The 40810-nt window shown below is 41.6% G+C and carries 28 protein-coding genes and 4 pseudogenes; 16 read left to right on the top strand and 16 right to left on the bottom strand.

Annotation, left to right across the window (positions count from 1 at the left end; translation table 11 throughout):
* Positions 1 to 737 precede the first annotated feature (737 nt).
* Entirely contained in the window at positions 738 to 1562 is an 825-nt protein-coding gene (locus Q0110_RS16580) for an endonuclease VIII (protein WP_297908987.1), read from the bottom strand.
* 170 nt (positions 1563 to 1732) lie between these two features.
* Entirely contained in the window at positions 1733 to 2905 is a 1173-nt protein-coding gene (locus tag Q0110_RS16575) for an esterase (RefSeq protein ID WP_297908984.1), read from the bottom strand.
* 315 nt (positions 2906 to 3220) lie between these two features.
* Between Q0110_RS16575 and Q0110_RS16570 the strand changes: the two genes are divergently transcribed.
* Positions 3221 to 4690, top strand: coding sequence for an outer membrane protein transport protein (locus tag Q0110_RS16570; RefSeq protein WP_297908979.1), 1470 nt, complete (start codon positions 3221 to 3223; stop codon positions 4688 to 4690).
* A gap of 76 nt (positions 4691 to 4766) precedes the next feature.
* Here the strand turns inward: Q0110_RS16570 and glgP are convergent, their stop codons facing one another.
* The gene (gene glgP, locus Q0110_RS16565) at positions 4767 to 7337 is read right to left on the bottom strand and encodes an alpha-glucan family phosphorylase (RefSeq protein ID WP_297908976.1); all 2571 of its coding nucleotides are present in this window, start codon (positions 7335 to 7337) and stop codon (positions 4767 to 4769) included.
* A 73-nt stretch (positions 7338 to 7410) separates the two neighbouring features.
* Positions 7411 to 9069 carry a glycosyltransferase gene (locus tag Q0110_RS16560; RefSeq protein WP_297908973.1) on the bottom strand — a complete coding sequence of 553 codons (1659 nt, stop codon included), beginning with the start codon at positions 9067 to 9069 and terminating at the stop codon, positions 7411 to 7413.
* A gap of 128 nt (positions 9070 to 9197) precedes the next feature.
* Here Q0110_RS16560 and Q0110_RS16555 point away from each other — a divergent pair, with 128 nt between their 5' ends.
* The 11 genes and pseudogenes from Q0110_RS16555 to Q0110_RS16505 all read left to right on the top strand — a co-directional run bounded on the left by Q0110_RS16555 (position 9198) and on the right by Q0110_RS16505 (position 20858).
* The gene (locus Q0110_RS16555) at positions 9198 to 9488 is read left to right on the top strand and encodes a hypothetical protein (RefSeq protein ID WP_297908970.1); all 291 of its coding nucleotides are present in this window, start codon (positions 9198 to 9200) and stop codon (positions 9486 to 9488) included.
* A 2-nt stretch (positions 9489 to 9490) separates the two neighbouring features.
* Positions 9491 to 10039, top strand: a complete 549-nt coding sequence (locus Q0110_RS16550; protein WP_297908966.1) for a 1-acyl-sn-glycerol-3-phosphate acyltransferase — start codon at positions 9491 to 9493, stop codon at positions 10037 to 10039.
* Positions 10040 to 10244: 205 nt separating this feature from the next.
* Entirely contained in the window at positions 10245 to 11027 is a 783-nt protein-coding gene (locus Q0110_RS16545) for an amidohydrolase (RefSeq protein WP_297908963.1), read from the top strand.
* Positions 11028 to 11053: 26 nt separating this feature from the next.
* A complete protein-coding gene (locus Q0110_RS16540) occupies positions 11054 to 12304 on the top strand; it encodes an MFS transporter (RefSeq protein ID WP_297908960.1) in 1251 nt (416 codons plus the stop codon).
* A 423-nt stretch (positions 12305 to 12727) separates the two neighbouring features.
* Positions 12728 to 13475, top strand: a pseudogene (locus Q0110_RS16535) (hypothetical protein).
* Positions 13476 to 13572: 97 nt separating this feature from the next.
* Positions 13573 to 13782: a helix-turn-helix transcriptional regulator gene (locus tag Q0110_RS16530; RefSeq protein WP_297908957.1), complete on the top strand. Its 210-nt coding sequence runs from the start codon at positions 13573 to 13575 to the stop codon at positions 13780 to 13782.
* A gap of 244 nt (positions 13783 to 14026) precedes the next feature.
* Positions 14027 to 14383, top strand: a pseudogene (locus tag Q0110_RS16525) (DNA-binding protein); the annotation flags it as partial.
* Positions 14384 to 14465: 82 nt separating this feature from the next.
* Complete coding sequence (locus Q0110_RS16520; protein WP_297908993.1) at positions 14466 to 14606, top strand: hypothetical protein; 141 nt, start codon at positions 14466 to 14468, stop codon at positions 14604 to 14606.
* A gap of 78 nt (positions 14607 to 14684) precedes the next feature.
* Complete coding sequence (locus Q0110_RS16515; RefSeq protein WP_297908955.1) at positions 14685 to 16130, top strand: N-6 DNA methylase; 1446 nt, start codon at positions 14685 to 14687, stop codon at positions 16128 to 16130.
* Positions 16099 to 19755 (top strand): BpuSI family type II restriction endonuclease, encoded by a 3657-nt coding sequence (locus tag Q0110_RS16510; protein ID WP_297908953.1) that lies wholly within the window; start codon positions 16099 to 16101, stop codon positions 19753 to 19755. Before Q0110_RS16515 ends, Q0110_RS16510 begins: the two co-directional genes overlap by 32 nt.
* Before the next feature lie 163 nt (positions 19756 to 19918).
* A pseudogene (locus tag Q0110_RS16505) lies at positions 19919 to 20858 on the top strand (IS256 family transposase).
* A 32-nt stretch (positions 20859 to 20890) separates the two neighbouring features.
* On the opposite strand, the gene Q0110_RS16500 reads toward Q0110_RS16505, so the two are convergent.
* Positions 20891 to 22156, bottom strand: a complete 1266-nt coding sequence (locus Q0110_RS16500; protein WP_366139695.1) for a DUF3987 domain-containing protein — start codon at positions 22154 to 22156, stop codon at positions 20891 to 20893.
* A gap of 306 nt (positions 22157 to 22462) precedes the next feature.
* Positions 22463 to 22741: pseudogene (locus Q0110_RS16495) on the bottom strand (helix-turn-helix domain-containing protein); the annotation flags it as partial.
* 478 nt (positions 22742 to 23219) lie between these two features.
* Between Q0110_RS16495 and Q0110_RS16490 the strand changes: the two are divergent.
* Genes Q0110_RS16490 through Q0110_RS16475 form a run of 4 tightly spaced genes read left to right on the top strand, consistent with a single transcriptional unit; the run spans position 23220 to position 32200 of the window.
* Complete coding sequence (locus Q0110_RS16490; protein WP_297908949.1) at positions 23220 to 24764, top strand: ATP-binding protein; 1545 nt, start codon at positions 23220 to 23222, stop codon at positions 24762 to 24764.
* A 4-nt stretch (positions 24765 to 24768) separates the two neighbouring features.
* The gene (locus Q0110_RS16485; protein WP_297908947.1) at positions 24769 to 25470 is read left to right on the top strand and encodes a hypothetical protein; all 702 of its coding nucleotides are present in this window, start codon (positions 24769 to 24771) and stop codon (positions 25468 to 25470) included.
* Positions 25471 to 25490: 20 nt separating this feature from the next.
* Positions 25491 to 28814, top strand: coding sequence for a helicase-related protein (locus Q0110_RS16480; RefSeq protein WP_297908945.1), 3324 nt, complete (start codon positions 25491 to 25493; stop codon positions 28812 to 28814).
* A gap of 14 nt (positions 28815 to 28828) precedes the next feature.
* Positions 28829 to 32200, top strand: a complete 3372-nt coding sequence (locus tag Q0110_RS16475) for an Eco57I restriction-modification methylase domain-containing protein (protein WP_297908943.1) — start codon at positions 28829 to 28831, stop codon at positions 32198 to 32200.
* Here the strand turns inward: Q0110_RS16475 and Q0110_RS16470 are convergent.
* From Q0110_RS16470 to Q0110_RS16425, 10 genes are all read right to left on the bottom strand, one after another.
* Positions 32193 to 33116 (bottom strand): TaqI-like C-terminal specificity domain-containing protein, encoded by a 924-nt coding sequence (locus Q0110_RS16470; protein ID WP_297908941.1) that lies wholly within the window; start codon positions 33114 to 33116, stop codon positions 32193 to 32195. The two genes, Q0110_RS16475 and Q0110_RS16470, sit on opposite strands and share 8 nt — an antisense overlap.
* Positions 33113 to 33718, bottom strand: a complete 606-nt coding sequence (locus tag Q0110_RS16465) for a master DNA invertase Mpi family serine-type recombinase (RefSeq protein ID WP_297908939.1) — start codon at positions 33716 to 33718, stop codon at positions 33113 to 33115. Before Q0110_RS16465 ends, Q0110_RS16470 begins: the two co-directional genes overlap by 4 nt.
* A gap of 83 nt (positions 33719 to 33801) precedes the next feature.
* Positions 33802 to 34443, bottom strand: a complete 642-nt coding sequence (locus Q0110_RS16460) for a hypothetical protein (protein ID WP_297908936.1) — start codon at positions 34441 to 34443, stop codon at positions 33802 to 33804.
* On the bottom strand, positions 34443 to 35342 hold the full coding sequence (locus Q0110_RS16455) for a relaxase/mobilization nuclease domain-containing protein (protein ID WP_297908935.1): 900 nt from the start codon (positions 35340 to 35342) through the stop codon (positions 34443 to 34445). The genes Q0110_RS16460 and Q0110_RS16455 overlap by 1 nt, the downstream gene beginning before the upstream one ends.
* Positions 35326 to 35694: a MobC family plasmid mobilization relaxosome protein gene (locus Q0110_RS16450; RefSeq protein ID WP_297908933.1), complete on the bottom strand. Its 369-nt coding sequence runs from the start codon at positions 35692 to 35694 to the stop codon at positions 35326 to 35328. Before Q0110_RS16450 ends, Q0110_RS16455 begins: the two co-directional genes overlap by 17 nt.
* Positions 35695 to 35795: 101 nt before the next feature.
* The gene (locus Q0110_RS16445; protein ID WP_297908990.1) at positions 35796 to 37601 is read right to left on the bottom strand and encodes a DUF3987 domain-containing protein; all 1806 of its coding nucleotides are present in this window, start codon (positions 37599 to 37601) and stop codon (positions 35796 to 35798) included.
* On the bottom strand, positions 37552 to 38151 hold the full coding sequence (locus tag Q0110_RS16440) for a BT4734/BF3469 family protein (RefSeq protein WP_297908932.1): 600 nt from the start codon (positions 38149 to 38151) through the stop codon (positions 37552 to 37554). The genes Q0110_RS16445 and Q0110_RS16440 overlap by 50 nt, the downstream gene beginning before the upstream one ends.
* A complete protein-coding gene (locus tag Q0110_RS16435; protein ID WP_297908931.1) occupies positions 38148 to 38501 on the bottom strand; it encodes a helix-turn-helix domain-containing protein in 354 nt (117 codons plus the stop codon). Before Q0110_RS16435 ends, Q0110_RS16440 begins: the two co-directional genes overlap by 4 nt.
* 314 nt (positions 38502 to 38815) lie before the next feature.
* Entirely contained in the window at positions 38816 to 40078 is a 1263-nt protein-coding gene (locus Q0110_RS16430) for a site-specific integrase (protein ID WP_297908930.1), read from the bottom strand.
* Positions 40075 to 40620 carry a helix-turn-helix domain-containing protein gene (locus tag Q0110_RS16425; protein WP_297908929.1) on the bottom strand — a complete coding sequence of 182 codons (546 nt, stop codon included), beginning with the start codon at positions 40618 to 40620 and terminating at the stop codon, positions 40075 to 40077. The genes Q0110_RS16430 and Q0110_RS16425 overlap by 4 nt, the downstream gene beginning before the upstream one ends.
* Positions 40621 to 40810: the final 190 nt, after the last annotated feature.

The following is a 40810-nucleotide window of genomic DNA, read 5'->3' as shown; positions in this document are numbered from 1 at the left end:
TAGAATACATGCCTGTCACGCATGGGGTCGCGGGTTCGAGTCCCGTCCGGACCGCTCATTCAAAGGATAGGTCTTGAAACTTTAATGGTTTCAAGGCCTTTTTTGTTTTTGTACGGTGAAGCGTAAAGTCGTTCATATACGCAAGATTATTTGTTACCCTTCTTTCCGGATTGTTCTTGGATGGGGCAGGTCTACTCGATATAAATCAGGATAATACTTTAAGAAAAGGTGGCTTTAGGATAAAGCTGTTGTTTGCGGAATGGATATTATGCTGACTTTTTGATTAATATATGGCTGATGTTATGACACGTCTTTTTTGAGTTATCTTCAAATAGAGTGAGGGAAAGGGGGAGAATAGCCTCTTTCTTCCAGGAAAGGTACCGTTTTTGTATGCGTTAGGTCGCGAAAGGCTATACATAAGGTGGTGTTGGCCTACGCTATTAGTGGCGTTGGGCGTTGTAACAGGTCAAGAATGGGGTTGCAAGCGGTCGTGAATAGGTGTTGTAACCCTATTATAGTCCTATTATAACCTTATGAATAGCCCTTATACCCTTCTTGTTGTGAATTAAGATGAATAGATTTCGCTAGAATGAAAGGCCGTTTTGGGGTATTTCGTTGTTAAGCAGTTGGTTGCTGATTTTCTTTCGTGCATTTGTGAACGAGATGTACCTTGCCCCGGAGGAATCGATTCTCCGGGCCTTTACATTACAATATGTTATTTTGTCAATTAGATATATCTAGGCCGGTTGGCAATGCGGGCAATAATAGACGCTACCACCGAGGTAGGCCTCTTTAATGATCCGTCCGCCGCAAGCAGGACATGGGGTATGATACGTATTTTTGGAAAGGATCGTACGGTAATTACCTAAGATTCCGTATAGATCCTTTTCCGTATCGCGACCGCCTTGACGGGTCATTTCCTCCAGCGTAGATTTTAATGTATGGAAAAGACGATCTATCTCCTTTTCGGTTAACGTGGATATTTTCCGTTTCGGGGCGATTCTTGCGTTGAATAGGATATCTTGGACAACTCCGTTTCCTAAACCCGGGATGCGTTGCTCGGTGGCGAGTAACGCTTTTGCCGACAGATCTTTTTTGAGATTCTTGATTATACTGAGAAAGTAGACTTTATCGAATCTTTCGTCGAGCGGACAAGGTTTATGGAGGCTACCTTGGTAGTAGGGATTATCAAATTCTCCTTTAAACGCATAAATGGAACCGTACATCGAGACTGTAAACGCTAGGAATGAGTTATCTTCGAATACGATCATAAGCTGGTATTTCTTGGGAGCTTTTTCTGTGGAGGTGTGGTAGCATATATGGGTTCCGTCTCCGATTAATAAGTGAGTGTCTTCATCCATTAAGATATCGACAAAACAACCATGTCCACGGGCGGTTTGGATCGTCCGGCCTACCAGTATTCCGGAATATCCAGCGGGATCACCATTATAAAAGGCGAAGCGATGAAGGCTGTTCGGCTCGATGATATGAGCGATGGTTTTTCCTTTTAATGTTTCGCTAGCTTGTTGGCTGATCGTGAAAGATTCCGGGATTTCAATCATATTCGTATTGCTTTAGAGGTGATGGGGTAAATATAGATAAATTTTTGATCTTAAGCAGTCTTTATGTGAGATTTTATGGGATTGCGTTGAATTGCTTTAGGTTGTGGGAGACGGGGCACGCCCCGTCTCTACAGGATCGCGGGTTAATGTTTGCGGCTGGTGTTGGGTAGTCATTCTTTGAAAAGCATGGGAGCGAATTGAAGGAGGTAAGCCCGCCAATTGGCCCAGATATGTCCCCGGGTGGATTCTACGTACTGGTATTTCATGCCTAGGCTATCCATCCGCTGACGGAATTGCAGGTTTGCTTCGTACAGGAAATCGGTCTTTCCGATGCCGATCCAGAACAATTGATAACCGGATGTCTTGAGATTTCCTAATTTCTCGTCGAGATTCGTGTACATCGGGCTATCCGGGTCTACACCATTGGCGTTGAGTCCGGCAGAGAAAAGCCCGATATAATTAAAATAATCCGGATAGTTCAACGATACATATAATGTATGGAAACCACCCATTGACAGTCCGGCTATGGCCCGATGCCTCTTATCCGGGATCGTGCGGTAACGGTTATCGATGAAATGGATAATCTCGGTGAAACTTCTCTCGTACGAACCATCCTTGTAACCGGGGAAGCTGTTACTCATGGCCGGCTTATAGCTTAGGTTATCGGAAGTTTCGCCGGGAGCGGCCTGTTTGCTGGGATTGCCATTGGGCATGACGACAAGCATGGGTTGTATCTTGCCTTCGGCTATCAAGTTGTCCATGATACGGGCGGTACGGCCAAGTTCCAACCAAGCGTTCTCATCGCCACCACTGCCGTGTAGCAGGTACAAGACGGGGTACGACTGGATGTTCTTGTCGTAGAAAGGAGGCGTATAAACACTAAGCCTGCGTTCAGCCCTGAGGATATCCGAGTGATACCATGTGGTCGTTACGTTGCCATGCGGTACGTCGCGTACTTGGTAATAATCACCGTTTCCTCCATTGATATAGAACAGGCTGAACAAGGTTCCGACATCGCGGCAGGAGAACGGGTTGTTCGGGGCGATGTTGTAAATACCATCTATATTTAAGCGATACGTGTACATCTCGGATGGCAGGGGAGGAGTCGTGTAGCTCCATATTCCGTTTTTCCCTTTCGTCATCTCGCCATTGCCCTCGTTGGCTTCCCAGTCTCCTTTCACGGATACAGATTTCGCTTCCGGGGCTTCTACGTAGAAAGTGACGCTATTGTCTTGATTGATCACGAATGGTTCTACCTTACTGGTCTTGAACCCTACATTTTGTTGGGCGAAAACCATTGATAGCGGCAGTAAGAGGGCCGCGAGTAATGCTAGTTTTTTCATTTTTATCTATGCGGTTTAAAGGATTAAGTACTCTTGAGCCAAAGGTACTATTTATTCATCAGAATCATTTTAATTCCGGATGATAATGTAGGGGGAGGGGCTGCTCATCCTCTTATCCGGCTGAGACCGAGAACGGGCAGGCCTGCGCCGATGAGAGGATAATTGTTAATTTGTCTTATATATTTGCACAGTGTTTATATATTTGTGCCGCACATTTTCAATAAAACTGTGCAATATTAGAGAAAAGTATTTATCTTTGTCGCCGCTTACGCCGTGGATGGCGTATTGAATTAGGTATTAACAAATTAATTTTTTATGAAGAAAGTTATCGCTTTAGCATGTCTTTCCATGCTTCCTTTGTCTTATGCGGCAGCCGAGGGCTATCAGGTAAACGCCCAGAGTACGAAACAGGCCGGTATGGGACATGTCGGTGTCGCAATGAAACTAGGAGCGGAGAGTATGCATTTCAATCCGGCGGGATTGGTGTTTATGGATAAAAATGTTCATTTATCGGCTGGTGTATCCGGTGTCTTTTCAAAGGGTAAGTTCACGGATGGCGACTATGTGCAGCGTCCGGATAATACCCCGAGTACCCCTTTATTTGTATATGCAGGGTTTAAGATTTATGATAACCTTGCGGCAGGTGTCAGCTTGACAACCCCCTATGGCAGTAGCATGGATTGGGGCAAGGATTGGAAAGGTGCCCATTTGGTACAGGATATTTCCTTGAAGGCTTTCAATATCCAGCCTACCGTATCGTGGAAGATCATGGATCGTTTAAGCATTGGTGCCGGGTTGATGATGGAGTTCGGAAATATCTCCCTGAGCCGTGCGTTGATGGGACCGGGCGCTATGAACGACATGGCAAACAGTATGATGGCTCAGTTCAAGCCTATCCTGGAGGCGAATCCGGCTCTTGGCGCGGCAGTCGCCCCTACTATCAATGATATCATGAAAGATATGCAGAAATATAACGAGGCTTCTGCCGCTTCGGTTAACTTGAAGGGAGACGCAGGTATCCGCTTGGGCTTCAACGTGGGTGTTATGTATGATATCAACGAGAAATTTACGGTGGGTGTCTCTTATCGCTCCAAGGTGATGGCCCGTGTGAAAGAGGGAGATATCGTTTTGAGTTACGCCAATGAGAATGATTTGAAGAATGTGTTATTACCTAAGATTAACGGGCTGATAGAAAAAGCGGTTGCTATGGGTATCAATTTGCCTGAGAATATAAAGGAAGGTGTTCGTATCCCGCCGTTAGATCAAGGCTCATTCTCTGCCGAGCTTCCGTTGCCGGATAACTGGAACGTAGGTATTACGTATCGTCCTACCGATCGTTGGCTTGTATCCGGTGAGGTCCAATTCGTAGGCTGGGGAGCTTATAAGACGTTGGCGATCGAATTTTCTCCTTCTCCGTTGGATGAATACAATTTAGTCGCTAAAAAGGACTATCACAATTCTCGTATCTATCGTTTAGGTACTCAGTTCGCCGCGACGAACCGTTTGGATCTTCGTTTGGGAGCTTACTTCGACGAGGCGCCGGTAAAGGATGATTTCTTGAATCCGGAGACTCCGAGTATGGATAAGTTCGGTATTACGGCAGGTTTAAGTTTCCGTCCGTTAGACGCTTTGTCTGTTGATTTCGCTTTCTCGTACGTGACTGGTTTCGGCCGTGACGGTTCTTATACGGATAAAGACTTGATCACCGGGTCCGATCGTACATTCGGCGGCCATTATAACATCTATGCGTTGATGCCGTCGCTTGGCGTTTCTTACGCTTTTTAATCAATCCGCAATATTTATATCAATAAAAAAGCCGGGCTTTGAAAGTCCGGCTTTTTTATTGATATGGTATTCTGTATTATAACTGAATCCAACGTACATAAGCGAAATCCATACGGTGAGGCAATTCCTTGTTTACAGGATATACACGGAAGCCTACCTTGTGGTTTCCTGCCTCGGAAGGAGTCGTTGTCAACTGGAAGAATAACTTGGAGCCTTCTTCTTTCTTCAACTCGAATTGAGCGGTATTGATCAGCTCTAAGGTATGTTTTTCCGGATCTTCCTTCGTAACAACCATTTCGACGCCTAGCATACCTTGCAACTCATGACGATCGATTACCAAGTTGAAGTTGTATTCTTTTCCTACGACCGGACCGCTGATATTCAGATCCCGATCGCAAGTGAAAGACTCTACTTGGAAACAATCCCAATGTTGAGCGACTTCCTCTTTCCAAGCGGCTATTTGCTTAGCGATCTCGAAGTTGTTGGCAGAAATATGAGCGGAACGAGTAGCCAGTTTGTGGTAGAAACGATCCTCGTAATCGTCCAACATACGTTTCATCGTATAATCCGGAGCGATCTTAGCGATAGAGTTCTTGATATACTGTATCCAGTCTGGAGAGTATCCCTTACTGTTCTTAGCGTAGTAAGTCGGGATGATCTCGGTTTCCAGGATGTGGTAGATTGTAGCCGCATCCAACTGGTCTTGATATTGCTGGTTCTCGTACGTACGCTTGTCGGTCAACGCCCAACCCGCGCCTTCTACATAACCCTCATACCACCAGCCATCGAGAACGGAGAAGTTCAATACACCGTTCATCTCGGCTTTCTCTCCGGAAGTACCGGAAGCCTCCAACGGACGAGTCGGAGTATTCAACCATACATCGACACCGGAGATCAAACGGCGAGCCAAACGCATATCGTAATTCTCCAAGAAAATGATCTTTCCTAGGAACTCCGGACGGCGAGAGATCTCGACAATGTGCTTGATCAAACCTTGACCACCACCGTCGGCCGGGTGCGCCTTACCGGTGAACACGAACTGGATCGGGAATTTCTCGTTGTTAACGATCTTGGCCAAACGGTCTAAGTCCGTGAACAGCAAGTGAGCGCGCTTGTAAGTAGCGAAGCGACGGCCGAAACCGATCCACAACGCGTTCGGGTTGATCTTCTCAAGAATAGAGACTACCTTGGAAGGATCGCCTTGGTTCTTCAACCAGCTATCCTTGTATTGAGCGCGGATGTAATCGATCAATTTGTTCTTCAAGGTCATACGGAGGTTCCAGATCTCCTCGTCGGCCACGTTCTGGATTCCTTCCCAACATTTACGGTTCGATTGATCCTCGAAGAGCTTGACGCCAAATTTATCCGTATAGAATTTCTTCATCTCCGTAGCGGCCCAAGTCGGCATGTGCACACCGTTCGTTACGTAACCAACGTGCAACTCATCCGGGAAGTAACCTTTCCAAACCGGGGCGAACATACGCTGTGAAACCTTACCGTGCAACCAGCTTACGCCGTTGGCCTCTTGGCAAGTGTTCAAGGCGAATACGCTCATGGAGAATTTCTCGTTAGAACCCGGGTTCTCGCGTCCCATATCGATGAAATCCTGCCAGCTAATACCTAATTTGCCGGGGAACTCACCCATGTAACGTCCGAACAAACCTTCGTCGAAGTAATCGTGGCCTGCCGGAACCGGAGTGTGTACCGTATAAAGGGCAGAAGCACGTACAACCTCTAGCGCTTGGTTGAATGAAAGGCCGTCGTTCTGGATATAGTCTACCAAACGCTGGGCGTTGATCAAAGCGGCATGTCCTTCGTTGCAGTGATAAATTTGTTTCTTGATACCTAATTTGTTCAGCATCATGATACCGCCGATACCCAGCAAGTACTCTTGTTTCATGCGGTTCTCCCAGTCGCCGCCATATAATTGGTGCGTGATGGAACGGTCCCACTCGCTGTTCTGGGGGATATCCGTATCCATTAAATACAAAGGCACGCGGCCTACGCTGACTTTCCAGATATGAGCGTAAACGATTCTGCCCGGATAAGGAACCTCCAATACCATCGGCTCTCCGTTTGACTGCAATACCTGGGTCAACGGCAGGGCGTTGAAGTTTTGCGGTTCGTAGTTCGCGATCTGCTGACCGTCCATGGATAAGGTCTGCGTGAAATATCCGTAACGATACAAGAAACCTACGGCGCACAGATCGATGTTGCTGTCGCTGGCCTCTTTCAGGTAGTCGCCGGCTAATACTCCCAGACCTCCTGAGTAAATCTTTAATACATTGGTCAAACCATACTCCATGCTGAAGTAGGCTACAGACGGTTGTGTCTTGTTGGGTTTTACATTGATATAGGCTTTAAAATCAGCGTATACCTTTTGGATTTCAGCCATCAACTCCTTGTCGGCCAAGATCTCTTCCATACGTTTGTGTGAAAGACTTTGTAATAGCTGTACAGGGTTACCTTCTGTGGATTTCCAAAGTTGGTTGTCGATCTTGCCAAATAGTTTAGCGCCTTCATGATTCCATACCCACCAAAGATTTGTTGCGATCTCATTCAGTGGTTCCAGCTGTTGCGGAAGCTTGGAATGTGAGTAAACGTCCTTCCAAATAGGACTGTTTGCGTTATTCGCCTTAATTTTCATTATTGTGAAGTTTAAAGTGTTTGTCTAAAAACGTGTGCAAAGATAGCATTATCTTATTAATTATGAGCAATATTTAACTATTTCTTTCTTCGGCATGCTTCATGGCGATGTCGAAAGCACTCAGATAGTAGTCGATAAACTTGCTCCATTCTGCTTTTCGGGCGAGGTCGAAGCAACGTTGCTTGATCTCCTCGATATCCGCGGCATCTTTTCGGCTGAGAGTTAAGATAGAATTCATGATAGCCTCCGCTACCTCAAAGTAATTAAAGTCCGTGCGGTTGATAACCTCTACGCCTTCGCTAAGGTTATTCCCGGATACCGTTTTCTTAGCCCACATACCGAAACCGGCCAGGTTGGTCGTGATCGTCGGTATGCCGAAAGCGATACTTTCCAGCGGGGTATATCCCCAAGGCTCGTAATAAGACGGATATACGGTAACGTCCATGCCTATCAGCATATCATAATAGGTCTTGTTGAAGATACCTCCTTTGCCGTCCAGATAACAAGGCACGAATATAATCTTTAGTTTCTCGGATGCTGCGTTCGTGAAGCCGGCGTGATTGATGTAATTCAATACCTTGTCTTCTTGCATATTGTGCAACCAATGCGTGATGAATGGGAGCTGAAGCGGAGCGGTCGTCTTTATGTCTTGCTCGATCGCCTCTTTTAAATCCGCGCGAGGGGCACGTACCCAAGCCGGTACCATGATAAAGGCTACGACCTCGCGCTGCAAACGCCCGGATGTACGTACACGGTTCATCGCCTCGATGAAAACGTCGATACCCTTATTCCTGTACTCATAACGGCCGCTGGTGGATACCAGCAATGCGCTCGGGTCGATGGAACAACCCAATAATTTTTCTGCCACATTAATTAATGTACGGCGTGCCTCCTTCCGTTTTTTATCGTATTCTTTTCCTTCGGGTACAAAGTTTGGTTCAAAACCGTTCGGGGTAACGATGTCCGGCTCCTTGTCCAATAGCTGTTTACATTCGCGGGCCGTGATATCGCTTACGGTCGTGAAGCAATCCACGTAATGGGCGGCCTGCTTCTCTACGGAATGCTTGGCCTCCATGTTTAGTTCCTTTGCCATCTGGTCACCGTTGTAACCGTCCATATAGGCGTACAGAGCCTTGTTATTACCGGCGATAGAGCGTCCGATCGATGTGGCATGTGTCGTGAAGAGTGTCGCGATCGCGGGTATTTGCTTTTGGATGTAAAGCGCTCCCATCGCCAGCATCCATTCGTTGAATAGGGCGGCGACTTTCTTGTTTTCCAGCTTGTAGAAGTGGTAGAAGCTCTCGATCACCTTGCCCGTCGCGTAAGCGAAAATGCAAGACTCATCGTAATCGCCGTAAGCGTGGATGGAATCGACTCGGAAATTTTCCCACATAGAATAGAAAAAGGCGTCTCGTTCACTGAAGTAGGATTTGAAATCTACCAGTATAACAGGGGGGGTACCCGGTACGTTCCAGCGACCGACTTTAACTTTTAAATGCTCCGCGGATTCGGCATGTTTTTTCCAATCCTCGAATAAAGATGTGTCTTCCGTAAAATCAGGAGCAGTCGTGTCTGCCCACACATCCGGGCCGATAAAAATTACTTTGTCATTAAAAATTTGCTGAAGCGTATGAGCTTTTGTCGATAGTACGGTATAAATACCTCCCACTTTATTACAGACTTCCCAGCTGCTTTCAAAGAGAAACTCTGGCGTCTTTATCATTTCGTTCATATTTGATTTGTTTATAATCAATGATTTCACCGCTGCAAAGATAATTCTTTTTATGTTTTTTCTTGACCTTTCCTCGGTATTTAATAACATATGTTCTATATTTGTGGATAATTAAATATGAAATAATTATGGCTAAAAGAAGAATCTTAAAGAAAGAGATCAGTTGCGTGGCTGGCGAATTATTCACGGAAACGCTGGTTTGCAAATTGTATATACCCGGAGTCGATCAAGAGAAAGCGGATGCTTTGATGGCTCGTATCCTTGATATGCAAGATAGTTATATCGTCCGCGCCGGGCATCCGGACGGCAAGGACAACAAGGTGCTTGTCCGGAATTATTACCGTAAATTGAGAGCGGACTTGCGAGACGAGATTGACGCTATCGCCGACGAGATAGGAGAGTTGAGCAAGGATAAATAGGCATGAAGAAAGCGATTAGTAAGGCGATACTCCGTATGGCTGGCTGGAAGCTAGGTTCGGTGGAGGGCGTGGATTTGCCGAAGTGTATCGTATGTGTGGCCCCGCATACCAGTAACTGGGATTTTATAGTGGGGAAATTATTTTATACCTCGATTGGATGTAACGCGGGTTTCTTGATCAAGAAAGAATGGTTCTTTTTCCCTTTTAACTTGTTGTTTAACTGGCTGGGAGGTGTTCCTGTGGATCGCGGCAAGCGTACATCGGTGACCGATCAGATGGTGGAGCGTTTCAAGACCGGCGAGCGGTTCCAACTGGCCGTAACGCCGGAGGGTACCCGGAAACGGGTGAAGGAATGGAAGAAAGGTTTCTACTTCATCGCTTTGAAAGCGAACGTGCCGATCGTGGTGGCTTATTTTGATTATGGAAAGAAGGAGGTTGGCACGAAAGGTATTTTTTACCCGACCGGTGATGTGGATAGAGATATCCATGCGATACGGGAGATGTATCGGGGTATTACCGCCTGCCATCCGGAGAATTTCGTGCAAGTATAAGAATGATCGTGCTCGAGGGAAGGGATACCCTTTCTGTGAGATGAGGAGTTTCATGCGGAAGAAACTTTAGTTTCCTGTACGGGAAACTTTGGTTTCTTGCTTATGAAACTGAAGTTTCTTCCCTATGAAATAAGATGTTCATGCCGACGAGATTCCTGGTTTCGTTACCCAACGCTATTTATATTACCTTAATATCTTTAATTCTATGGCTGAAGACTTGCGTATCAGTATGATACAATCCCATATCATATGGGAAGACCATGATGAGAATCTGGGTTATTATGGCGAATTGTTACGCCGTGTTAGTGGAAGAACCGATTTAGCTGTTTTGCCGGAGACGTTTACTACCGGATTTTCCATGAACGTGGAGAAACTGGCCGATACGATGGATGGTCAGACCGTATCGGCTATAAAGGAGTGGGCCAAGAAATATAAACTGGCCGTGGCCGGGAGCTTTATAGCGAAAGATAACGGGAGGTTCTACAACCGGGCTTTTTTCATCACGCCGGAAGGGGAGGAGCATTATTACGACAAGCGCCATCTGTTCCGTATGGCTGAAGAAGACAATTATTTTTCCGCTGGCGATAAACGGTTGATCGTTTCTTATAAAGGCTGGAATATTTGCTTGCAGGTTTGTTATGATCTGCGTTTCCCGGTTTGGAGTCGCAACGTAAATAACGAGTATGATCTGTTGATTTATGTGGCCAATTGGCCCGAGGCCCGTAAGAAAGCGTGGAAGGCCTTACTGCATGCCCGTGCTATCGAGAACATGGCTTATGTCTGTGGCGTGAATCGTGTGGGAATGGATGGAAAAGGCTTTCTTTTTAGGGGAGACTCCATGATTTATAACGCTAAAGGGAAGAAATTGGCTGATGCCGGAAAGCGGGAGGAAATCACCCGTACATGCACCCTGAAGAAGAGCGAGCTGGATGAGTTTCGCGCTAAATTCCCGGCTTGGAAGGATGCGGACAAATTTAGCATGTATTGACTTCTGGTCATCTAATACTTCTTATTATGGAAAAACGTAATCCTTGGGCTTGGATCCCGTCTCTTTACTTCGCCGAAGGCTTGCCCTATGTGGTAGTCATGACGCTTTCTGTGATCATGTATAAACGTTTGGGGGTCTCGAATACGGATATCGCCTTGTTTACCAGTTGGCTTTATTTCCCTTGGGTGATCAAGCCTATCTGGAGCCCGTTCGTAGACTTGGTGAAAACAAAACGTTGGTGGATTTATAGCATGCAGTTATTGATTGGCGGGGGAATGGCAGGCGTGGCATTCGTTCTTCCCGGGGATTTCTTTCTGCGGTTTACCTTGGCTTTCTTTTGGTTGATGGCTTTTAGCTCCGCTACGCACGATATCGCCGCGGACGGATTCTATATGTTGGGCTTGACAGAAGAGCAACAGGCGTTCTTCATCGGCATCCGGAATACGTTTTACAGGGTGGCGATGCTTACCGGACAAGGATTGCTGGTTATGTTGGCAGGGCTTTTGGAAAAGAGTACCGGACGGATATCCTTTGCGTGGAGCTTGGTGTTTTTCGTATTGGCCGGGGGCTTTATCGCTTTGGCATTGTGGCATAAGTATATTTTACCTCGTCCGGCAAGTGACGCGCAACGTCCGAATATCACTCCTCATACCATCTTCGTGGAGTTTGGCAATACATTCGTGAGTTTTTTCAGTAAGAAAAGGATTGTCCCGGCCTTGCTTTTTATGCTGACATATCGTTTGGGGGAATCCCAGCTCGTAAAACTGGCTTCTCCTTTCCTGTTGGATGAACGGGAGGTTGGCGGGTTGGCGCTCAGTACCGGTGAGGTCGGGTTCGCTTATGGTACGGTAGGAGTGATCTCCTTGTTGTTGGGAGGTGTTTTAGGAGGCATGGCTATATCTCGGAATGGTTTGAGAGCCTGGTTATGGCCTATGGCGTTGGCAATCTCTTTACCCAATCTGGTTTATCTGTATATGGCTTATGCGATGCCGGAGAGTCTTTTTATCGTAAACGCTTGTGTCGCTATCGAGCAATTCGGCTACGGGTTTGGCTTTACCGCTTATACCATGTACCTGATGCTTTTCGCCGAGGGGGAATATAAGACATCTCATTATGCGATCAGCACGGGGTTCATGGCATTGGGCATGATGCTGCCGGGAATGATATCGGGATGGATACAGGAGCAAATCGGTTACCAATATTTCTTTATCTGGGTGATGATCTGTTGCTTGCCTTTATTTGTGGTATTGCCGTTTTTACGTTTCAAGAAGGAATGAGCTTGTGTGGGATACATGAGTGTTTCCTAACGGTTACAAGCTTATATGAATTGTTGGATATCAATGTCCTTTATGTGGGATAAGAAGTGGTTCTTTAACCGCTTCTTTTTATTTCACTTCCTAAAATATAATCTACATTGTATATAAATGTGTTATATAATACTTGGTACAAATATGATTATTCTATACTCAAAACACAATTTTATAAGACGTTTTTTATACCCAATAAACGTAGAATAAAAATTTAACTTTCATTTAACTATCTTCTTTTGTTTGCAGATGTTTTCATTTTGCCTTGGATATTTACACTTGTTTGGCTTTTATTTTCATAAGAAATTGATTTTCAAAAGAATATCCGTTTTTCTCTTTCGTTTTTATGCAAATGTGTTGTATCTTCGCATTGCGAAATAAATAACAATAGGTATGAAGCAAAAACAATATATACTTCCCTCTCTAATAATTGAGATTACTATGATGCTATTAGATTCGATAGTAGCGTTTCAAGTATGCAATATGCTTGGAATACGAATGAGTTTGATTCCATTAGTTATGGTCATCGGATATGTCATACTAAAACTACTATATCATCTTTGCATTATCTCAGCAAGGTATATTGTTAATACAATTCCTCCATCATTTCTAATATCAGTCAAAAAGTGTGTGAATAAAAAGACACAGCCTTTAGCATATTCACCTACCTCAAACTGTGAAGAAATCCAGAAAAAGCGAATGGAGCTATTCCATTATGAATACCAACGTGAGCAGCAACAATACCAATGGCAAAAAGAAAGAAAAGAAGATGAAAAGTTGAATGCTATCCTGAGATACACACGAGATACATTTAAACGTTTTGATTTAGAGGAGACAGAAATTTACCAAATATGCGAATCTGTCCGCTATTTTGCGACTAACCGTCAAGTGCTTTCTGCAACCGAAATTCATATCAAGAAGTGTACCTCCCTCACTCAAATCTCGTTGAAGAATTTTGCTTGGAATATCGCTTTCCAAATATAATATAGGTAGAGATATGACTACCTCATTTGTAATGGCGACATTCGCTGAGTGGTTTGTCAATTCCACATTTGATACTGTTAGAAAGAATCTGCGTACAACCACAGGACGGCATAAGATTGAAATTGACGAGAATATCTTATTAAAATATATTGTTTAAGCCTCTTTTCTACTTCCTGATAATAATTATTATAGGAAGTAGTGCTGGTATCAGATAAATTATATAATTTTGCTCCGTGATTAAAACATTTTATCCTGTGGCTAATTTGAATAGACTTAAAGTAGTACTCGCTGAACAGCAAAAAACCGGAAAATGGCTTGCAGAACAGATTGGAAAATCCAATTGTTCCGTAAGTAAATGGTGTAGTAATTCTGTTCAACCAGACCTTAAAACGCTTAATGATATAGCCAATGCCCTTAATATTGATGTGAAGGATTTGATTGTTAGCAGCGCCAACCATAAATGAGTTATTGCCATGGAAGTAAACAAGAAAGAACTCAAAGAACAAGAGTACGCACCCTGTTCATTACTCCTGCACTCCAACAAAAGGGGTGGGCAGTAAGCGTAAATATGCGTGAAGAGTACTATTTTACGGATGGTCGAGTGCTTGTTGTTGGCAACCAACATTCAGTAGCAGTTTCTTAGAATAAACAAATAATCATTAAAACGAGATTCGGTATGTGTGCGTACCAAATTGCAATAGAAAGAAAATGAAAGATTTGACAAATTCAAACATAGAAAGGCAAAATGTACTTAACAACCGTTTTGCGGTCAGTAAAGTACAGGAACATCTTGACATTGAAGGAATGCTCTTTGAGGGAGGGTATCGCTTTACAAAAAAAATGGTTGCCGATTTTTATCAAGTTGATACATCTACAATAGACCGTTATCTGCAATCAAATTCTGATGAATTGAAGCATAACGGATATATTTTATGTAAGGGTAAACAATTGAAAGAGTTTAGGTTTGAGTTTGCTCACCTTATTAATGAGGCGAGCAAAACGCCCCAGCTCGGATTATTTAATTTCCGCTCTTTCTTGAATATGGGTATGCTGCTTACAGAAAGTGCAATAATTCATTAGTGAATTTTAGGCTAAAAAGGTATAAACTCCCGTATATATGTTAAGACCAACAAAAAATAGCAGATGTATGAACATCGAGCCGGTCAAGACGCTCGAACTCTTCTACGAGAGTCATACCTGTGCGGACTTGCATGATAAGAATACAGGCCTTTATCTTTACGGCAACATATATGTAGCAGATGAGTTTATTATGGAGTTGAGGAAATAGTATGAACAAGAACAAAATAACGAGGAAGACGACTAGCGGAGTAAATTGATGCCAGAGAAAACAACAATAATACGAGCTATGAATCTCGGACAAGTATATACAAAACCATCGGTTGCACAATACATGGTCAACCTGTTCACCCTTCCTGCTGAGGCGAGGGTGCTCGATCCTTGTTTTGGACAAGGTGCATTTGTTGATGCACTAATGACAGATGGTAGATACAATGTTATAGGCGTAGAACTTGATCCGAAGAGCTATGCCGCAAATACAGATAAGGCTAATGACCGTTGCAAACTCTATTGTGGAAACTTCTTTGTACTTGATACCGCAGAGAAGTACGATGGCATTGTCATGAATCCGCCATACGTTCGTCAAGAAGAAATTGACGACATGCAGGAGACATACGGAGTAAGCAAGGAGCGTCTAAAGTCACTCATTGACGTTGAGATTGATGCCAAAGCAAATCTTTACATGTACTTCTTACTCTATGCCATCAAATTGCTAAAAAACGATGGTGAACTGATTGTTATCTTCCCTAATAGTTGGGAGAATACCAAGGCTGGCATTAAGTTCAAAAAGGCTTTAACTGCGAATTGTAAGATTGGGAAACACATTACTGTAACAGGTAATCCTTTCGTTGGCGACCCTATTGTAGATGTTGAAATTCTAAAACTGTACAAGACGTCAAGAAGTATAGACATGCTGTCAATAGAGTTGAATGTCGATGGTGATTCCGTTGAGGAACGTGCCATTGCAAACACGAACGATTTAGAATTCGGCAATGCCGTTTCTTTATCGTGGTATGCCCAAATTCGCAGAGGCAAGTCAACAGGTGGAAATAAGATATTCATCAATCCTGCAATGTTCAGCACACAATGTTTGACGGATATACTATCTTCACCCAAAGATGTGAACGGCTTTACAACAAAACAAGCAAAGACGGACAGATACCTGATGATTACAAGTTCAGATATTCAACTTGAACCAGCCGTAACGGAATATCTGGATGAGTGGAAAGAAATCATTAAGAAGGAAGGTGAGCCAAAGGCGTTGTATGACCAGATAGAGCAATCGCCAGAAGCATGGTATGTAACCAATGATATTGGTGCAGGAACAATTGTCTTTCCATACATTATTCGTGACTCTGTCCGTTTTATTCTTAATGAACGTAAGCTACTGGCAAGAGATAATTTCTATGTAATCACCTCTGCAATAGATAAGCGTTTGCTCATGGCGTTGCTGAACAACTACTTTATCTGGTATCAGTTGGAGAAATGTGGCAAGACCTACGGCAACAATGTATTGAAGATACAAAAATATGATGTGGATGACCTGCAAATTATCAGCCCTGAGATAATAAGTAGTGAGGACACAGCACGTTTGAAGGATTTGGCAAAGGACTTGATTGAGAAAGCCGACCTTCAAATTATCAGACAAATAACCGAAGTACTGGCAAAGTACTACGAAAACGATAACATCGAAAATCTGCTGAATGATGCAAGAAACAAAAGACTTAAAAGATAACTACCGAGTAGTAAGCCTCTTTTCGGGAGGCGGTGGACTTGACCTTGGATTCAAACAGGCAGGTTACGAATTGTTGTGGGCAATAGACAACAACAAGGATGCCGTCAATTCCTATCGGAGGAATGTGGACGAGCATATTATACTTGGTGATGTGACGCAAGTTGATTTATCAGCTATACCACATCCCGACGTTGTTGTTGGCGGTCCTCCATGTCAGTCCTTTTCATTAGCAGGCAACCGTCATTGTGATGATGCGCGTGGCCGTTTGGTTTGGCGTTATCTTGAAATCATAAAAGCGCTTTCGCCAAAGGCTTTCTTGTTTGAAAATGTAGTAGGTCTAATTTCGGCTAAAGATAGTGATGGAAATTCTATCCTCGAAGGACTTCTTCAAAAGTTTGGCGAGTTAGGTTACAACGTTAGTTGGAATTTGGTTAATACTGCCGACTACGGTGTGCCTCAGATACGAAAACGCGTTATTATCGTAGGACTTAAAAGCGGTAAGTTTGTCTTTCCTGAAACAACCCACAATCAAGGCGGAACAGAAGGCAAAAAGAAGTGGATAAGTGTTGAAGAGGCTATCGGTGATTTACCTGTTGCTGGGTCTTCAAATGCTATAAGCGAGCACGAGCATCCTACGATGAGTAAACTCGACCAGTACATCTGCGACCATGTAAAGCCTGGTGGCAACTACATGGATATTCCAAACGAAGTTCAATCAGTTCGCATCAAACGCCTAAAACGTGACGGTGGACACACCACATGCTATGGGCGCATGCTTCCCGAGAAACCTTCTTATACGATAAATACCTACTTCAATCGTCCAAATGTAGGTTGTAACATCCATTACAAATACAATCGTATAATTACTTTGCGAGAGGCTATGCGTCTGCAAACATTTCCTGATGATTATGAATTTGTATCTACATCAAAGCAAGGAAAACATCTAATCGTAGGAAATGCAGTACCGCCTAAACTGGCAAATGTACTTGCAAAGCAGTTATTAAAGTATCTTAAATTAAATTCACCCAACACCCCTAAAGAAAGGAAATCAACAATGTGGCTTAGAAATACAGACAAAGAAGTAGAATGCTTCCATCCAGTATGTGGAGAGGCACTCACTTCGGCACTCAAAGCATTAGGAATTGACGACAAGTACGAGGTACAGCACCATCGTTATGTTGGTTCTATTGAAATGGATTTGGTCGTTGCTAACAAAAGTGACAACAAGATTCTTTGTGTCGTTGAGGTGAAGCGAACAGTAGCTGCCGTTAATAGCACTCGTTATCAGTATCAAGCGATGAGTTATGTGCAGTCATTGCGTGATGCTGAACTTGAGAGCAAATACTACATTCTAACAAACCTTGAGGCATCCTGCCTTTTCAAGTTCGACACATCTCGCCCGAATGTTTTTGAACAAATCATAGACCCTGGTATTCAGGTCAACCACTTATTCGCAGATGTTTCTCGTGAAAATTTCATGGAGGATTTGACCGAACAGTATAAAGAATACCTTCAAACTATTCTTAATGATAACGGAAAGTACCTTCTTACATTCAAAAGCTTTGCCAATGAGGTGTCTGATAAACTCGGTAAAGACCTTGCGTGGAAGAAAGCATTGGTATGCCTTTTCTATGAGTACATTCGAGGCTCATTCACAAAGATTGGTAGAAACGGATTGAAAACAATTCCGCAGTTATCAAACAAGGTGGATTTGATTTGCAAAGAAGGTTCACGCATAAACTTCAAGGATATTTTTAATCTTACAAATCTTGGAGCACATGACAAGAATGTAGAGACAAGCAAGAATCTGCTCCAACAACTTTTTGAGTTAGGCAAGACTTATGTTGATGCGGACGAACTTGCAAGCGTTATGCATAAGGTTATCTCTAATGGTCATGAGCATGAAGGTGAAGTTCCAACTGATCCAGAACTTGCGAACCTTATGTTATGGCTGGTAAAGAGTGTTGGTGGAGAAATAGAATCAAATCAGAAGTTAATGGATCCAGCTGCCGGTAGTGGTAGTTTGCTTTGTGCGGCAACTAATGTATTCTCAGATATCACTCCATCTCAACTGGTTGCCAATGATGTAAACAAGAACCTTCTACAGCTCCTTTCTCTAAGAATTGGATTGAAGTTCGCATCTACTATTGATAGAATAAATACTGCAGAGATTACAACTTTGAACATTTCGGAAATGCCGACAAGTGCCTTTGACGGTGTAAAGTACATAGTTATGAACCCTCCGTACTTAGCTGCAACTGGTCGTAACTGTACAGAGCGAAAAGCGGAATTGTATCGCAGAATACGAGAGATAAAAGGAATTGAAGCCACAACTTCTAGCAAAGGACAAATGCCATTGGAAGGTGTATTTGTGGAACTTGTTTCTACCTTGGCGAAAGAAGGTACGATCATAGCAGCCATTCTGCCCAATACTCATTTTACAACAAAGGGTGATGCCTCTGTAGCAATACGCAAAATGCTCTTGGAGGATTTCGGATTGCAAATGATTTTCAACTATCCTCAGGAGAATTTGTTCAATGACGTTATTCAGAACACATCAATTGTGATTGGCATCAAGGGTACTCGTACAGACAACGTCCGTTATTTGTACTGTAACGAGACAGTAACCGAAGTTGATACAAGAAGCATCAGCTATGTGCTTGCTATGCCATTCAGCGAGGAAGGACTTGCCAACATCAATAATGACTTTGAAGGATGTTTGCTGAGCCGCCAATATTTGAATGATACTGTTGATGATGGTTGGCAGATTGGAAATATGAGCAAGCAGGAAGCAATTGGTTTTATTGACAATTACCTTGAAACAAGTGAATTCCTCACGAAACTTTCAAAAAGTGAGTACAACGACTACAAGAGAGGTAAGATAGGAAACTCTGGTTGCACAGACCTTCTTTACCTTAAAGCAAAAGACCCATTCCTTGCATCTGCGAAACGATTGCTTCAAGGTCATCTATCACCAGGATTGAACAATGCAAAGTTTAACAGAATTAATGTTGGTGATGGTGAATCTTATTTCTTTGATGTCCGGAATATGAGTGATGATGCTATCAAGAAAGTCATTAAACAATTCTTGAAGGAAAAGGAATCGAAAGCAAAGAAACAGAGGCAAGACAATAAAACTGCGGTGGATTACCTCGATACATTAAAGAAGGAATCTGAGCGCATCTCTGAAGCCTATTCTGTTATGCTTCCAAGAAGTATTCGTAGTGAAGGTCGCGTATTTGTAAGTACAAAGCCTACATTCGTTTCTACAAACTTCTTTGTGATACAGGCAGATAGCGAACGCGCAAAGATACTTTCGTCTTGGTTGTCTACAATCTTCTATCAGCTTGAATGCGAAGCTTACGGTAACAATCGTAAGGGTTTACGCAAGATGGAGAAAGAAGATTATGAGCCACTTCATGTACCTGCCACAGATGCTTTGTCAGAAGAACAGAAGATGCGAATCGAAGGAACTGCGTTTGACAGTTTCGTTAACTTACGCTCACCAAAACCACGCGAAATAGACAAGGTTTGGGCTAATATCATATTCGGAGAAGAGGCCGAGGAACGCCTTGAAGAGGCAACAACCCTTCTCGCAATACTTGTAGCTAATAGAGAAAAGTAATAATTGATGATTCCCTACATGTTAGACGTTATGAACGATTATAACATGGTGATAAATTTGGAAGTGGTTGGTTAGTCCATCGGCACTATAAAATATTTTGTGTAAATGTAAACTACGGGATTCAGTATGAGTTCCGTAGTTTTTTATTTAATAGCTTTGCAAAATGACGAAGATTATGAAAGAGAAGAATCATGTAGTGCCTGATGAGGTATTAAGTAAGGAGTTCCTTAGCCAGTTCAAGACAGAAGCTGACGTAAGTAAGTTTCTGAAGCAGTTACACGCACAGGTATTGGAGAAAATGCTTGAGGGTGAGATGGATGCGCATCTGGGTTATGGGAAGAATTCGGTTTCCGGTCATAACAGCGGTAATTCCCGTAACGGCAGCTACCCCAAGAAAATCCAAACCGAACACGGCGAGGCTGTCATACCTATTCCCCGTGACCGTAACGGTCAATTCGAGCCCATAGTTGTTCCCAAACATGAGAGTCGTGGGCTTTCTATAGAAAAACTTGTTATCTCCCTATATGCCAAAGGAATGAGCGTGTCCGACATTGAAGAGGAGATGCGTGAGATCTATGAGATAGAACTGTCCACATCAGCCATTTCCATCATTACGAACAAAGTCAACCAGGCTGCTCAGAATGGCAGAACCGCCCTTTGGATCCGGTCTATCTCATAGTTTGGATGGACGGTATCGTATTCAAGGTCCGTGACAACGGAAAAATCATCAACAAGACAGTTTATCTTTGTGTCGGCCTGAGACAGAACGGCTTGAAAGAAGTCCTTGGCATGTGGGTGGGAAAGTCGGAAAGTTCTTCATTCTGGATGGGTGTCCTGACAGATTTGAAGGCCTGCGGAGTACAGGACATACTGATTACCTGCACTGAAACCAGAACGGATTTACCGACACCATACAAAATCTGAATGGGAAAATCAGAAAGTACACTAAATCAAAACTTTCATTCCCCTCGGATGATGCAGTGAAGAAAATGGTATACCTGTCTTTGATGGAGATTGAGAAGAAGTGGACGATGCCGATTACTAACTGGGGATTGATTATGAATCAATTTATGCTTATTTTTGAAAACAGAATCCAGATATAAGAGAACTTATAACTGAATCCTGTATTTTCCATTTACACAAAATTATGGACACTGCCCTGTTTAGGAAGACAATTAAGTAATTCTTTCTTCTGAGGTTCAATACTCTCTCTCAACATATACTTCTGAATGTCAGAATAACAACTCTCAAAATATTCACTTAAAGCAATAGCTGATTTTGTTGAATCTATATCCACAAAATCTTTATGCACCTCTCCACAAGCCCAACGAAAGATTTGCAGGACTAATGCCAAACGAGCCGTTATCATGGGGGCTTTAATCACTCTGCTATCTACCAGTCCATCATCTTGAATTTGATTGATGGCTCGGATTGCATTATTACGCCAGTTTGTAAAATAGACTTTAGCTTCCGAGGAAAAATCCAAAATTGTTTGTGTATTTCTATCATCTCCATTCTCTACAAAAGGTAAACTAATCACCTTGTCAATTATTGATTCCCACATAGTCGAGTATTTATCAAAAGACGAATCTTCATCTGATTGCCAATCAGCAATTTCTTGGAACGATGGATAAACAAAAATAATTCTGTCAAGCGGTCCGTTTTCTTTATAACCTTTCTCTTTCAGTTCGTGCATACGAGTTGTTTGCATCGTACCGACAATATTTATAAAGGGATATTCTATATGAATTGGTATAGGCATACTGCATCTTGAAATATCCAAAGGCTTACCACTGAATGCAGTCAATAGCTGTTCAATAAGTTGTCCTCTGCTGTATTGATTCACGGCATTAAACGTACCCATAATTTCATCCACATATACCACAACACCTCGCTGGTTTTCATCGAGCGCACGCATTAACGCCTCTGGGGTAAAGTCCGATACAATAGTTCTCCGTAAGACAGGTTTGTTTGGCAAGGGAGTAATGTTTTCTTTCTTACCTTTATTACTTTCTATCAGATTGTTGTATTGCTCCATTTCCAGTTTGAATTGTTTGATAGCTTTGGCATCATGCTTGCGAATAGGACGGAAAGCAAAATCCAAAGGTGGAGTTTTGCCCATTCCTGGACGACCTACCAATATCATATAAAGGGCAGGGCTACTAATCCATCCTTCACGAATACGAATATTGATGGCATTACCAATAGCGGTTGAGACTGCTACCAAAAGAGAAGCCATCATGTATTCTATGGAATAATTCTCTTGCCGGGATAAAGCCAATATCATATCTTGGATTTTTACTGGAGAAGTTATGAATTGGGAAGCTTCATTTTCCAAATCCTTTTCCGATTTTATCTTACCAGCATGAAGCCACTCGCCTATTTCTGATTTAAGAAACATGATGCGCTTTCCTCTTTTATGAAATGGAATTTGATGGCAACTCGTCCATCCATATACTGTTTGTTCTGCCGGATGGCTGGGAATATACTCACACAACTCTTTTAAGTTCATCCATTGCTCAGTTGGGATATTGGGACTTGGATTGTTCAGCCCGTCAATCTTGGAATCCAATTCATTCAATGGTGACTATATACTGTCTTACAGCAAAACCCTCTATAAACGATTATACGATTTATAGAGGGTTTATATTTTAATATACTCTAATACTTAACAAGGATTCACACTGTAAGACAATATATAGTTACCCACGCTTGGAATTGTACCCTTACGAATCAAGCGATAAAGAGTTTCTTTGCTTATGCCAAACAAAGCGTATGCTTCAGAAACCGTGATGTACTCTTTGGGTTTGGGTATCTTCTTAACCACTTCGTCCAACCTTTGCAATCTCTGTTCCTCGTCCTTGCGTCGCTTCCACGCAATTTTGGAACATTAGGGAGTGCAATACCACGATCCAATGGTTTTAGCTACAAAGGTTTCTCCACAAACCTTGCATTGACGTGTTATTTCAAATTTTGCTGCTGGCATAACATACGTTTTACTTATATTCTTCATTCTCAATACCGCTGTTTTTATAAGTGTCATATTATCTACTTTTAAGTGTTGGTACAATTATGGTATAAATATACAATAAAAATCCGAATAATAAGCAAAGTCAAAGAAAAGTGATATAAAAAGAAATAGGGCGTAACCCATTGAGCTACACCCTATACTCTTATTTATAGTTATCGTTGTTTACCGATACTTACTTCACTTCCTCAAAGTCAACGAAATCTCTGTATGAGCAACTTGCGTACACGTGTTGCAAATGTCCTGCAAACCCGAAAATAAGCATCCATAAGCAACCACAGCTCTTACTCACAAAAGTACGCTTTTTCTTGCTAAGCAACATGATGTAAACGCATAAAAATCATAAGAAAAGGACTGTTTTAACAGATTCTTCGGTTTTATCCTTACCTTTGTATATGATATTGGGAGTATTGACCCAAACAATAATAAAGAAACTATGCAGATACATAACAATATATTGATAGCGGAATGCTCGTCCTACGATTTCAAAGAAATGCTGGAACGCAAGAAAGTGAAGTCGTGGCTTAAATCCGTATCGGCTTTTGCCAATACGGACGGTGGCAGCTTGTTCTATGGAGTGAACGATGACGGAGTGATTGTAGGTTTGGAGAATCCGCAAGCCGATGCAGACTTTATCAGTGAAATGATAAAGGCAAGGCTTGACCCCGTACCGGAAGTACAGCTTATCCCGATAGAACACGAAGGACATACCCTGCTTGAAGTGAAAGTAAAGGCAGGAATGCTGACTCCTTATTACTATTACCAAGACGGGACACGCACTGCCTATACAAGAGTGGGTAATGAAAGTGTGGAATGTAATTCGCAACAACTTCTTTCGCTGGTATTAAAAGGTACGCACATGACTTGGGACTCACTGCCTACCCAAGTGGATGCCAGCAAACATTCTTTCATCATCCTTGCCAACACTTTCCGTGAGCAAACCCATCAGGAATGGAACGACAAATATTTGGAGTCATTCGGACTTGTCACATCTGATGGCAAATTGACCAATGCCGGACTGCTGTTTGTAGATAATTGCACTGTATTCCAATCACGCATCTTCTGTACCCGTTGGACAGGGCTTTATAAAGACGATGCCATCAGTTCCGTAGAACATCGGGCTAACCTTGTATTGCTCTTAAAATATGGCATGGACTTCATTAAGAACTATACCATGAGCGGATGGGTGAAGATGCCTAACTACCGCCTTAACCTACCCGACTATTCCGACCGTGCTATTTTTGAAGGATTGGTCAACCACCTTATCCATAGAGATTATACTGTAATGGGTGGTGAAGTACATATCGACATTTACGATGATCGCATAGAATTGGTATCACCGGGTGCAATGCTTGACGGTACACAGATTCAAGACCGTGACATATACAAAGTGCCGTCCATGCGCCGCAACCCCGTCATTGCGGATGTGTTCACACAATTGGATTATATGGAGAAACGTGGCTCCGGTTTACGGAAAATGCGGGAACTTACGGAGAAACTGCCCAATTTTCTACAAGGGAAAGAACCGCAATATCAAACGGAAGCGACCTCTTTCTACACCACATTCTATAATTTGAACTGGGGGGAAAACGGAAAAATACCTGTGGAAGAAGTAGCCAACAGGGTAAATAGTACCCTCGAAAAGTACCCTGTAGATGAAAAAAGTTCGGAGAAAACCTTTGGTGATACGCAAGAAAGTTCGGAGAAAGGTTCGGAGATAATGCAAAAAGGTTCGGAGAAAAAGTTTAGAGATTCGAAAAACAAATCTAAGAGTATTGGGAAAACCGCACAAAAGATTATTGATTTCGTCATTTCCGACCCATCAATGTCTGCAGAAGCAATGGCCTATAAAATAGGAATAAGCTCCCGAGCCGTAGAAAAACATATTTCAAAGCTTCGTTCTATGGGGATTTTGTCTCGTGAAGGAGCAGACCATGGTGGCTATTGGCGCGTAATTGTTAACCCTCAAACTGAGCAATAAACTTATGGGAACATCTTTCATACCGCTTTGTGCAATAATTGCCGTTTTGATTATCGCCTTTTTGTTTGCCTCTTTGCCGCAAGTAAACCACAAGATGCGATACAGGGTACTTTATGCAATAGCCATTATCATGCTACTAGCTGTTATCCCTATTAGCGAGTATATGGCTGGTGACACACAAAACTCAAGTAACAATTACCTGCTTGTCCTAATATTCGATATTGCAGTAGGATATTTCTGCATGTACATTATCGCATTGCTGAAATTCAATGTCCTCAAACGAAAGAATCAAGCATTGGAAAATGCCTTGACTGAGAAGCAACAAGAAAATGTAGCAATCCTATTGGAGCACCAGAATGAAAAACAACAAGCACTCCAGCAAAGAGAACTTGAATGGTTGGCGGAGAAAATAAAAATGTTTACCGAAGAAGAACAGAAAGCTATTCTTGCCAATGCTTGCGCATTTGCAGAGCATAACTTGGTAGTAACACCTTCAATAGTGATACAACAAAACAACGCTTGTAGTCAACAAGAACTTATGTATTTTGTTTGCTCTGCTTTTTTCAACATGGGTAAAAAGCGTAGTGATATTGTGAGTTTCTTATATAAAGTCTTTCCTCTCTATTTTCCAGCAGGAGAAGGTACGCTGGCTAAAAAAATGCCAGGGTGGGATAAAGTTAGGGAACGAAGAAAAAAAGAAAATTAGTTAAAGATAAGATTTTAATTATGACAGATATAATAAACACCAGTATTTGCTCAAACTTCTTTACAAATAGAGATAGCAACACCCTTATGAAAGAATTTGAAGGTGTGTTACAGCATAACCCTCAAATCCGTAATCTAGATGCAGTTGTCGGATTTTTACGAGCATCCGGTTATTTTTCCTTACGCCCATTCCTTGACAACATCAATAAGGTTAGGGTACTAATAGGCATTGATGTGGATAAATACATAGCCAAAGCTGCAAAACAAGGGAAAATGTTCTTTGGGGCCGAGGAAGAAGTAAAGGAAGATTGTCTCCGCAAAATAAGACAAGATATTGAACAATCTTATTACCGTAAAGAGGTAGAGGATGGGATGTTTCAAATGGTACAAGATTTAATTGATGGAAAATTAGAATTACGTGCCCATCCATCCAAGAGAATTCATGCAAAGATTTATGTACTTTATCCCGATGAGTTTAACCAATACACTCAGGGTATGGCTATAACTGGATCAAGTAATTTAACGGGTAATGGACTTGGTATCTCAGAAGACTGTCAATATGAGTTTAATGTCAAATTAAATAGGTACGATGATGTCAAATTTGCAAAAGATGAATTTGAATTGCTTTGGAAAGAAGCGGAAGGATGTGAAATCACAGCTGAAGATGTAAAAATATCTATTGACCGTACATATCTAAAAGGAGATGTGTCACCGTATGAATTATACATCAAAATGCTGATGGAGTATTTCTCAGACAGAGTAATGGCCACAGATGATAACAACCCTTTTGATATGCCAGAAGGGTACACTAAATATGACTATCAAATGGATGCAGTGGAAGAAGGTTTCCAAAAGTTACTACGTTATGATGGCTTCTTTCTTGCGGATGTAGTAGGTCTTGGAAAAACTGTCATTGCAACCATGATTGCCAAAAAGTTCTTGGTAGAGAATGGACGGGACAAAACCAAAATACTTGTAGTATATCCTCCTGCTGTTGAACAGAACTGGAAAGCCACATTCAAGGATTTCGGCATTGATAAATATGCCAATTTTGTTTCCAATGGAAGTTTATCCAAAATTTTGGATGAGGACAATTACAATTATTGGAACGCTGATGAGTTCGACCTTATATTGGTTGACGAGGCACACAAATTTCGTTCACATACAACAGCCGCATTTGGACAACTGCAGGAAATATGCAAGATGCCTCGTATTGAAACAGGGAATATACCTGGTTATAAAAAGAAAGTCATGCTTATTTCTGCTACACCAATGAACAATACACCTGCTGACATCTATAACGAAATACAACTCTTTCAAGATCCACGCCATTGTACAATTGATGGAGTATCAAATCTGACAGCCTTTTTTGCACCCCTTATAAAAGAGTTCAAAAGGTTGCGTAGAGAAACAGATTTCAATGTCAGTCATTTTAAGAAACTGGCAGAGCGTGTACGCGATAGGATAATTAAGCCATTAACTGTACGGCGAACCAGGACGGACATAGAGAGCATACCTCGTTATAATAAGGATGTGAATGGTTTCCCAAAAGTAGAACGCCCCATTGAGAAGCGTTATGAATTAAACGAGCATCTTGCAGACTTATTTGAACACGCAATGCTCACGCTTGAAAAGGAATTGACTTATGCACGTTATCAAGCTATTGCTTATTTAAAGCCAGAAGCAGCACCTGGATTATATGATAATGCAGAACTTATAAGCCGCAGTTTAGCAGGTATCCGAAAAAACGGATTGGTAAAACGTCTGGAAAGCAGCTTCCATGCTTTCCAAGTGTCATTAGACAATTTCTGTCAAGCAAATCAGAATATGCTTGATATGTTTGAGCGAGACAAAGTGTTCATTGCTCCGGATCTTGATATCAATATACTATTGGAATCGGGTCTAAGCGATGAAGAGATAGAAGAAAAGCTAAACGCCAAAGCAGAAGACAATCCCAAAAACGCAGTATTCACAGCCTCCGATTTCAAACCGGAATTTATTGAAATGCTGCACAACGACCAAGAAACACTTGAAAAATTACGTTCTGAATGGGCTAATATAACAGATGAAGATGATTCGAAATTTGCAAAATTCAACGAATTGATTAAACACGAATTGTTCAAGTCCGAGCGTAATCCTGAACAAAAATTAGTCGTATTTTCCGAGTCGGTTGATACTGTCGAATATTTAGCTAAACGTATAAATCGTAAGGATGTATTAGTTATCTCTGCGGACAACCGTAGTAAGCAATTCAAAACTATCCGTGAGAATTTCGATGCGAACTACAAAACAAAGCTCAATGATTATAATATTATCCTTACTACAGATGTGTTGGCTGAAGGTGTGAACTTGCATCGCGCTAACGTAATTGTGAATTATGATACCCCGTGGAATAGTACACGTTTGATGCAACGTATCGGACGTGTAAATCGTATTGGTTCAGTATCCAAACATATCTACAACTACGTATTTTATCCTTCTCGTGAAGGTAACCGCGAAATTAACCTTAATCAAATCGCATTAAGCAAGATTCAAACTTTTCATTCCACGTTTGGGGAAGATAATCAGATATACTCGCAAGAGGAAATCCTTGACCGTAACCTTAGTAAACTTTTTGATGAAGGAATGAAGCGGCAGAAAGAAGAATGCAATCAAGAACTTCCGTTTTATGAAGAATTGCGTGCGCTCTACCAGACAAATCGCAGAGAGTACAACCGTATAGCCAAACTTTCACTACGCAGCCGTACTGGACGTGAGACAAAGGAAGTTGAGGGTGTTACACTTTCAAATGACACACTTGTCTTTTTGAAGACGAACTTCCGCAAGATGTTCTTTTTGGTGTCAGAAACAGCAGAAGAATTGTCCGTGCTTGATGCTCTTAAATATTTTAAGGCGACCAAAGAAGAGCAGTCGGTAGAACGCATAGAAGCACATCATAAACATATAAATATGGTATTAAAGAAATTTCGCAAAATGCAAGATGATGAAATGCGTACGCAAGAAACAAATCACGATGAGCAAACTGCAATGGGCGTACAGGTCAGTACGGCTGTCGGCCTATTAAACCGATTTATTCGCGAGATTGACGATAATGACCTGTTCATAAAAGTAGTGCAATTAAAGACCTTGGCCGAACGAGGCGTCATCACTTATATTGCCAAGCGTTTGCAACGTATTCATAAAGATTTGCTTCGAGTTGGCAGTAAACGTATGACCCATGATGAAGCTTTTGCAGAAATAATAGAAATGGCCAAGAAGTATGCACCATACTACACAGCCCAAGAATCATTGCTAAATGAGCAAGAAACCGAAGCCGAAATAATTTTATCCGAATCGTTTAACTAAAAATGTATTCACAAATGAACTATAAAGAAGTAATAGAATCTAAGTATAATCGTGAAGCATGGCAGCAATTACTTCATGACATTTTTAGGAATAAAGTGAGTTTTTGGAGTCGCCCGTCATTGGTACACGTAAATAACCGTTTGGCTAAAGAAGCCTTAAACCTTGGCAAAATATCGCTTACAGATGGCGAGTCTATTGCTATATACGAAGTAGAATTAACAGAGAAAGTAGATATTGAGCGCAACCGTCGTGGCATCCGTGATATGCTTACTTCCGATTGGCGTAGCATGGGGTATGCCGGTGCATTTATGTTCTGCTATCGAAAGAATGAAAGCGTACTTCGCTTCTCGTATGTAAGTGAAACTTGGAGCTTCAATAAGCAAGGAAATTATGAGAAAATATCAACTAACACCAAACGTTACACTTATCTATTAGGCGAAGGTCGTGGATGTCGCACAGCAATAGAACAATTTGGTGTATTGAAAAATAGCAAACAGACACTCAGCGATATTACTGCTGCGTTTTCTGTCGAAGCCTTGACCAAGCAATTCTATAAAGACTTGTTCGAGTGGTATCAATGGGCAATAACCCCGTCTTCCAATGTGTCGTTTCCTAATAATATAACCATAGAAGAGGATGACCGTGAAGATTTAGAAACAAAGATTATCCGCTTGATAACCCGTATCATGTTTGTATGGTTCATAAAGCAAAAAGACTTAGTTCCCGACAGGATATTTGATATTGATTATTTGCAGACCATATTGAAAGAGTTTGACCCTTATAGCAAAAAAGTAGGTAATTATTATAACGCAATCCTTCAAAACCTATTCTTTGCCACGCTCAATCGCGCTATAGAAGACGAACAAGGTAATAAACGTAGATTTGCAGCCAATGTAAAGAAGGACATCAAGACCCTTTATCGCTATGCAGAATTGTTTAGCATTAAGGAGGATGAGGTTATCACCCTGTTTGCAGAAGTACCTTTCCTGAATGGAGGGTTATTTGAGTGCCTTGATAAAACAAGGACGATTGACGGAGTAGAACAGGCATTCAATTATGATGGTTTCAGTCGAAATGACAAACGGTTTGCGGATGGACGTTACCGTAATCGTGCCATTATCCCAAACAATCTTTTCTTTGAACCGGAGAAAGGACTAATATCCATCCTCAGTCGTTATAATTTTACCATTGAAGAAAATTCACCAGAAGAACAACAGGTTGCTCTTGACCCGGAATTGTTAGGAAAAGTATTTGAGAACCTCTTGGGTGCATACAATCCTGAGACAAAGGAAACAGCACGGAATCAAAGTGGTTCATTCTATACACCTCGCGAAATTGTCAACTACATGGTAGATGAAAGCCTTATTGCATATTTGGGTGACACTCCGTTGGTTCGTTCTTTATTTGAAGATGGTTTCACCTTCAATAAAAGTCAGGTTGCTGATTACGATTTGATTGTAAACAAACTAAAAACAATCAAGATTCTTGATCCCGCTTGCGGTTCAGGTGCTTTCCCGATGGGATTACTCAATCGCCTGGTTGATATTCTGCTTCGCTTATCTCCCGAAGAGGATGTGTACAACCTAAAGTTGACCATTATAGAGAATTGTATCTATGGCAGCGATATTCAGAGCATTGCCGCACAAATTACAAAATTACGTTTCTTTATCTCGTTAATCTGCGATTGCGACAAAGATTTGTCGAAACCCAATTTCGGAATTCCTACACTTCCTAATCTCGAAACAAAGTTTGTGTCTGCTAATTCATTAATAGCACACAAGAAACAAGTATCCCATAATCTTTTTGAAGATCCTGAAATCGAGCCGACAAAAGAAGAATTGAGAGCAATACGACACGAGCATTTTTTAGCAAAAACAGCAAACCGCAAAAGTTCGCTTCGTGAGAAAGATAAAGTGTTCCGAGAAAAGTTGGCGAAATTGCTCGCCGATAACAAAGATTTTGCACCAGAAGAAGCTAAACAATTGACTGGTTGGAATCCATATGACCAAAACACTGTGGCAGAGTTCTTCGACCCGGAATGGATGTTTGGAGTTTATGACGGTTTCGATATCGTCATAGGCAATCCTCCTTACATTCAGTTACAAAACAATGGCGGTGAATTAGCAAAACGATATGAGACATGCGGCTACAAAACATTTGCTAAAACAGGAGACATCTATTGCCTCTTCTACGAACGTGGCTATCAATTGCTCAAACCGAATGGACACCTTTGCTATATCACATCCAATAAATGGATGCGTGCAGGTTATGGAGAAAAAACGCGTGCTTTCTTTGCCCAAAATACCAACCCCAAACTGCTCATAGACTTTGCCGGAGTGAAAGTTTTCGAGAGCGCAACTGTTGATACAAACATATTGCTCTTCGCCAAAGCTGCAAACAAACATAAGACCTTATGCGCAGTCACCAACAAACAAAACAAAGATAGCGTTAGGAATTTGAGCGATTTCGTGCGGCAGTGTGGGACAGAGTGCGATTTCAGCGGCTCCGACTCGTGGGTGATTCTCTCGCCTATCGAACAGAGTATCAAGCGGAAGATTGAAGCGGTGGGCACGCCGCTCAAGGATTGGGATATTCAAATCAACTATGGCATTAAAACGGGATTTAATGATGCATTTATTATAAGCACAGAGAAAAGAGATGAAATTCTTGCTAATTGCCAAACGGAAGATGAACGCAAGCGGACGGCTGAACTTATTCGACCGATTCTGCGGGGCAGAGATATAAAGAGGTATGGATACGACTGGGCAAATCTTTGGTTAATTTATATACCCTGGCATTTTCCGTACCAATTTGATAATAGTATAACAGGTGCTTCTGAGAAAGCAGAAAAGGCTTTTAATGAGAAATATCCAGCTGTTTATAATCATATGCTCCAATATAAAGAGTCCCTATCAAATCGAAATAAAGCAGAAACTGGTATTCGTTATGAATGGTATGCTATGCAACGATGGGGAGCTAAGTATTGGGAGGATTTTAATAAGCCAAAAATTGTTTGGAAGAGAGTCGGTTCTATCCTTAGATTTTGTTATAATAATAATGGAGCTTTAGGATTGGATAGTACATGCTTTGCAACAGGTAACAACATTGAATTTATCTGTTGTGTATTAAATTCTCCTATGGGACACTATCTTCTTAAAGATGCTCCTAAAACCGGAACAGGTGATTTACTTATAAGTGTACAAGCTGTTGAACCCATTAAAGTTCCTATGATAACCAAAGAACAGAATTCTATATTTGAAGAAACCTTAAAAGAGTTAATACATTATAATTCTACAGAAAAAGAAAAAGAGATAAGTCATAAAGTCTTTGACTTATATAACCTATCTCATGATGAACAAAAATATATTGAGAACAATTTTACTTAATTTCAATATATCCAATAACTTTACGTTCTTCTTCAGTCAGGCCATACAAATCAAAAAGCATCCTATCTATTGTAGTAGCTTTTTCTCGTGTATAGTTTGACTGAAGATTTGTTACTTCCCTTTTGAAGTCATTATTAATTTCATCAGACACTTTTATTACAGAGATTTTATCGAAAAATATTTTTCTTAACTCACGTGTTCCACCTAACAATTCGGGGAAATTATCTCTAAAACAAAATTTGAACAATGAGGAATTCAAAAAGGCAGTCAAAAATGGAATATGTTTTCCTGTTATCATAAATGATTTATCATTTTGATAAAATCCTTTTTCATCATAATAAAAAGGCATATATTTAGTCATATTGGGATACATAATTTTTGGCTTACTAAAATCCTCCCAATAGCTAATACTATCTTGGGTTTCAAACCACTTATTATTGGTCTTTTTGCGAGCTTTGACTTTCTCTCCATTGACAATATGTGTCTTTCCTGTCTGTTCAAGCCTTTCTATGCCAAAAAATAGTAAGTGTGCTTTTACAGCAGGGTACATTTCTATATCATAGTGGCGGGATGGGAATGTGGCTATGAGATATAATCCAGCCCAGTCATATCCATATCTCTTTATATCTCTGCCCCGCAGAATCGGTCGAATAAGTTCAGCCGTCCGCTTGCGTTCATCTTCCGTTTGGCAATTTGCTAATATCTCATTACGCTTTTCCGTAGAAATGATAAAAGCATCGTTGTAACCAGTCAGTACACCGCGATAGATATTTATATCCCAGTCTTTGAGTGGCGTACCTACCGCTTCAATCTTCTGTTTGATGCTCTGTTCTATAGGAGACAAGATAACCCAGCTGTCACTGCCTGAAAAATCGCACTCCGTTCCACACTGCCGCACGAAATCGCTCCTTTTCATTCTGTCAAGAACTGCCGAATGAAACGGTCGAGCGTATTCCTATCAACTTTACATATTTTCGCAATCTTCCGCTTCGAAACACGAGCTTTTAAGAGTTCATTTATCAAATTTTCTTTTCCATAGAGTTTATACTTGTCTGGCGCACTTCTTCTACCTTTCGGTCTGCCCAAAGTTACACCTTCCGCTTTCTTCCTCGCCAAAGCCTCCTTTGTACGTTGACTGATCAAGTTTCGTTCAATCTCAGCCGACAGACCAAAGGCAAAAGCTAGCACCTTGCTTTGTATGTCTTCTCCCAGCCGATAATTATCCTTTATAGTCCAAACTCTGCACTCCTTTGTCATGCAGATATTTAGAATTTCCATTATCATGAAGAGATTTCGTCCCAAACGGGATAGTTCAGCACAAATAATCAAATCATCTTTTTGAACACGTTTCAACAACTTTCCTAATTCACGCTTGTTATACGATTTTGTCCCACTAATGGTTTCTTCAATCCAACCATCAATTACCAACTTATTGCGTTTACAGAAATTGCTTATCTCAAAACGCTGGTTCTCCACAGTCTGCTTGTCACTACTTACTCTAATGTATCCGTAAATCATAATCCTAAATTTTATATTATTCCTTTTAGTCACTAATTATATGAAAGGATAAGTTTTAGTAAGCAGTGGATCATAGAACAGATTTATTCTTCCTTTGATACGTTTTTATCTATCCCAAACTGATACTGTTCCCTCACCGCCCGATACATGGAATAATGCGCAAAAGCTTCTTTCTTATATTTCAGACTACTAACAGAAGCAGCAACGGCCCACATCAAAATAATGGCTACAATAGCCACAACATATCGAAGTTTAATATGATACCCCCGTACAAACATCCCATTTATATTGGGTGGAATAACGGTTACCGGATGTTTCAGATCATTAATTTGTGCGAGTATTTCATCCTGCCGTTTAAGAATCCTCTCGGTATTGGCTTCAATGCCTATGCGATTTGTGTTGTAATCACAAACATGGATGTAGAGGTAATCTATAATACTGAACTTCTGTTTGAGAAGATCTATCAGTTTTGGAATCCATTTTGAGAAAGGCACATTGTCCGGTCGTTCTTTCCTAATAGACTCCTTCACTATGGATAAAGCATCATTCCAGCATTTACAGAAACTCTTAGCCACGCTATTGTAAACTGTTCTTTCATCAACCTCGGATTGAATGGTTTGCTCTTTCTTTGAAGAGTTTTCATTCAACTTGCCAACAGCTTCTTTTAGTTCATTAATGCTTTGACGCAAATTTTGCAGATTTGCTGCTACTACATCTTCTTTCATTATCTTCTACGTTTTGAGGGTTTATAAAAAGGTTCGTTTCTTTGGTTATCCTTGTTCTTATCATCCCGCCATCCTTGTTCGTTACTAGTTCCTCCGCCAGCACTAGAAACAATTGCTTGGTGGGGTTGCACAATAAGTTCTGTTGCCACATTACCCAATGTTGCACAAAGACGGTTAAAGCTTAGATCTGAATCAAGTTTAGAACCGGCAATGCTAAATTCATCCATGCAAAAGGATATGCCACGAATTTTATCAGAGTTTTCTGCATGATTCAAACGTACATCTATTCCTTTCTCTTTGAGCATACGGAAGAAGTCATACCATGAGCGAGATACCGCCAACGCATCAAGAGTTGAGGTACGAAGATTATACTTCCGTAATTGATGAGGACGCAAACGGCTCTTATTTCTGACTTTACTGTTTTTATGGGCAAAATAAAGACCATACTCCTTTGTCAAAGCACGACAAACTTTTGCATTGCGTATCCGCTCATTGCTGTCAGAAATGAGATTGCCATCATTATCTATCCGATTGAACACTATATGGCAATGTGGATGTTCCGTATCATGATGCCGGGCTATGATATATTGGGTATTGCGAATCCCCATTTGCTCCATCCATTTCTTGGCAATCTCCACCATAAGCGCATTTCCTTTTTCATCATCAGGAAAATGGATGGTGTCTTGCGGAGAGAAAGCAAGTGATACGTGTTTCACCGGACTTTTTACTTTCGGACGCATGGACGCTTGTATCTGAAAAGAGTCGGTTATAGCTTTATTGCTAATAGCACAGACACCTTCGTGCGCCAAAAGTGTGGCACTCTTTTTCTTGTTCTTTTGGTCATTGGCGTAATTCACTATTCCTCCAAAATCTGCCCTTGTTTTAATCTTCGCTATCATGGTTGCTATTCTTTACTTGGGTGATGATTCTACTGACTTCTGATATGATTGAAAAGCATTGTTGCTTCACTGCTTCCAAACCATAGGCGTGCATCTGATGGGCAATCTGGTTGACATTATTGGCTATACCGGAAAGGTCACGAATGGCAGATACCATTTCCGGACTGATGCGCTGACCGACTTTACAGCCCATTGCCGCCTGATGGCAAAATTCATTGACAGACAGTCCTGCCTGTTTTGCTTTGGATTGGATATAGATGTAATCGTTCTCGGTAAACATCACCCGAAAACATTTCGTGCGTTTCTGATAATTCGCCAACTTTGGACGACCACCAAGTTTCTTTTCCTTCATACTTATCTAAACTTTGATGTGCATAAATTGATTTTTTGAGAGTGGCTGTTCTATCCGCTTGCCGCATAGGTTTTAGTGACACTAAAACACAAACTTGCCACTCAAAAAATCTTCCTATATTTACCTTGTTCTATTCGGCTTAGTTTGCCATCTTTGATAAAGGCTTCTATCCATTTGTTTGCCGTACTTCCATTCTCGCCCAAGGCTAAAACCGCCGCATCATAATCCTTCTTCGTGAATGTTTCGGGCAGCATATTATAAAGGGCATACCTTCGTGCATAAACACCAGTTTCTTGTGAAACGGATTGGTATCGTTTGGGCTGATTCCCGGACAAATTGCGATAGATGAATACAGCATGGCAAAGCAAGGTCTCGCAAATACTCATGGCTATGGAATAGTCATATTTATGGCAAATCAATTGTAGAGTTTCGTCAGAGGAAGATGGTTCTTGATGTACATTCTCCAAATGTCGGACAGCGGTCAACACCATCATTATGCGATAGGCAATCAGCCCCATCCGTCGGACTACACCTTGCATCTTGTTATCCACTTCGTCACAGCATTCCTCGTTCACCCGACTGAGATATTCTATAAAGTGTTCCTGTAAATCGGAAGGAATAGAAAAGGAATAATTACCCTGCCGCACAAATTCTTCATGCAGATGGCAGAATTTATCTCCCAACAGCTTGAACATGGCATTCTTGGATTGGGAAATATCATTTGTGGCAAACACGTTTCTTATACCTCTCTTGAAGCGGATAATATAGAAACAGAAACGGCTCATCAGCCCGTTCTCTGCATCAGGTATCAACCTTCTTACCTGTTCGGGAGTTCCAGCCAAAGCGACTGACACTCTTGGATTGCTGACTTCACAATATTCCCTGTCCTTGCGGCGGCTTAAACTGACTAACTCATGGTGAAATGCCTTTCGCAACACATCTGAATAATTCCCATAGTCCGACTTCAAAGTCTGGCTTAACGTGTCACCTTCCGTTTCAAACAACAGCCCGATTCCGTCATTATCCCCCAATATCTTCAAGAAAGAACTTGCGCTACTGTTGGCAGGAACGACAAGCATTCGCATGGGCGGTTCGGTTGGCATAGCCATTCCACCATCTTTCTTTCCTTTGATGTAAGTGTTCATTGCTTCCTTATATTCCTGCTCCAACCGTTTGGAAAGTTCACGCAAATTACGGTTGATGGGAGCTACAAGTTCCCGGCACAAAGCCAATGCCCCTTTCCCCATACCGGCATCCGCTACGACAAACAGATAAAGATTCGGATAAACGATGCGTTCATCGTACACACCACAAACATTGTGAAAGCAGACAGACAAACACACAATCGATCCAAGCAATATCGTATCACGGTCATCCACCGATATGGAATTGCTGACAACCTCATTCAGAAAAGGGGGAAGATGCTCAAACACACATTCTGGAAATGCAGGAAGTTCCTCCTCTGATTTTATCCATTTACCCGTTTTACCATTTTGGATATTTGGCAAAATGGATAAATGTTCTTTGCTGAATGAAGCCAGCGAGATTCCGGCTTGGCTTGCCAGATGGAAGAAAGAACGAATGGTAATGCCTTGTCCTTTGGATTGCAGACAATGTGTATATTGTTTGTCTGCCTCTTCCCTTTGATAGGCAGGGTAAAATCTGCTGATGCGGTGATAATACTTCCGTCCGTTCTCTCCCAATCCGTCCACAAGCGCAAAGCCCAATTTCAACCAATCTTTATAACTGGATGTTATATCAATGGCACGTTTTTCTATTTCCCGAACAACACATTCCACATCTTCCTCCACCTTATTATATATAGGAATAACACTTGGTGTATGCGTTTGCTGCATTTCAAAAGGGACATTCTCCCAATCTTGGGTGGAAAAGATTTTCTTCGACATCATCTTTATATTTAGGGTTAATATATGCTTGCGGGTCGTATGGCAAGAAACAAGAACGGGCTACGTCACTACCGGACATATCCACCAATGGCAAGCCTGTCGCTTTGATGCAGTTGGCGACAGCCTTAAAGTACCGGGAATGTTCCCAACCTTTCAAGTCAACTGGTATTATCCATTTTAATCCATTACCGGACGGACTGACAAATAACAGTTCCGTATCAAAATACTCATGGTTGAGTAACTGTTGCTTTAGTTCCCTAATATCTTCCACATGATCAAAGTCCAGACACATCAATCCGGAGTGCATTATCAATTCCTTTTCATTACGTTTGCGGAATAATCCCGAAAAGGTACAATAGTCAAAATGAGCGGCTTTATATCTTTTGGCTTCGGGGGAAGATAACATCATCCGCAAAGCTTCTGTTTGTGGCTGTGCATAATGCCCAATGATATAACGATACACATCCACAATGCCTACTGCCCTTATCGGTTCGGTGTTTTGGATAGGCTTGCGGAAGAATGAAAAGCAATAGTCCGTCATTCCCGTCATCTGATAATCTTTTTAGATTCGACAAATCGTCTGGCTTCCTCCATCAAGTCATCCTGTGTCTTATGTGATTTGTTCTTCAACCAATCATCTATTTCCGATTGTAAAAAAGCCAACGCTTTATTTATTTTATGTACGGGAATTTGTTTGGATGAAACCCATCCATAAACCGTTTGCTTGGCAGAATGTGACGGCAGATAAGCGCAAAGCTCGTCTATATCCATCCACTTAGGTGAATTGCTTGCCTGCTTATGCTGCAAGGCATTTACTTTGGATTGCAGTGCTTCAACGGACTCAATCAGGTAGGACAACGCATTCGGCATTTCCTCCAATGAATTTACTTTATAAGCCATTTTTTATTCGTATTAAAGTTTATGCCGCAAAAGTATAGGGATGTTTATGGGGGCTAAATAGGTGCTCGACCGCCACCAATCAACCGCTTATTTACCACTGACAGATTTAAGTTTCGTTAATACGAGAATTTATTGGAAGACATAATAAAAGGAGAATAAACCTGCTTTTGAGCCAACACACTCTTTACCGAAAGCCTCTATGCTACAAAATACCCCTCAAAAAGCCGATGCTTCATGAGGGGTAAACGGTGGTAAGTATATGATTGGAATTACATAAGTCATTGGTGCTCAATGGTGGAAGTTTCCACCACGATCTATAAATTCAAATTGTCTATATGCAACGTATTAGCAGCTCTTTCTTTCTGTTCATTTACAATATGCGTATAAACCTGCGTGGTTCTGACATTTGTATGTCCCAACAAAGACTTGATGGTGTATATGTCAACGCCATTTTCCAGCAATAACGAAGCGAAACTATGCCGGCCGCAATGGAAAGTGATGTGTTTCTTGATGCCAGATGCTTCTATCCAGACTTTCAGAGGACGAGAAATCCAAGAGGCATCAGTCAATCCCTCAAAAACGAGAGCTTCGTCATTGCTTGGGCGTTCACCGCATAGCAGGAGAGCTTGTTGGATAACTGGCTTGTAATCGGGTACTTTCGTTTTCCGCTGTACTACGACAGCTTGCCATGTTCCCTTACTCGTCTGCTGAATTTGTTTCCATTTCAAAGTTTGGATATCGCTATGCCGTAATCCAGTGAGAATAGAGAACAAGAACGCACGTTTCAAAACATCATCCTTACAAGGTGTGTCAACCAACATTTGCACCTCATTCATGGTAAGCGCAACACGAGGCTTCTCTATGTTTGTTATTCCCTTTACTTTCGCACTTATATCAACGGTAAGGTATTCATCAATGAATGCCTGTTTCAATCCTGCTTTGAGTATGGAAAAATAGGTTGATGCTGTATTTTGTGAGATAGTACCTTTCTTATTCCCTCCCATTGGGGCACGGAGCAGGAACATCTTAATGTCTTCAAGCAGTTTCACGGAAATCGTCTTGAATGGGATTGGCTGCCCCTGCGAATACATTTTCAACAATTCACCCACACGCCTCCAGTTGACTATAATCGAATCGGAACTATTAGGATGCCGTTTACTGATAATGCAATTGAAGTATTTGATAAAGTCCTGCTCCCCCCGTTCATTTTGTGCAGCGATTTCGTTCTCTTTATCCGTGTACAAAATAGCACTATCATATTCATGCTGCCGCAACTTACGCACATTGTCGGCATAGATACAAGCCTCTTGGTCTATCGTTGAACGGCATTGTATAATTCCATTCAAATCACGCTTAGGCTTGTAGTTGAAACTCCCATCCGGCAAGATCCGAGCGATGGATGACTTGTCCCAAATAGGTGTGGATATAGTTCGGTTAATGGATTCCACCACACGGCTTGCCCGTTTAGAACCTTGCTTGTAAACCGGGTATGATTCTATAATCAGATACCATTCTTCTTTGTATTTTGACTTTCTGAGTTTAACGGTCACTTTAGTATTGGGTAATGCTTTCTTCATAACGACTTGTATAATTTATCAATTTCAGATTTGGGGACATAAACATAATTACCAATTTGGCGTGTAGGAATGGAATGACGGCGAATATGCTTGAAAACGCTACTTTCATTAATATGGAACTTCTCAGCTATCTCTCCGATGGTATAACAGTCTTTCGGCTCAAACGACAATGCTTCTTTCTTTCTCTTTCTACTGACAGCCTTTATTTTAAAGTGTTCATCCATATACTGCCGACTAAGGCGTGTCAGACGATGGCCAAAATTGTATGACGGTATCAAACCTTGCCGTATCATGCGATAAAGTACATCCTTGCTAATGCCGTAAATCAACATAGCCTCTTTTACGGTTAGATACCCCTTGCAGGATAGTATTCGTCTAATCAGTGCTTGGCGTATCGCTTCTTTCTCTTTTGCGATTTGTCTTTTCTTATACGCTCTCTTGGAACAAGCAGGGTTACAATACTTTGACATCAATGTGGGAGGAGTAAAGATTTTACCGCACTCTTCGCAACTTCTTTGAATAGTGTAATTTCCTCTTGGCATATTCTTCTCGTTTTAAATGGTTTATATCAATCTAAGTTGTACCTTATCGCCAAATAAGACGTGTCGCAAACATGTCGCAAATAAGAGATAAAAAAGCCCATAGAAAACGCATAGCAACCATGAACCCCATAAACACAAAAAGCGTGCAACTCATTGAGCTGCACGCTTTTGCTTATTGTTTATTATCTGT

The organism is uncultured Parabacteroides sp., from assembly GCF_947855115.1.
In the GTDB taxonomy this organism is placed as follows: Bacteria; Bacteroidota; Bacteroidia; order Bacteroidales; family Tannerellaceae; genus Parabacteroides.
This window is presented reverse-complemented; position numbering and strand designations above follow the sequence as displayed.

Coding starts and splice junctions, on each gene's coding strand:
- Q0110_RS16425 (WP_297908929.1), bottom strand. CDS start 40,620: ATGCCAAGAGGAAATTACACTATTCAAAGAAGTTGCGAAGAGTGCGGT.
- Q0110_RS16440 (WP_297908932.1), bottom strand. CDS start 38,151: ATGACGGGAATGACGGACTATTGCTTTTCATTCTTCCGCAAGCCTATC.
- Q0110_RS16430 (WP_297908930.1), bottom strand. CDS start 40,078: ATGAAGAAAGCATTACCCAATACTAAAGTGACCGTTAAACTCAGAAAG.
- Q0110_RS16540 (WP_297908960.1), top strand. CDS start 11,054: ATGGAAAAACGTAATCCTTGGGCTTGGATCCCGTCTCTTTACTTCGCC.
- Q0110_RS16500 (WP_366139695.1), bottom strand. CDS start 22,156: ATGTTTCTTAAATCAGAAATAGGCGAGTGGCTTCATGCTGGTAAGATA.
- Q0110_RS16550 (WP_297908966.1), top strand. CDS start 9,491: ATGAAGAAAGCGATTAGTAAGGCGATACTCCGTATGGCTGGCTGGAAG.
- Q0110_RS16580 (WP_297908987.1), bottom strand. CDS start 1,562: ATGATTGAAATCCCGGAATCTTTCACGATCAGCCAACAAGCTAGCGAA.
- Q0110_RS16515 (WP_297908955.1), top strand. CDS start 14,685: ATGAATCTCGGACAAGTATATACAAAACCATCGGTTGCACAATACATG.
- Q0110_RS16445 (WP_297908990.1), bottom strand. CDS start 37,601: ATGTCGAAGAAAATCTTTTCCACCCAAGATTGGGAGAATGTCCCTTTT.
- Q0110_RS16475 (WP_297908943.1), top strand. CDS start 28,829: ATGAACTATAAAGAAGTAATAGAATCTAAGTATAATCGTGAAGCATGG.
- Q0110_RS16520 (WP_297908993.1), top strand. CDS start 14,466: ATGAACATCGAGCCGGTCAAGACGCTCGAACTCTTCTACGAGAGTCAT.
- Q0110_RS16510 (WP_297908953.1), top strand. CDS start 16,099: ATGATGCAAGAAACAAAAGACTTAAAAGATAACTACCGAGTAGTAAGC.
- Q0110_RS16435 (WP_297908931.1), bottom strand. CDS start 38,501: ATGGCTTATAAAGTAAATTCATTGGAGGAAATGCCGAATGCGTTGTCC.
- Q0110_RS16570 (WP_297908979.1), top strand. CDS start 3,221: ATGAAGAAAGTTATCGCTTTAGCATGTCTTTCCATGCTTCCTTTGTCT.
- Q0110_RS16470 (WP_297908941.1), bottom strand. CDS start 33,116: ATGAAAAGGAGCGATTTCGTGCGGCAGTGTGGAACGGAGTGCGATTTT.
- Q0110_RS16545 (WP_297908963.1), top strand. CDS start 10,245: ATGGCTGAAGACTTGCGTATCAGTATGATACAATCCCATATCATATGG.
- glgP (WP_297908976.1), bottom strand. CDS start 7,337: ATGAAAATTAAGGCGAATAACGCAAACAGTCCTATTTGGAAGGACGTT.
- Q0110_RS16465 (WP_297908939.1), bottom strand. CDS start 33,718: ATGATTTACGGATACATTAGAGTAAGTAGTGACAAGCAGACTGTGGAG.
- Q0110_RS16455 (WP_297908935.1), bottom strand. CDS start 35,342: ATGATAGCGAAGATTAAAACAAGGGCAGATTTTGGAGGAATAGTGAAT.
- Q0110_RS16480 (WP_297908945.1), top strand. CDS start 25,491: ATGACAGATATAATAAACACCAGTATTTGCTCAAACTTCTTTACAAAT.
- Q0110_RS16450 (WP_297908933.1), bottom strand. CDS start 35,694: ATGAAGGAAAAGAAACTTGGTGGTCGTCCAAAGTTGGCGAATTATCAG.
- Q0110_RS16555 (WP_297908970.1), top strand. CDS start 9,198: ATGGCTAAAAGAAGAATCTTAAAGAAAGAGATCAGTTGCGTGGCTGGC.
- Q0110_RS16485 (WP_297908947.1), top strand. CDS start 24,769: ATGGGAACATCTTTCATACCGCTTTGTGCAATAATTGCCGTTTTGATT.
- Q0110_RS16575 (WP_297908984.1), bottom strand. CDS start 2,905: ATGAAAAAACTAGCATTACTCGCGGCCCTCTTACTGCCGCTATCAATG.
- Q0110_RS16560 (WP_297908973.1), bottom strand. CDS start 9,069: ATGAACGAAATGATAAAGACGCCAGAGTTTCTCTTTGAAAGCAGCTGG.
- Q0110_RS16490 (WP_297908949.1), top strand. CDS start 23,220: ATGCAGATACATAACAATATATTGATAGCGGAATGCTCGTCCTACGAT.
- Q0110_RS16460 (WP_297908936.1), bottom strand. CDS start 34,443: ATGAAAGAAGATGTAGTAGCAGCAAATCTGCAAAATTTGCGTCAAAGC.